60 protein-coding genes and 1 tRNA gene are annotated in these 51054 nt (G+C 71.4%); 32 read left to right on the top strand and 29 right to left on the bottom strand.

Going from position 1 to position 51054, the window contains the following annotated elements; translation table 11 throughout:
• Positions 1-172 precede the first annotated feature (172 nt).
• Positions 173-457, bottom strand: coding sequence for a MoaD/ThiS family protein (locus AC156L_RS39500; protein ID WP_330876810.1), 285 nt, complete (start codon positions 455-457; stop codon positions 173-175).
• Entirely contained in the window at positions 454-1563 is a 1110-nt protein-coding gene (locus AC156L_RS39505) for a WD40/YVTN/BNR-like repeat-containing protein (RefSeq protein WP_330876809.1), read from the bottom strand. The genes AC156L_RS39500 and AC156L_RS39505 overlap by 4 nt, the downstream gene beginning before the upstream one ends.
• Before the next feature lie 135 nt (positions 1564-1698).
• Here AC156L_RS39505 and AC156L_RS39510 point away from each other — a divergent pair, with 135 nt between their 5' ends.
• Positions 1699-3417, top strand: a complete 1719-nt coding sequence (locus tag AC156L_RS39510) for an acyl-CoA dehydrogenase family protein (RefSeq protein WP_330876808.1) — start codon at positions 1699-1701, stop codon at positions 3415-3417.
• Here the strand turns inward: AC156L_RS39510 and AC156L_RS39515 are convergent.
• The 6 genes from AC156L_RS39515 to AC156L_RS39540 form a co-directional block, all read right to left on the bottom strand.
• Positions 3414-4289, bottom strand: coding sequence for an asparaginase (locus AC156L_RS39515; protein ID WP_330876807.1), 876 nt, complete (start codon positions 4287-4289; stop codon positions 3414-3416). The genes AC156L_RS39510 and AC156L_RS39515 overlap by 4 nt on opposite strands.
• Before the next feature lie 19 nt (positions 4290-4308).
• Positions 4309-4521 carry a hypothetical protein gene (locus tag AC156L_RS39520; RefSeq protein ID WP_330876806.1) on the bottom strand — a complete coding sequence of 71 codons (213 nt, stop codon included), beginning with the start codon at positions 4519-4521 and terminating at the stop codon, positions 4309-4311.
• Positions 4518-4787, bottom strand: a complete 270-nt coding sequence (locus tag AC156L_RS39525) for a hypothetical protein (protein ID WP_330876805.1) — start codon at positions 4785-4787, stop codon at positions 4518-4520. The genes AC156L_RS39520 and AC156L_RS39525 overlap by 4 nt, the downstream gene beginning before the upstream one ends.
• A 43-nt stretch (positions 4788-4830) precedes the next feature.
• Complete coding sequence (locus tag AC156L_RS39530; protein WP_330876804.1) at positions 4831-5367, bottom strand: class F sortase; 537 nt, start codon at positions 5365-5367, stop codon at positions 4831-4833.
• On the bottom strand, positions 5364-6167 hold the full coding sequence (locus AC156L_RS39535; RefSeq protein ID WP_330876803.1) for a DUF4397 domain-containing protein: 804 nt from the start codon (positions 6165-6167) through the stop codon (positions 5364-5366). Before AC156L_RS39535 ends, AC156L_RS39530 begins: the two co-directional genes overlap by 4 nt.
• Positions 6168-6316: 149 nt before the next feature.
• A complete protein-coding gene (locus AC156L_RS39540; protein ID WP_106192998.1) occupies positions 6317-6526 on the bottom strand; it encodes a cold-shock protein in 210 nt (69 codons plus the stop codon).
• Between the two features lie 292 nt (positions 6527-6818).
• Between AC156L_RS39540 and AC156L_RS39545 the strand changes: the two genes are divergently transcribed.
• Together AC156L_RS39545 and AC156L_RS39550 are read left to right on the top strand one after the other, a co-directional pair.
• The gene (locus tag AC156L_RS39545) at positions 6819-7175 is read left to right on the top strand and encodes a hypothetical protein (protein ID WP_330876802.1); all 357 of its coding nucleotides are present in this window, start codon (positions 6819-6821) and stop codon (positions 7173-7175) included.
• Between the two features lie 87 nt (positions 7176-7262).
• Positions 7263-8033 carry a hypothetical protein gene (locus AC156L_RS39550; protein WP_330876801.1) on the top strand — a complete coding sequence of 257 codons (771 nt, stop codon included), beginning with the start codon at positions 7263-7265 and terminating at the stop codon, positions 8031-8033.
• 42 nt (positions 8034-8075) lie between these two features.
• Here AC156L_RS39550 and AC156L_RS39555 read toward each other — a convergent pair whose 3' ends face one another.
• Entirely contained in the window at positions 8076-9179 is a 1104-nt protein-coding gene (locus AC156L_RS39555; RefSeq protein WP_484407768.1) for a sugar ABC transporter substrate-binding protein, read from the bottom strand.
• A 337-nt stretch (positions 9180-9516) separates the two neighbouring features.
• Between AC156L_RS39555 and AC156L_RS39560 the strand changes: the two genes are divergently transcribed.
• Both AC156L_RS39560 and AC156L_RS39565 read left to right on the top strand, forming a co-directional pair.
• Entirely contained in the window at positions 9517-11268 is a 1752-nt protein-coding gene (locus tag AC156L_RS39560; protein ID WP_330876799.1) for a S8 family serine peptidase, read from the top strand.
• A 57-nt stretch (positions 11269-11325) separates the two neighbouring features.
• Entirely contained in the window at positions 11326-11928 is a 603-nt protein-coding gene (locus tag AC156L_RS39565) for a hypothetical protein (protein ID WP_330876798.1), read from the top strand.
• Positions 11929-11974: 46 nt separating this feature from the next.
• Here AC156L_RS39565 and AC156L_RS39570 read toward each other — a convergent pair whose 3' ends face one another.
• The gene (locus AC156L_RS39570) at positions 11975-14941 is read right to left on the bottom strand and encodes a glycine--tRNA ligase (RefSeq protein ID WP_330876812.1); all 2967 of its coding nucleotides are present in this window, start codon (positions 14939-14941) and stop codon (positions 11975-11977) included.
• Positions 14942-15242: 301 nt separating this feature from the next.
• A complete protein-coding gene (locus AC156L_RS39575; RefSeq protein ID WP_330876797.1) occupies positions 15243-15515 on the bottom strand; it encodes a hypothetical protein in 273 nt (90 codons plus the stop codon).
• 19 nt (positions 15516-15534) lie between these two features.
• Between AC156L_RS39575 and AC156L_RS39580 the strand changes: the two genes are divergently transcribed.
• The 4 genes from AC156L_RS39580 to AC156L_RS39595 all read left to right on the top strand — a co-directional run bounded on the left by AC156L_RS39580 (position 15535) and on the right by AC156L_RS39595 (position 19879).
• Entirely contained in the window at positions 15535-16971 is a 1437-nt protein-coding gene (locus tag AC156L_RS39580; protein WP_330876796.1) for an LCP family protein, read from the top strand.
• Between the two features lie 382 nt (positions 16972-17353).
• On the top strand, positions 17354-17836 hold the full coding sequence (locus AC156L_RS39585; RefSeq protein ID WP_330876795.1) for a helix-turn-helix domain-containing protein: 483 nt from the start codon (positions 17354-17356) through the stop codon (positions 17834-17836).
• 146 nt (positions 17837-17982) lie between these two features.
• Positions 17983-19164: a MurT ligase domain-containing protein gene (locus tag AC156L_RS39590; RefSeq protein WP_330876794.1), complete on the top strand. Its 1182-nt coding sequence runs from the start codon at positions 17983-17985 to the stop codon at positions 19162-19164.
• A complete protein-coding gene (locus tag AC156L_RS39595) occupies positions 19157-19879 on the top strand; it encodes a type 1 glutamine amidotransferase (protein ID WP_330876793.1) in 723 nt (240 codons plus the stop codon). Before AC156L_RS39590 ends, AC156L_RS39595 begins: the two co-directional genes overlap by 8 nt.
• Before the next feature lie 53 nt (positions 19880-19932).
• Here AC156L_RS39595 and AC156L_RS39600 read toward each other — a convergent pair whose 3' ends face one another.
• Positions 19933-21414: a flavin-containing monooxygenase gene (locus AC156L_RS39600; RefSeq protein WP_330876792.1), complete on the bottom strand. Its 1482-nt coding sequence runs from the start codon at positions 21412-21414 to the stop codon at positions 19933-19935.
• A 115-nt stretch (positions 21415-21529) separates the two neighbouring features.
• Here AC156L_RS39600 and AC156L_RS39605 point away from each other — a divergent pair, with 115 nt between their 5' ends.
• Positions 21530-22108: a TetR/AcrR family transcriptional regulator gene (locus AC156L_RS39605; RefSeq protein ID WP_330876811.1), complete on the top strand. Its 579-nt coding sequence runs from the start codon at positions 21530-21532 to the stop codon at positions 22106-22108.
• Here AC156L_RS39605 and AC156L_RS39610 read toward each other — a convergent pair.
• Positions 22098-23132, bottom strand: coding sequence for a zinc-binding dehydrogenase (locus tag AC156L_RS39610; protein ID WP_330876791.1), 1035 nt, complete (start codon positions 23130-23132; stop codon positions 22098-22100). The two genes, AC156L_RS39605 and AC156L_RS39610, sit on opposite strands and share 11 nt — an antisense overlap.
• A gap of 187 nt (positions 23133-23319) precedes the next feature.
• Here AC156L_RS39610 and AC156L_RS39615 point away from each other — a divergent pair, with 187 nt between their 5' ends.
• The 5 genes from AC156L_RS39615 (at position 23320) to AC156L_RS39635 (ending at position 26752) form a co-directional block, all read left to right on the top strand.
• Complete coding sequence (locus AC156L_RS39615; protein WP_484407770.1) at positions 23320-23940, top strand: TetR/AcrR family transcriptional regulator; 621 nt, start codon at positions 23320-23322, stop codon at positions 23938-23940.
• A 142-nt stretch (positions 23941-24082) separates the two neighbouring features.
• Positions 24083-24733, top strand: a complete 651-nt coding sequence (locus AC156L_RS39620; RefSeq protein ID WP_330876789.1) for a Crp/Fnr family transcriptional regulator — start codon at positions 24083-24085, stop codon at positions 24731-24733.
• 143 nt (positions 24734-24876) lie between these two features.
• A complete protein-coding gene (locus AC156L_RS39625) occupies positions 24877-25503 on the top strand; it encodes a Crp/Fnr family transcriptional regulator (protein WP_330876788.1) in 627 nt (208 codons plus the stop codon).
• A gap of 122 nt (positions 25504-25625) precedes the next feature.
• Positions 25626-26207 carry a hypothetical protein gene (locus AC156L_RS39630; protein WP_330876787.1) on the top strand — a complete coding sequence of 194 codons (582 nt, stop codon included), beginning with the start codon at positions 25626-25628 and terminating at the stop codon, positions 26205-26207.
• A 5-nt stretch (positions 26208-26212) separates the two neighbouring features.
• On the top strand, positions 26213-26752 hold the full coding sequence (locus AC156L_RS39635) for a Pycsar system effector family protein (protein ID WP_330876786.1): 540 nt from the start codon (positions 26213-26215) through the stop codon (positions 26750-26752).
• 39 nt (positions 26753-26791) lie between these two features.
• Here the strand turns inward: AC156L_RS39635 and AC156L_RS39640 are convergent, their stop codons facing one another.
• Positions 26792-27013, bottom strand: coding sequence for a DUF3618 domain-containing protein (locus tag AC156L_RS39640; RefSeq protein WP_330876785.1), 222 nt, complete (start codon positions 27011-27013; stop codon positions 26792-26794).
• A gap of 82 nt (positions 27014-27095) precedes the next feature.
• Here AC156L_RS39640 and AC156L_RS39645 point away from each other — a divergent pair.
• The 3 genes from AC156L_RS39645 to AC156L_RS39655 all read left to right on the top strand — a co-directional run bounded on the left by AC156L_RS39645 (position 27096) and on the right by AC156L_RS39655 (position 28775).
• Positions 27096-27169: transfer RNA gene (locus AC156L_RS39645), tRNA-Leu, on the top strand.
• A 94-nt stretch (positions 27170-27263) separates the two neighbouring features.
• Positions 27264-27581 (top strand): hypothetical protein, encoded by a 318-nt coding sequence (locus AC156L_RS39650; RefSeq protein WP_330876784.1) that lies wholly within the window; start codon positions 27264-27266, stop codon positions 27579-27581.
• 240 nt (positions 27582-27821) lie between these two features.
• Positions 27822-28775 (top strand): endonuclease/exonuclease/phosphatase family protein, encoded by a 954-nt coding sequence (locus AC156L_RS39655; protein WP_330876783.1) that lies wholly within the window; start codon positions 27822-27824, stop codon positions 28773-28775.
• Here the strand turns inward: AC156L_RS39655 and AC156L_RS39660 are convergent.
• The gene (locus tag AC156L_RS39660; RefSeq protein WP_330876782.1) at positions 28772-29527 is read right to left on the bottom strand and encodes an ABC transporter permease; all 756 of its coding nucleotides are present in this window, start codon (positions 29525-29527) and stop codon (positions 28772-28774) included. The two genes, AC156L_RS39655 and AC156L_RS39660, sit on opposite strands and share 4 nt — an antisense overlap.
• Complete coding sequence (locus tag AC156L_RS39665; protein WP_414719910.1) at positions 29524-30480, bottom strand: ATP-binding cassette domain-containing protein; 957 nt, start codon at positions 30478-30480, stop codon at positions 29524-29526. Before AC156L_RS39665 ends, AC156L_RS39660 begins: the two co-directional genes overlap by 4 nt.
• A gap of 129 nt (positions 30481-30609) precedes the next feature.
• Here AC156L_RS39665 and AC156L_RS39670 point away from each other — a divergent pair, with 129 nt between their 5' ends.
• Positions 30610-31038: a MarR family winged helix-turn-helix transcriptional regulator gene (locus AC156L_RS39670; protein ID WP_330876780.1), complete on the top strand. Its 429-nt coding sequence runs from the start codon at positions 30610-30612 to the stop codon at positions 31036-31038.
• 67 nt (positions 31039-31105) lie between these two features.
• Positions 31106-31939: an aldo/keto reductase gene (locus tag AC156L_RS39675; protein ID WP_330876779.1), complete on the top strand. Its 834-nt coding sequence runs from the start codon at positions 31106-31108 to the stop codon at positions 31937-31939.
• Between the two features lie 103 nt (positions 31940-32042).
• Here the strand turns inward: AC156L_RS39675 and AC156L_RS39680 are convergent, their stop codons facing one another.
• Positions 32043-32366, bottom strand: coding sequence for a nuclear transport factor 2 family protein (locus AC156L_RS39680; RefSeq protein WP_330876778.1), 324 nt, complete (start codon positions 32364-32366; stop codon positions 32043-32045).
• A 161-nt stretch (positions 32367-32527) separates the two neighbouring features.
• Positions 32528-33358 (bottom strand): SDR family NAD(P)-dependent oxidoreductase, encoded by an 831-nt coding sequence (locus tag AC156L_RS39685; RefSeq protein WP_330876777.1) that lies wholly within the window; start codon positions 33356-33358, stop codon positions 32528-32530.
• A gap of 58 nt (positions 33359-33416) precedes the next feature.
• Between AC156L_RS39685 and AC156L_RS39690 the strand changes: the two genes are divergently transcribed.
• Both AC156L_RS39690 and AC156L_RS39695 read left to right on the top strand, forming a co-directional pair.
• Positions 33417-34073 carry a TetR/AcrR family transcriptional regulator gene (locus AC156L_RS39690; protein WP_330876776.1) on the top strand — a complete coding sequence of 219 codons (657 nt, stop codon included), beginning with the start codon at positions 33417-33419 and terminating at the stop codon, positions 34071-34073.
• Positions 34074-34195: 122 nt separating this feature from the next.
• Positions 34196-34831 (top strand): DedA family protein, encoded by a 636-nt coding sequence (locus AC156L_RS39695; protein WP_330876775.1) that lies wholly within the window; start codon positions 34196-34198, stop codon positions 34829-34831.
• Here AC156L_RS39695 and AC156L_RS39700 read toward each other — a convergent pair.
• The 3 genes from AC156L_RS39700 to AC156L_RS39710 form a co-directional block, all read right to left on the bottom strand.
• Positions 34816-35454: a response regulator transcription factor gene (locus AC156L_RS39700; RefSeq protein WP_330876774.1), complete on the bottom strand. Its 639-nt coding sequence runs from the start codon at positions 35452-35454 to the stop codon at positions 34816-34818. The two genes, AC156L_RS39695 and AC156L_RS39700, sit on opposite strands and share 16 nt — an antisense overlap.
• Positions 35445-36515 carry a sensor histidine kinase gene (locus AC156L_RS39705; protein ID WP_330876773.1) on the bottom strand — a complete coding sequence of 357 codons (1071 nt, stop codon included), beginning with the start codon at positions 36513-36515 and terminating at the stop codon, positions 35445-35447. The genes AC156L_RS39700 and AC156L_RS39705 overlap by 10 nt, the downstream gene beginning before the upstream one ends.
• A gap of 88 nt (positions 36516-36603) precedes the next feature.
• Positions 36604-37653 carry an NAD(P)-binding domain-containing protein gene (locus AC156L_RS39710; RefSeq protein ID WP_330876772.1) on the bottom strand — a complete coding sequence of 350 codons (1050 nt, stop codon included), beginning with the start codon at positions 37651-37653 and terminating at the stop codon, positions 36604-36606.
• 67 nt (positions 37654-37720) lie between these two features.
• On the opposite strand from AC156L_RS39710, the gene AC156L_RS39715 reads away from it, so the two are divergent.
• From AC156L_RS39715 to bcp, 4 genes are all read left to right on the top strand, one after another.
• Complete coding sequence (locus AC156L_RS39715) at positions 37721-38590, top strand: hypothetical protein (RefSeq protein ID WP_330876771.1); 870 nt, start codon at positions 37721-37723, stop codon at positions 38588-38590.
• 60 nt (positions 38591-38650) lie between these two features.
• Positions 38651-39658 carry an LLM class flavin-dependent oxidoreductase gene (locus AC156L_RS39720; protein WP_330876770.1) on the top strand — a complete coding sequence of 336 codons (1008 nt, stop codon included), beginning with the start codon at positions 38651-38653 and terminating at the stop codon, positions 39656-39658.
• A 335-nt stretch (positions 39659-39993) separates the two neighbouring features.
• The gene (locus tag AC156L_RS39725; RefSeq protein ID WP_330876769.1) at positions 39994-40533 is read left to right on the top strand and encodes a hypothetical protein; all 540 of its coding nucleotides are present in this window, start codon (positions 39994-39996) and stop codon (positions 40531-40533) included.
• Between the two features lie 15 nt (positions 40534-40548).
• On the top strand, positions 40549-41022 hold the full coding sequence (bcp, locus tag AC156L_RS39730; RefSeq protein WP_330876768.1) for a thioredoxin-dependent thiol peroxidase: 474 nt from the start codon (positions 40549-40551) through the stop codon (positions 41020-41022).
• 157 nt (positions 41023-41179) lie between these two features.
• Here bcp and rdgB read toward each other — a convergent pair whose 3' ends face one another.
• Complete coding sequence (gene rdgB / locus AC156L_RS39735; protein WP_330876767.1) at positions 41180-41782, bottom strand: RdgB/HAM1 family non-canonical purine NTP pyrophosphatase; 603 nt, start codon at positions 41780-41782, stop codon at positions 41180-41182.
• Positions 41779-42549 carry a ribonuclease PH gene (rph, locus tag AC156L_RS39740; protein WP_330876766.1) on the bottom strand — a complete coding sequence of 257 codons (771 nt, stop codon included), beginning with the start codon at positions 42547-42549 and terminating at the stop codon, positions 41779-41781. The genes rdgB and rph overlap by 4 nt, the downstream gene beginning before the upstream one ends.
• Positions 42550-42611: 62 nt before the next feature.
• Here rph and AC156L_RS39745 point away from each other — a divergent pair, with 62 nt between their 5' ends.
• Both AC156L_RS39745 and AC156L_RS39750 read left to right on the top strand, forming a co-directional pair.
• The gene (locus AC156L_RS39745; protein ID WP_330876765.1) at positions 42612-43130 is read left to right on the top strand and encodes a DUF2231 domain-containing protein; all 519 of its coding nucleotides are present in this window, start codon (positions 42612-42614) and stop codon (positions 43128-43130) included.
• 23 nt (positions 43131-43153) lie between these two features.
• Positions 43154-43525, top strand: coding sequence for a hypothetical protein (locus AC156L_RS39750; protein ID WP_330876764.1), 372 nt, complete (start codon positions 43154-43156; stop codon positions 43523-43525).
• Here AC156L_RS39750 and AC156L_RS39755 read toward each other — a convergent pair.
• The 5 genes from AC156L_RS39755 to AC156L_RS39775 all read right to left on the bottom strand — a co-directional run bounded on the left by AC156L_RS39755 (position 43509) and on the right by AC156L_RS39775 (position 46662).
• Entirely contained in the window at positions 43509-43904 is a 396-nt protein-coding gene (locus AC156L_RS39755) for an OsmC family protein (protein ID WP_484407774.1), read from the bottom strand. The genes AC156L_RS39750 and AC156L_RS39755 overlap by 17 nt on opposite strands.
• Positions 43905-43968: 64 nt before the next feature.
• Complete coding sequence (locus tag AC156L_RS39760) at positions 43969-44472, bottom strand: hemerythrin domain-containing protein (protein ID WP_330876762.1); 504 nt, start codon at positions 44470-44472, stop codon at positions 43969-43971.
• 46 nt (positions 44473-44518) lie between these two features.
• Positions 44519-45217, bottom strand: coding sequence for an MBL fold metallo-hydrolase (locus AC156L_RS39765; RefSeq protein ID WP_330876761.1), 699 nt, complete (start codon positions 45215-45217; stop codon positions 44519-44521).
• 18 nt (positions 45218-45235) lie between these two features.
• Positions 45236-46030 carry a glutamate racemase gene (gene murI, locus AC156L_RS39770; RefSeq protein WP_330876760.1) on the bottom strand — a complete coding sequence of 265 codons (795 nt, stop codon included), beginning with the start codon at positions 46028-46030 and terminating at the stop codon, positions 45236-45238.
• The gene (locus AC156L_RS39775) at positions 46027-46662 is read right to left on the bottom strand and encodes a rhomboid family intramembrane serine protease (RefSeq protein ID WP_330876759.1); all 636 of its coding nucleotides are present in this window, start codon (positions 46660-46662) and stop codon (positions 46027-46029) included. Before AC156L_RS39775 ends, murI begins: the two co-directional genes overlap by 4 nt.
• 67 nt (positions 46663-46729) lie before the next feature.
• Between AC156L_RS39775 and AC156L_RS39780 the strand changes: the two genes are divergently transcribed.
• Positions 46730-47590, top strand: coding sequence for an SMP-30/gluconolactonase/LRE family protein (locus AC156L_RS39780; protein ID WP_330876758.1), 861 nt, complete (start codon positions 46730-46732; stop codon positions 47588-47590).
• A 219-nt stretch (positions 47591-47809) separates the two neighbouring features.
• Here AC156L_RS39780 and AC156L_RS39785 read toward each other — a convergent pair whose 3' ends face one another.
• Entirely contained in the window at positions 47810-48574 is a 765-nt protein-coding gene (locus AC156L_RS39785; protein WP_330875618.1) for an MBL fold metallo-hydrolase, read from the bottom strand.
• Between the two features lie 154 nt (positions 48575-48728).
• On the opposite strand from AC156L_RS39785, the gene AC156L_RS39790 reads away from it, so the two are divergent.
• From AC156L_RS39790 to AC156L_RS39800, 3 genes are all read left to right on the top strand, one after another.
• Complete coding sequence (locus AC156L_RS39790; protein ID WP_330875617.1) at positions 48729-49214, top strand: hypothetical protein; 486 nt, start codon at positions 48729-48731, stop codon at positions 49212-49214.
• A 4-nt stretch (positions 49215-49218) separates the two neighbouring features.
• Positions 49219-49926: a hypothetical protein gene (locus tag AC156L_RS39795; RefSeq protein ID WP_330875616.1), complete on the top strand. Its 708-nt coding sequence runs from the start codon at positions 49219-49221 to the stop codon at positions 49924-49926.
• Positions 49927-49942: 16 nt separating this feature from the next.
• Positions 49943-51054 (top strand): prenyltransferase/squalene oxidase repeat-containing protein (locus AC156L_RS39800; RefSeq protein ID WP_330875615.1); only part of this gene is annotated, 1112 nt, incomplete at its 3' end.

Here is a 51054-nt window from a genome sequence, read left to right on the forward strand (position 1 = left end):
GCCTGAGGAGGCAGTGGCGGATGCCGTGGGCTACCGGTCTGCTTCGGAGAGACCCGCGGACCCGCTGACGGCGGGAGTGCACACGGCATCCGCCACCCGCTCCCGCTGGCCGGAGGACTCCGCGGTCCGGCCGGCGGGAGGCTGGGGCAGGGGGTTGTGGCAGGGGGTGTGGTCAGCCGCCTGCTACCGATGGGAGGACCTGTAGTTCGCAGTTGTCGTGGAGGACTGTTTCGGTGCCCGCCAGGCGGCGGCACTCCTCGCCGTCCACGTAGAAGTTGACGTAGCGGCGCAAGGCTGACCGCTCGTCCCTCAACCGGCGGTCGAGCAGCGGGTACTGGGCGGCCAGGACGTCCAGGGTGGCGCCCAGGGTGGCTGCCTCGGCCACGTCCAGCTCCAGCTTGGCGTTGCCGTTCACCACCGACCTGAGGACGCCGGGGACCAGGACGACGACTCTCATGACCGGATCACCGCCGCTCGGACGGTGAGGACGTCGGGCAGGTGCTCGGCCACGCGGTGCCAGTGGTCGCCCTCGTCGGCGCTGGCGAAGACCTCGCCGGTGCGGGAGCCGAAGTAGACGCCCGCCGGGGTGGCCGTGTCGACGCAGAGGGCGTCGCGGAGGACCGAGCTGTAGAAGCCCTCGTCGGGCAGGCCCTCGGAGAGGGCAGTCCAGGACTTGCCCGCGTCGTCGGTGCGGTAGACGCGGCACCTCGCGCCGGGCGGGAACCGGCGGGCGTCCGCCTCGATCGGGAAGCTGAAGACGACGTCCGGCCGGTGGGGGTGGACGGCCATGGCGAAACCGAAGTCGGTGGGCAGGCCGTCGGCGATGGACTCCCACGTGTCGCCGCCGTTGTCGCTGCGGTAGACGCCGTGGTGGTTCTGGAGGTACAGGCGGTCCGGGGCCTCCGGGTTGGTGGCGACCTTGTGGACGCACTGCCCGAACTCCGGGTACTCGTCGGGCATGAAGCTGACCTTGACGCCGGTGTTGGCGGGGGCCCACGTGGTACCGCCGTCGGCGGTCCGGTAGACGCCGCCGGTGGACATGGCGACCAGCACGCGCTCGGCGTCGGTGGGGTGCGGCAGGACGGTGTGGACGGCCTGACCGCCGCCTCCTGGCAACCAGTCCGGCCGGTGGGGGTGGTTCCAGAGGCCTTCGACCAGCGAGTAGGTGAGGCCGCCGTCGGTGGAGCGGAACAGGGCCGACGGCTCGGTGCCCGCGTAGACGACCTCGGGGTGGGCCTCGGGGCCGGGCGCGATCTGCCAGACGCGGGCCAGCGAGGTGTCCGTGCCCTCGGGGAACGAGATCGGGGCGTGGTCGGGCTCCTGCCACGTCAGGCCCAGGTCGTCGCTGGTCGAGACGCTGGGACCGAAGTGCTCGCTGGTGACGCCCGCGAGGATGCGAGGCACGGCGCCCCTCGTGTCGATCGCCACGGCGTACACCTCCGTCATGGCGTGGTGCGGGCCGCTCATCGACCAGCTCCGACGACCGTCCTCGCTGGTCGCGAGCCACAGCCCCTTGCGCGTGCCGATGGCGAGCAGAACCGTCTCGTCCTTGTTGTCGCCCATCAATCCCACCTCCCGAGTGTGACGTCCGGCACGCTACGCCGGGGGTCTGACAATTTCCTGGACTCCGGCACCCACCCGCTTAAGTTACTGACTGGTAGCGTGCGGCGGAGCGGACACGACCCGAAGGGAGCCACGGTGGCGGACTCGCTGTTCGACCCCAACAGCTACGACCCCAAGCACCTCGACGAGGAGAGCAGGCGGCTGCTGCGGGCGACGATCGACTGGTTCGAGGACCGCGGGAAGCGGCAGCTCACCAAGGACGACCAGGAGCGGGTCTGGTACACCGAGTTCCTCGACTTCGTGAAGCGCGAGAAGCTGTTCGCGACGTTCCAGACGCCGGCCGCCGACGCGAACGGCCACCCGGACAAGCGCTGGGACGCCGCCCGCAACGCCGCGCTGAGCGAGGTCCTCGGCTTCTACGGCCTCCAGTACTGGTACGCCTGGCAGGTCACGATCCTGGGCCTCGGGCCGATCTGGATGAGCGACAACGCCACCGCCCGCCGCCGCGCGGCCGACCTCCTCGACGACGGCGCGGTCTTCGCGTTCGGCCTGTCGGAGAAGGAGCACGGCGCGGACGTCTACTCCACCGACATGGTCCTGACGCCCAACGGCGACGGCACGTTCAAGGCCAACGGCGGCAAGTACTACATCGGCAACGGCAACGTCGCGGGCATGGTGTCGGTCTTCGGCCGCCGCGCCGACGTCGACGGCCCCGACGGGTACGTGTTCTTCGCCGTGGACAGCCAGGACGAGCACTTCCACCTCGTGCGGAACGTGGTCGACTCGCAGATGTTCGTCAGCGAGTTCCGCCTGGAGGACTACCCGATCGGGCAGGACGACCTGCTGCACAGCGGCGCCGACGCGTTCAGCGCCGCCCTGAACACCGTCAACGTCGGCAAGTTCAACCTGTGCACGGCGTCGATCGGCATCAGCGAGCACGCGTTCTACGAGGCGATCACGCACGCGCACAACCGGATCCTCTACGGCAACCCGGTCACGGACTTCCCGCACGTGCGGCAGAGCTTCGTCGACGCCTACGCGCGGCTGGTCGCGATGAAGCTGTTCTCCGACCGCTCGGTGGACTACTTCCGCTCGGCCTCCCCCGAGGACCGCCGCTACCTGCTGTTCAACCCCATCACCAAGATGAAGGTGACCAGCGAGGGCGAGCAGGTGATCGACCTGCTGTGGGACGTGATCGCGGCCAAGGGCTTCGAGAAGGACACCTACTTCGCGCGCGCCGCCCGCGACATCCGGGCCCTGCCCAAGCTGGAGGGCACGGTGCACGTGAACCTGGCCCTGGTGCTCAAGTTCATGCCGAACTACCTGTTCAACCCCACCGAGTACGCGCCCGTGCCGACCCGGCACGACGCGGCGGACGACGAGTTCTTCTTCCGCCAGGGGCCCGCCCGCGGTCTCGGCCAGATCCGGTTCAGCGACTGGGAAGTCCCCTACCGCGCGTTCTCGGACGTCCCGAACGTCGCGCGGTTCCACGAGCAGGCCGCGGCGCTCAAGACGCTGCTCACCACGGCCGCGCCCGACGCCGACCAGCAGAAGGACCTGGACTTCCTGCTGAACGTGGGCCACCTGTTCACGCTGGTGGTCTACGGCCAGCTCGTCCTGGAGCAGGCGGAGCTGTCCGGCGTCGACCGCGACGTCCTCGACCAGGTCTTCGACGTCCTGGTCCGCGACTTCTCCGGGTACGCGGTCGCCCTGCACGGCAAGGCGTCCTCGACCGACGCGCAGCAGGCCTGGGCGTTGGGCCAGGTCCGCAAGCCGGTCGTCGACGAGACCCGCTTCGGCCGGGTGTGGGAGCAGGTCAAGGCGCTGTCCGGCGCCTACGAGACCCGCCCCTAGACCGGCACGACCCGACCGACCTCACGGCCGCCGCCGAGCACCGGCACGCTCAGGTGCTCGGCGGCGGCCGAGACGTCGAAACCCAGGTCCCGCAACGCCACCAGCGCGACGGCCGTCGTGGCGCGCGGGCTGCCGTCGAGCACCTTCACCGCCACCGCGTGCCCTTCGGCCGTCGCCAGCACCAGCACGCCCTCCGCGCCCCCCTTGGCCAGCACGCCGGGCAGCAGCCGCATGACCTCGGTGTTCACGTGCCCCGGCCCGGCCACGTACTCCGGGTGCGCCCGCATCGCGTCCGCGACCGGCGTCCCCGCCAGCCCGCGGATCGCCCGCGCCAGCCCGGTCAACGTCATCGCGAACAGCGGCGCGCCGCAGCCGTCGACCGCGGTGTGCGTGGACCTCTCCCCCGCGAGGTCCTCCACCCCGGCGCGCACCAGCTCCTGGAACGGGTGGGCGGGCTCCAGGTAGTCGTCGACCGACCAGCCGGACGCGACGCAGCCCGCGAGCATCCCGGCGTGCTTGCCGGAGCAGTTCATCCTGATCCTCGACGGCTCCTCCCCCGCCCGGATCAGCGCGTCGCGGGTCGGCTCGTCCTCCGGCCACGACTCGACGCACCGCAGCGCGTCGGCCGTCAGCCCCGCGTCGGCGAGCACCCGCGAGACCACCTCCACGTGCCGGTCGAGACCGGTGTGGCTGCCCGCCGCGATGGCCAGCGCCGGTCCGCTCAGCGGCGCCCCGGCGGCCAGGCACGCCAGGGCCTGGAACGGTTTCGCGCTCGACCGCGGCAGCACGGGGTCGTCGACCGGTCCCCGGCGCAGCACGACCGCGCCGGACGGGTCGAGCCCGACGACGCTGCCGAAGTGCCTGCTCTCCACGAAACCCGACCTCGTGACCTCAGCGAGCGGAACGTGCACTTCGGGCCTCCAGGTGCCGGGCGAGCGCGGACAGCGAGGCGGTGACCACGAGGTAGACCAGGGCCACCACGAGGAACGTCTGGATCAGCAGGTGGTTGAGGTTCGCCAGCCCTCGACCGCTCTGGAGCAGTTCCAGGTAGCTGACCACGTACCCGAGGGCGGTGTCCTTCAGCAGCCCCACGGTCTGGCTCACCAGAGGTCGGCGTCGAAACCGGTCGGCTCGCCGGTGGCGGGGTCCCGCTGCGAGAGCGGGGGCGCGTCGAGCGAGCCGCCGACGAGCAGCTCACCGCGTTCCCTGATCCTGGCCATCGCGGAGCCCGCGGGGAGGTCGGCCGCGACCGGGGCCTTGGCCAGCAGCCGGTCGACCGCCGACGTCGGGCCGCCACCGGGCACCGCCGACCCACCGCCGGAACAGCCCGCCACCGCGAGCAGGACCACCGACAACGTTGTCCAACGCACGAAAACCGAGGCTAACGGTCCGGTTCGAGGCAGGTCAACGGTTTCAGGCGCGCGCGAGCACGGCCTCGACGATCACGTTGTCGCGGTAGCTGCTCGCCGTCTGGTCGAACGTGCCGCCGCAGGTCACCAGCCGCAGCTCCGACGCCGGGGTCGGGCCGTAGACCAGGTCGGTGGGGAACGCCGCCTTCTCGACCGAGTACGTCCGGTCCACCAGGAACTTCACCGCGCTGCCGTCCGCGCGCTCGACGAACACCTCGTCGCCGGGCTTGAGGTCGCCCAGCCGGAAGAACACGCCCGGCCCGGTCTTCGAGTCCACGTGGCCCGCGATCACCGCGGGACCGGCGTCGCCGGGCGCGACCCCGTCGGCGAACCAGCCGAGCACGTCGGCCCGCTCCGGCGGCACCAGCACGCCCGTCGCCGCGTCCACGGTCGTCTGGGTGACCACGTTGTCGACGGCGATGGACGGGATGCGCACCGACACCGGGCGGGGCGCGGAGACGGCCTCGTCGCCGCCGGGCTTCACGGCGTACGCCGCCAGCACGAGCACGCCGATCCCGAGGGCGATCTTGCCCCTGCTCACGGCACGACCCGGTCGCGCCGCGACCACAGGACCGCCGCGCACACCAGGACGGCGGCGAACGGGACCACGGGCCAGTCGGTCGAGCCCTCGCCGTCGGCCATGCCGCCCCAGCCGGTCTCCTGGCCGCCGCCGGGCACGACCTCGGACGCCTTCGCGTCGGCCCGGATCGTCGCGGTGACCTCGCCGTCCAGCTCCAGCACGACCACGGTGTACACGCCGCCGGGCTCGATGGCCGCCGTCAGGGTGACCGGCTCGGCCCCGCGGGGGACGACCTGGAGCGCCGTCGTCTCCGGGGCGATCGACGCGTAGAGCGTCGGCTCGGCGTACACGGCCTGCTTCACGATCGCCGTGCCCCCGTCGACCAGGTCGGCGGACATGGCGCGCGGGGCCGCGTTGATCATCCTGATCCTGGCCTGGCCGCTGCCGGGGAGGGTGATGTCGTCGTCCAGGACCTTCAGGGCGAGCCGGTCGGCGTTGCCGAGGCCTGCGACCGTGTACGCCCTGCCCTGACCAGCGTTCACCACCGTGCTGGCGGTCGCCTTCACGCCGGGGTCCGACCCGAGTGGCCGCCACTCGACGGTGTAGTTCCCCGGCTCGACCCGCCGGTAGTCCAGGAGGTCGCCGTAGTCGACCCCCGTCGTGCGCACGGCGGTGCCCGCCGTGGGGATGAGCGTGATGTCCTGGCTGCCGGTGCCTGCCGCCAGGTGGGCCAACCGGATGTAGGTGCCCGTGGCGGCGTGTGCCGGGGGCGTCAGGGCGAGGAGGAGGAACAGGACCACCGCAGCACGAGCAGCGCGCACCGCGCACCTCCCTCCGCAGGTCCGATGACGATCTCGACGGTACCTTGCGCGGACGCCGCGTCGGGAACGGGAAAGCGAGAGCCGCCAACCCCTGGTGGGGCTGGCGGCTCTCGCGAGTCCTGGGGACTCGATGAGTCAGGAGACTCGGATCAGCCGAGCGGACGAACAGACTGGGCCTGCGGGCCCTTCTGGCCCTGTCCGATCTCGAACTCCACGCGCTGGTTCTCCTCCAGGCTGCGGTAGCCGCTGGTCTGGATCTCCGAGTAGTGCACGAACACGTCGGCGCCACCGTTGTCCGGGGAGATGAAGCCGAAGCCCTTCTCCGAGTTGAACCACTTCACGGTGCCTTCTACAGCCATCTTGCTACTTCTCCTCTAACAGGTGCGCTGGGACCGAAGTCGCAGTTGCGGCAACTTCCGCCTGACCCGGAGGAAAGCTTCGCGCCCGCAACGTCGTTCCGCGAGCGTGGTCAAACACGAACACAGAAACTTTTACGACCTCGGACAGTCAACCACGGGGGACCTCCGCGCGTCGAGCCGAGATTTTTCGACCGCTCCGGCTGCTACGCTGGGCTATCCGCGGTCACTCTGCGACGCACGTGGACACCCACGGGTCCACCGCCACCGCCGACCGAGCCCGAGGAGCGCCGCCATGCCCGAACCGGTCCTGCTGTCCATCGCCGCCGCGGTCGCCACGAGGGCCGTGAAGGGGCTCTACGAGCTGGTGCGGGCGAAGTTCGCGGACGACCCCGACGCCTCCGAGCTGCTGGACGCCGCCGAGCGGGCCGCGGCCGAGGGTGACGCGACCGACTCCCCCGAGGTCGCCGAACTGGGTGAGGCGCTGGAGCGGGCCGAGCGGCAGGACCCCGAGTTCGGCGAGCGGCTGCGCGGGCACTGGGGCCACTCCGCCACCGTCGAGCAGCGCGGCCGGGTGACGAACCAGCTCACCGGCGACGTGCACGGCAAGCTGCTCCAGGCGGGCGACATCCAGGGCAACGTGCACTTCTAGGCCCGCGACCGGACCGAACCGACCGGGCTCCGCACGCGTGGGCGTAATGTCCATTTCCCCAGTGCGCACCGGAAGGGATCACCAGCGGTGTCGGTTCCCCTGTCGCGGTCGGCGGGCCCAGACCTGGTCAGCTCCGGCAGCGAGCGCCTGCTGTTCTTCTTCGTGGGGCTCGTCGTCACGTTCGTGCTCATCCGGATCAGCGTCCGGCTGATCCGCGCCAAGGTGCGCTGGTGGCCGGGCAACATCACGCCCGGCGGCACGCACATCCACCACGTCGTGTTCGGCACGGTCTTCATGCTCGTGGGCGGCGTGGCGGGCCTGGCCGCGCCGGACGACGTGCACTGGCTGCGCCTGAGCGCCGCCGCGCTGCTGGGCGTGGGGGCCGCGCTGGTGCTGGACGAGTTCGCGCTCATCCTGCACCTGAGGGACGTCTACTGGACCAAGAACGGCAGGCTCTCGGTCGACGCGGTGTTCCTCGCCATCGGCATGACGGGCCTGCTGCTGCTCGGCGCGCGCCCGCTCGGCTACGACGACTTCCTGACGCCCGGCCAGACGGGCGGCGACGCCGTGCTGCTCCGGCTGCTCGCGATCCTGGTCAACATCGGCTTCGCGATCGTCGCGCTGCTGAAGGGGAAGATCTGGACCGGTCTGCTCGGCCTGCTGGTGCCGGTGCTGCCGGAGATCGGGGCGATCCGGCTCGCGAGGCCCGGCTCGCCGTGGGCCAGGTGGAGGTACGCGGACGATTCCCGCAAACTCCGGCGGGCCTACCGGAGGGAAGCCCGCGTCCGACAACCACTCATTCGGATGAAGATCAGGATCCAGGAGTTCATCTCCGGTCGTCATGATCTACCGGATTAAGCGGCGATTGCCCCGGCTTTCACCGGAGCAATCGCGGCTGGGTTAATTGATAACGATGTTGTTCGCTGCGCAGATCGCTACAAGATCGTTCACGCACAGCTCCGACGATTTGACCACACCCTCCGCCACCAGACGGCGCACGGTCGGTTTGGTGATCAGGTCGGCACCCAGGAGCACCGACTTCACGTCGCGCTTGGCGACCAGGTCCCGGAGGTTGCCGGTGGCGAGGTCGTCCGCGCCTTCGAGGTCGCCCTTGGCCACGGCGATGGCGAGCCGGGCCGCCGCCTCCGCCTCGTCCCTGATGGGCTTGTAGACGGTCATGCACTGCTCGCCGCGCAGGATGGCCTGGAGGCCCGCCAGGGTGGCGTCCTGGCCGGTCACGGGCACGCGGATGTTCTTCGCCTTGAGCACCTCGATCACCGCGCCCGCCAGGCCGTCGTTCGCGGCGATGACGCCGTCGACCTTGTCGGCGTTGGCGTCGAGGATCTGCTCGAACTGCTGCTTCCCGATGACCGGGTCCCACTGCTCGATGGCCTGGCTCTTGACCAGCTTCAGCGCGCCGGAGTCGTACTTGGCCCCCATCTTGCGCCGCTGGCCGTCGGCGAACAGCGTGGCGTTGTTGTCGGTGGGAGCGCCCTGGATCTCGATGATCTGGCCGCCGGGCTTGTCGCCGAGGCAGGACAGCAGGCCCTCGGCCTGCAGTTCTCCCACGGCGATGTTGTCGAACGACACGTAGAACTCGGCGGTGCCGCCGAGCGTGACGCGGTCGTAGTTGATCACCGGGATCTTGGCGGCCTGCGCCTTGCGCTCGACGGCGGCGCCGCCCTCGGGGCTCAGCGGCGTGGTCATCAGGACCTTGACCCCGCGCTTGATCATGTCGTCCGCGATGCTCGCGAACTTGTCCTCGTCGCCCTCGGCGTTCTCGATGATCGGCTCGATGCCCGCGAAGCCCAGGGCCTGGGCGAGGAGGGGCCGGTCCTGGTCCTCCCACCGCGCGGAGGACGTCCGGTCGGGGAGGATCACGCCGACCGTGGGCTTCGCCTTGGACAGACCGGTCGTGCCGGTCCGGTCGTCGGGCGCCGTTCCACAGGACGCGACGAGCAGCACCAAAAGACCGCATGAGGCCGCACGTGCAAGTCTTCGCATTCGCCAGTCCCTTGCAACTGAAGTCGTCTGTGACCCCAAATATGAGAATGCGAAAGTTCATACCGCCGGAGGTGCTTTCGTCAAGTCTCACGTGCGCACAGGTGGGAAAGAAGCACATCTTGACGGGCGGTCTGAACCTTTTTCGCGACGGCCGCGCAGCGCTTTCCCCGGAAGCGCCATCACGGAGCGCACGTGAACGACTACTTTTCGTTTCTTCGGTGTTTCGAGAAGACCCCTACCAACGGCGCTGACGCGGGCCGCACATGTGTGTCAGGGTGTCGCCCTTGACGAGGGGTCGGGGACCTCGTCGCGGTTCGGGTGTGAGGAGACAACACAGGTGAGAACAAGGAAGATCGTTCCTTCGGCGCTGGTGGTGGCCACCACGGTGGTCCTGCTGGCCGCGGGGACGCACACGGCGGGCGGGGCCCCCGCCGCGGCCGTCCAGCAGGGCACCACCGACTACACGGTGATCCTGGAGGACGGGCGCAACCGCGACATGGCGATCGGGGACATCCGCGCCGCGGGCGGCGAGGTCACCCGCGTGAACGACGCCGTGGGCGTGCTGACGGTGAAGGCCCCGGCGTCCGGGTTCATCGAGCGGGTGTCGGCCTCCGACTCCGTGCTCGGCGCGGCCCACGTGAAGCCGGTCGGCCACTCCCCGGCGCAGCCGAAGGTCACGCGGGAGCAGGTGAAGCGCGCCGAGGTCGAGTCCGAGAACAGGACCACGACGCCGAACGCCTCCCCGAAGAAGAACGGCGCGAACACGGCAGGCCTCGACCCGCTCGACGGCGACCTGTGGGGCCTCAAGATGGTCCGCTCGGACATCGCGCGCGCCAAGCAGGCCGGTGACAAGCGCGTCTACGTCGGCATCCTGGACACCGGTGTCGACGGCACCCACCCGGACATCGCGCCGAACTTCAACGACGCGCTGTCGCGCAACTTCACGATCGACATCCCGAACGACTCCGACGGCGGCGAGTTCGACGGCCCGTGCGAGTTCCGCGGCTGCGTCGACCCCGCCAACCACGACGACGGCGGCCACGGCACGCACGTCGCGGGCACGATCGGCGCGGCGGCGAACGGCTTCGGCGTCTCCGGTGTGGCCCCCAACGTGTCGCTGGTCAACATCCGCGGCGGCCAGGACGCGGGCTCGTTCTTCCTCCAGCCCGTCGTCGACGCGCTCACCTACGGCGCCGACATCGGCCTCGACGTGATCAACATGTCGTTCTACGTCGACCCCTGGTACATGAACTGCGCGGCGAACCCGGCCGACAGCGCCGAGGAGCAGATCGAGCAGAAGGCGATCATCGCCGCCGTGCAGCGCGCGCTCGGTTACGCGCACCGCAAGGGCGTCACGCTGATCGGCGCGGGCGGCAACAACCACGAGGACCTCGGCAAGCCCCGCACCGACGTGGCGAGCCCGAACTACCCGCCCGGCCACGCCCGCGACCGCGTGATCGACAACGCCACCTGCCTCAACCTGCCGACCGAGGGCGACCACGTCATCTCCGTGTCCGCGCTCGGCCCGTCGACCGCCAAGGCCGACTACTCCAACTACGGCCTGGAGCAGGCCTCCGTGGCCGCCCCCGGCGGGTACTTCCGCGACGGCCTCGGCACCGACTGGTACCGGACCAACGAGAACCTGGTCCTGTCGACGTACCCGCGCAACGTGGCGCTGGCCGACGGCGCGATCGACGCCGCGGGCGAGATCACGGCCGCCGGTGTCACCGCGGGCGTCAAGAAGGCCTGCGAGGACACCACCTGCGGCTACTACCAGTTCCTCCAGGGCACCTCGATGGCCGCCCCGCACGCGGCCGGCGTCGCGGCGCTCATCGTCAGCCAGTACGGCAAGCGGGACGCCAAGCACCCCGGCACCCTGACCCTGGCGCCCGCCAAGGTGGAGAAGGTCCTCACCAGGACCGCCACCGCCCGCGCGTGCCCGGCCCCCAGGACCGTGTCGTACGTGCCGGTCGGCCGCTCGGCCGAGTTCGACGCCACCTGCGAGGGTGACACCAGGTTCAACGGCTTCTACGGCTACGGCATCGTGGACGCCTACGGCGCGGTCACCCGCGGCGGCAACTTCCTCTAGTCCGCTCCACCGCGAAGGGCCCCCGGTGCGCCGGGGGCCCTTTCGTAAACTCCGGCCGTGGCGAAATCAGCAGCTCAGAAGAGGCGGCGCAAGCAGCGGCGGCAGGTGCAGGCGCGGAACGCCCGGCCTTGCACGCCGCGACGGCAGCCTCGGCAGACGTGGTCCGCGGGCAAGGTGACGCTCTGGACGACCCTGGGCGTCTTCGCGTTCATCGGGCTGGTGCCCGCGTTCTGGTACTGGATCGCGCCCGCGATCAGCGACCTCGTCGACCCGGTGCCGGTGCTGGCGGTCATCGCGGGCTGGCTGCCCGTGGGCGGGTTCGTGGCCGCGGTCGGGTTCTTCCTGGTCATCCGCGACGAGCTGCTGCCGAGGACGCGGGTCCGGCTGGCGTGGGTGCTCGGGGTGTGGGGCGTGTCGGCGCTGGCCACGATGCCGATCGACGTCAACTCGCCGCCGCTGGACCACGGCTACCACACCGGCCTCCAGGTGGGCTTCCTCGGCACGCTCGCGGGAGCCGTCCTGGTGCCGGTGGGCGTGTACGCGCTGTGGAAGCCGTTCAACCGGCGCGAGGAGCCCACGACGGCCGTCTGGGGCTGCGCGTTCGCCGTCTTCGCCGTCGCCCTGCTGCTGCTCGCGGCGGCCCTGTCCTGGCTGCCCTAGGTCCCTGGTGCGCGTCACGGCGCGACGCGCACCAGGGCCTGCGTGGTCAGGCCAGCGCGGTGCCCAGCGCCTGCCAGTCGAGCACCGGCGCGGCGTGGTCGCGGATCGACGCCAGCAACCCGAGCCTGGCCGCCTTCACGGCCGGGTCCTCCGCCATGACCAGCACCTCGTCGAAGAAGGTGTTGATCGGGGCGGTGAGCACGGCCGTGGCGGCGGCGAACGCCGCCAGGCCGTCCGGGCGCTCGCCGAGACCGGAGAACGCCCGGTGCAGGGCCACCTCGGCGGGCTCGGTCAACGCCGAGGCGTCGTAGCCCGCGGCGGTGCCGGCGGGCACGATCCGGCGCACGCGCTGGAGCGCCGCGACGAGCTCCCCGAACGACGGGTCGGTGGCCAGCTCGGTGAGCTGCGCCAGCGTCTCGTCGGCGACCGCGGGGGCGTCGGCGAGCGGCAGGACCGCGTTGACGAACCGGTGGTCGTGACCGGCGTCGAGCACGGCCTGCTCGTAGCGGCGGACGGCGAACTCGCGGGCCGCCGCGACGGTCTCCTCCGGCACGTCCAGGCCGAGCTGGGCGCGGGCCGCGGACAGCGCGACGGGCAGCGTGATCGCCCGCAGCCCCTGGAACGCCCGCAGGATGCTCACGGCGCCGAGCGCGGCCCGGCGGAGCCCGAACGGGTCGGAGCTGCCGGTCGGGTTGGCCCCGATACCGAACAGGCCCGCGAGCAGGTCGAACCGGTCGGCCAGCGCGAGCAGCGCGCCGGGCGTCGAAGCGGGCAGCGGGTCACCGGCGGACCGGGGCTGCTCCATCTCGAACAGCGCCTGGGCGACCTCGTCGGTCTCCCCCGCGCGCCGGGCGTACTCGCGGGCCATCGTCCCCGCGAGGCTGGACAGCTCGATGACCATCTGCGAGCCGAGGTCGAACTTCGCCAGGTCGCCCGCGCGCTTGAGGGTCGCCTCGCCGCCACCGAGGTCGACGTGACCGGCGAGCGTGGCCGCCAGCGAGGCGATCCGCTCGGCGCGGTCGGCCACGGAGCCGAGCTTGTCGGCGAACGTCAGCTTCGCCAGGCCCGCCTTCATGTCCTCCAGGGGCGTCTTGAGGTCGGCGCGCCAGAAGAACGCGGCGTCCTCGTACCGGGCGCGCAGCACCGCCTCGTTGCCGGACCGCACGCGGTCGACGTCGATCGTGCCGTTGGCGACGGCGACGAAGTGCGGCAGCAGCTCGCCGTCGGCTCCGCGCACCGGCAGGTAGCGCTGGTGCTTGCGCATGACCGTGGTCAGGATCTCGCCCGGCAGTTCGAGGTAGCGCTCCTCGAAGCCGCCGAGGATGGGCGTCGGCCGCTCGACCAGGTTCGTCACCTCGGCCAGCACGCCGGCCTCGGCGGTGAGGTCGACCGTGCCGCCGACGGACGCCGCCAGCTCGGTCGCCGCGGCGACGATCGCGGCCCGGCGGACGGACGCGTCGGCGTCGATGCCGTGGCCCGCGAGGAACTCCAGGTAGCCGTCGGCACCGGTCACGGCCACCTCGGGCTCGGCGGCCGTGCGGTGCACGCGGGTGGTCGTGCCCGCCTGGAGCGTGGACACGGCGACCGGCACCGGGGTCTCGCCGAGCAGCGCGAGCAGCCAGCGGATCGGGCGGGTGAACGACAGCTTCGGGTCGTTCCACTTCATGTTCTTCTCGGACCGCAGCTCGGCCACGACCTCGGCCAGCAGCCCGCTGAGCACCTCGACGGCACCGCGGCCGGTCTCGGTCTTGACCAGCGCGACGTGCTCGACGCCGTTCTCGGTCACCCGGCCCAGCTCGGACAGCTCGACCTTCTGGCCGCGGGCGAAGCCCTGCACGGCCTTGGTGGGCTCGCCGTTCGCGTCGAACGCCGCGGCCACCTTCGGCCCGCGCACGGTGCGCTCGGCGTCCGGCTCGCGCGGGGTCACGTCGGCGACCAGCACGACCACGCGGCGCGGGGTGCCGTGCACCTCGACGGCGCCGTGGGTCAGGCGGGTGGCGGCCAGCTTGTCCTCCACGGCCGCGCGGACGGCGGCGACCGTGCGGGTCACCTCGGCGGGCGGCAGCTCCTCCGTGCCGATCTCGAACAGCAGCGTCGCGGGCTCGGTGACGGTGGCGAACGCCGTCGGCGCGGTGGCGGGGGCGGGCGTCTCGGCGACGCCCAGCGGGTGCCCCAGCTCGGCGCGGCGCTCGGCCCACAGGCCGGAGACCTCGCGGGCCAGGCCGCGCATCCGGGCGAACGCGCGGGCCCGCTCGGTGGTGCTGATCGCGCCGCGCGAGTCGAGCACGTTGAAGGTGTGCGAGCACTTCAGCACGTAGGTGTGCGCGGGCACCGGCAGGCGCAGGTCGAGCAGGCGCTTGGCCTCGGTGGCGTACTCCTCGAAGAGGCGCTTGTTGGCCTCGACGTCGGCGTCGTCCAGGTAGTACCGGCTCATCTCGTACTCGGCCTGGCCGAAGGCCTCGCCGTAGGAGATGCCGGGCGCGTAGGCGATCTTCTTGAAGTGGTCGACGCCCTGGAGCGCCATCATGATCCGCTCGATGCCGTACGTGACCTCGACGGACACCGGCTCCAGCGTCTGGCCGCCCGCCTGCTGGAAGTAGGTGAACTGGGTGATCTCCAACCCGTCCAGCCACACCTCCCAGCCCAGGCCCCAGGCGCCGAGCGCGGGCGAGGCCCAGTTGTCCTCGACGAAGCGGACGTCGTGCGCCCGGATGTCGATGCCCAGGGCCTCCAGGCTGCCCAGGTACAGCTCCTGGGGGTTGCCGGGGTCGGGCTTGAGGATCACCTGGAACTGGGTGTGCGTCTGGAGGCGGTTCGGGTTCTCGCCGTAGCGCGCGTCGTCGGGGCGCACGCTGGGCTCGACGTAGGCCACCCGCCACGGCTCGGGACCGAGCACCCGCAGCACCGTCGCCGGGTTGAGCGTGCCCGCACCGACCTCGGTGTTGAAGGGCTGCACGACGATGCAGCCGCGATCGGTCCAGTACTTGGTCAGCGCCAGGAGCGCGTCCTGCATGGTCAGCACGGTGACAACCTTGGATGGGGGGTGTGGGGCCGGTCGCAGTCTACGAAAGACGGGGCACGGGCGACTGCGCTGGTCAGGTAGCCGACCGACCCGTATCACCACGGTCGTCACCCGCCTGTGTCACCCTTTGCGCAACCTCGCGGACCGTACGGGCGTCCTATGTGGCGTAGCCGTGCGACCGTTGGAGCAGCGCTCACGAGTAGGAGACGGGTGTGGACAAGCGGCCGCCGCGGCCAGGTGACGGGGGCGACCCCCGCGACCGATCCGTGCCTCCTCGTCGACCCGCCGCAGGTCAGCCCGGCCGCCCCCAGGGCAGGGCCGGTCGGCCCGGCCCGGCTCGCCGCCAGCCGCCGCCCGCCCGGCGCGAACCCGCCGACCCACCGCCCGCGCGCGGCGAGCCCGCGAGCCGGGTCGAGCCGCCGCGCCGCAAGCCCGTCTCGGCCACGGCGCCGACCGAACGCGTGGAGCCCGCGCGCCCGGCCCGGTCCGCCCCCGCACGCACGCCGCGCCCCCCGGTCCGCCGCACCGCGCCCCCGAGCAGGGCGGCGAGCGGAGCGTCGGTCACCGGCAAGGCGATCCTGTCGATGCTGTCGGTGGTCGTCCTGCTCGGCACCGGCTACGCGTGGCAGAACCTGAAGTCGTTCACCGACAACCTGACGACCACGGACGTCATCGGCGAAGGCGCGGGCGGCGAGAAGCCCGCCGACGGCGCGATCGACATCCTGATGGTCGGCATGGACAGCCGCACCGACGCCAGGGGCAACCCGCTGCCGCAGCAGATCCTGGACGAGTTGCAGGCGGGCGGCACCGACGACGGCGGGTTGAACACGGACACGCTGATCCTCATGCACATCCCGAACGACGGGAAGAAGGCCGTCGCGATGTCGTTCCCCCGCGACTCCTACGTGAAGATCGCGAACGGCTACGGCAAGCACAAGATCAACTCGGCGTTCTCCTACGGCATGAACGACGCCGCGGCCGAGCTGACGGAGAAGGGCGGCCTCGACGCCGCCCAGATCACGGTCCAGTCCAAGAAGGAGGGCGCGAAGAACCTCATCGCGACCGTCCAGGACCTCACCGGCGTCACCATCGACCACTACGCCGAGATCAACCTCGTCGGGTTCTACGAGATCACCAAGGCCATCGGCGGCGTCGACGTGTGCCTCACCGAGGCCACCCAGGACGACTTCTCCGGCGCGGACTTCGCGGCGGGCCCGCAGACCATCGAGGGCAAGGCCGCGCTGGCGTTCGTCCGGCAGCGGCACGGCCTGCTGCGCGGCGACCTCGACCGGGTCGTGCGCCAGCAGGTCTTCATGGCGGGCCTGGCGAAGAAGATGCTGTCGGCGGGCGTGCTGTCGGACCAGACCAAGACGAAGAACCTGATCGACGCGGTCACCAAGTCCATCGTGCTCGACCAGGACTGGGACATCCTGAACTTCGCCAACCAGATGAAGAGCCTGTCCGGCGGCGCGATGGAGTTCCAGACCATCCCGACCGGCAACCCCGAGCTGGAGACGCCGGAGGACGGCCAGGCCATCGAGATCGACGAGGCCGAGGTCAAACGCTTCGTCAAGGGCCTGACCGAGGAGCCCAAGCCCTCCGGCACGCCCTCGACGCCTGCCACGCCGTTCGACAACGGCACCCTGACCGTGGAGGTCCGCAACGCCTCCGGCGTGCCGGGACTGGCCGGTCAGGTGCTGGAGGCGCTGACGGCGAAGGGGTTCGTGCCGGGCGGCGCGGCCAACGCGGAGTCCAACGCGAAGTCCTCCGTCGTGCGGTTCGGCAAGGGCGGCGACGAGGGCGCGGCGGCGGTCGCCACCGCGCTGGGCGGCGACGTGGAGACCGAGCAGGACAACAACATCCAGGCGGGCTACGTGCGGGTGTTCGTCGGGTCCGACTACTCGGGGCCGGGCGCCCAGAACTTCGCCGGTGGAGCGGGGATCGGGCTCGACGGGGCTCGGCGGCAGCAGCCGTCCGGCGAGGCGCCGATCACGGCCGACGGCGTCCGCTGCGTGAACTGACCCGGCCGGGGGCGGGATGACGACCCCCGACAGCCGGCGCCGGTCCGACGGGGAGCCCCCGCGGTCGGCGCCGGTCGGTTATTCGACCCCAAACGGGCAGCAGCGGTCACGGGGGACGACCGGCCGGGCAGCCGGGGAACGGCCGCCGAACGTGGGCCGGGGCACACCGCCGACCGGCCCAGCGGGACTGCTCGCAGCAGTTCCGGACGTCGAACGGGCATCGTCGCCACGACCGCACGAAACACCAAAGGACTACTGACGGTACTACTCGGTTAGCCCGATCGGGCGATAAACCGGGCAAGTCACGTAATCAACGCACTTATTCGACCTTTCCTCTGCGTTGGGGCCGAACACCCCACGTGAACGGGTGGAGGAAGTGACGGTGCAGATCGACACAGCGGCGTACCAGCGCGTGCTCGGCGATGAACTCCGCAGCCTTCGCAAGCAGCGCGGATGGACTCGCAAGGAGTTGAACAGCCGGCTCCAGAGCGAGATCTCGCTCCAGACGCTGGCGACCTACGAGCTGGGCACCCGCCAGGTGTCCGTCGTGCGGCTGGTCGAGATCTGCGCGGCGCTGGCCGTGCCCGCGCACGAGGTGCTGGCGCGCGTGCACGAACGCGTGTTCGGGGACGCGCCCACGGGACACCTGTCGCTGAACCTCGTCGCCGTGGTCGCCGACGAACGCCCGGAGCTGCTGCCGCTGCGGCGCTGGGCGCAGGGGCGGCTGCACGCGCTGCCGCTGGGGCAGCCCCCGCAGGTGCACCTCGACCTGCCCGCGCTGGAGTACATGGCGCAGTTGTGCCAGCTCAGCACGGTCGAGCTGATCCGGGCGCTGCGCGATCTGGGCGGGACCGCGCGGAGGTAGGCGGGCGTCCCGCTAGACTCGCCGCCGTGACCAGGGGCGCGCCCGTTCCAAATGCAGGAAGTCGCTTGCCTAACAACGCTAACGAAGATCCAGCCTCCCCAGCCCGTCTGCCGTTGCGGACCGCGGCTGCCGTGCGCTTGGGCAACATGAGTTCGAAGCTGTCCCAGAAGATGGGGCTCGGCGCAGGCGGCATGATCGGTGGCCGGGTGGCGTTGAAGCTGGACCCGCAGGCGCTCCGGCGCCTGACGTCCGGCAGGCGGGTCGCCCTGGTGACCGGCACCAACGGCAAGACCACCAGCACCATGATGCTCAGCCGAGCCGTGACCGCGCTCGGCGAGGTGGCCACCAACCACAGCGGTGCCAACATGCCCGACGGGCACGTGACCGCGCTGAGCAAGCAGCCCGACGCGCCGTACGCGGTGCTGGAGGTCGACGAGGGGTACTTCCCCGCCGTCGCCGCGGCGGCCCAGCCGGACGTCGTGGTGCTGCTGAACCTGAGCCGCGACCAGTTGGACCGCGTCGGCGAGGTGCGCACGATCGAGCGCTCCCTGCGCGACGTGATCTCCAAGCTGCGCTGCACGGTGATCGCGAACTGCGACGACATCATGGTGACGTCGGCGGCCAAGGACGCCCACCGCGTCGTCTGGGTCGCCACCGGCACCGGCTGGCACCACGACTCGGCGTCGTGCCCCCGGTGCGGCGAGCCGATCCGCTGGCAGGGCGAGCACTGGACGTGCAGCACCTGCGACCTGGCCCGGCCCAAGCCGGACTGGGTGACCACGGACGGCTTCCTGATCGCGCCGAACGCCAGCAAGGTCGCGCTCCAGCTCCGCCTGCCCGGCAAGTTCAACCAGGCGAACGCGGTGATGGCCACGGCCGCCGCCGCGACGATGGGTGTGCAGATCGAGGAGGCCGTCCGCCGCCTGCGGGGCGTCTCCAACGTCGCGGGCCGGTACCGGACGATCCAGCGCAGCGGGCACACCGCCAGGCTGCTGCTGTCGAAGAACCCGGCGGGCTGGAGCGAGACGCTGACGGTGGTCAAGGAGTCCGACCACCCCGCCGTGCTCGTGATCAACGCCAACGAGGCCGACGGCCGCGACCTGTCGTGGCTGTGGGACGTCCCGTTCGAGCGGCTGCGCGGCCGGACCGTCATCGCCTCCGGCGAGCGGGCCACCGACCTCGCGGTGCGCCTGACCTACGCCGAGGTGGAACACCAGATCGTGCCCGACCCCCTGCTGGCCATCGACGCGCTCCCCAAGGGGGCGGTCGAGGTGATCGCGAACTACACGGCCTTCCGCGACCTGAACGCGAGGTCCGCCAGTGAGTGACTCCGCTGTTCGGATCGCCCTGGTCCTGCCCGACCTGCTGGGCACGTACGGGGACTTCGGCAACGCCGTGGTCCTCGACAAGCGCCTGGCGTGGCGCGGCATCTCCTCGGAGATCGTGTCGGTCAACTTCGGCGAGGCCGTGCCGGACTCCTGCGACATCTACGTCGTCGGCGGTGGCGAGGACACGGCGCAGACGCTGGCCGTGCGCCACCTGCGCGACAACCCCGGCCTCCAGCGCGCCGCCGCGCGCGGGGCCGTGGTGCTGGGCGTGTGCGCCGGGATCCAGATCTTCGGCGAGAAGTTCACCCGCGCCGACGACGTGACCCACCCAGGGCTCGGGCTGATCGACTCCGTGTCGTACGCGGGCGGCTCCCGCGCCATCGGCGAGGTGCTCGCCAAGCCGGCCAACGGGTTGTTCGAGGGGTTCCTCACGGGCTTCGAGAACCACCAGGGCCGCACGGAACTCGGTCCGGCCGCCCAGCCGCTGGCGCACGTGACCGTGGGCACCGGCAACGACGGGAAGGTGGAGGGGGCGGTGCAGGGCAAGATCCTGTGCACGTACCTCCACGGGCCCGTGCTGCCGCGCAACCCGCAGATCGCCGACCTGCTGATCGAGTGGGCCACCGGGGTCAAGCCCGCCCCGCTGGACCTGCCCGCCGTCACCCGGCTGCGGGCGGAGCGGTCCAAGGCCGCCGGGCAGCGCGTCGAAGCCTGAGTTCTCGCGCGGGAGGGGGCGTGTCCACACCGGACACGCCCCCTCCCGCCGTCTCACACGCGTACGCGGGCCCTGGTCGACAGCACGAAGTCGTCGGCCCGCACCTTCCTGGTGCGCATCCAGTAGCGCCAGGTGAAACCGGGCCAGATGGTCCGGTTCACGCCCTGCGCGTCCAGGTACCAGCTCCGGCAGCCGCCCTCGGTCCACACGCCGCGGCTCAGCTTCCGCTGGATCTCCTCGTTGAACCGCCGCTGGACCTCGGGCCGGACCTCCAGCTCGTCGGCCCGGTCCAGCATCCCCAGGCACTGCGAGACGTACTTGATCTGCGACTCGGCCATGAACACGACGGAGTTGTGCCCCAGCCCCGTGTTCGGCCCGAGCAGGAAGAAGAAGTTCGGGAACCCGGCGACGGTGATCCCGAAGTGGCTCTGGATGCCCTGCTCCTGCCACTCCTTCGCCAGGTCCCGGCCGTCCTTGCCGGTGATCGACAGGTAGCCGAACGCGTCGATCACGTGGAACCCGGTCCCGTAGATGATCGCGTCCACCTCGTGCTCGACCCCGGCGGTGTCGACGACGGAGTTCTCCCGCACCTCGGCGATCCCGTCGGTGACCAGGTCGACGTTGGGCCTGGACAGGGTCGGGTAGTAGTCGTTGGAGATCAGCACCCGCTTGCACCCCATCGTGTAGTCCGGGGTGAGCTTCTCCCGCAGGGCGCGGTCGGGGACCTGGTGGGCCATGTGCCGCTTGGCGATCCCCTGCGCCAGCTTCATGATCTTCGGGTTCACCGCGAAGCCCAGCGCGGTCGACTCCCGCGTCCAGTAGACGAGGTCGCGGTACAGCCGCTGCGCGAACGGGACCCGCTTGAACACCCGGTGCTCGCGCTCGCCGATGGGCCGGTCGGCCTTCGGCATGATCCACGGCGGCGTCCGCTGGAAGATCTCCAGCGACTCCACCTGATCGGCGATCTTGGGCACGAACTGGATCGCGCTGGCGCCGGTCCCGACCACGGCGACCCTCTTGCCTGCCAGGTCGTAGGACTGGTCCCAGCGCGCCGAGTGGAACACCGCGCCGCGGAAGCGCTCCACGCCGGGCAGCGTCGGCACGTTGGGGACGTGCAGCGCGCCCACGCCCATCACCAGCGCCTTGGCCGTGTACGTGTCGCCGGTGCCCGTGGAGACGTGCCAGGTCTTCGCGTCCTCGTCCCAGCGCGCGCCGGTGAACTCGGTGTTGAACCGGATGTGGGGGCGCAGGCCGTACTTGTCCGCGACGCCCTGGAGGTAGGCCCAGATCTCCGGCTGCTCGGCGAACGCCCGCGACCAGTTCGGGTTCAGCTCGAAGGAGTACGAGTACATGTGGGACTGCACGTCGCACGCGCAGCCGGGGTACCGGTTGTCGCGCCAGGTGCCGCCGAGGTCGGACGCCTTCTCCAGGACGACGAAGTCGTGCCTGCCCGTGCGCTTGAGTTCGATCGCCATGCCCAGCCCCGAAAAGCCCGTGCCGACGATCAGGGTTTCGGTCTCCCGGTGCGTGCCCATCAGTGCGCAACCTCCGCGGTCCGACTATGTACTCGCCGGTAGGTTACTCGAAGTAAGTTACTAGCGGTAGTACCCTTCGGGGGTGACCAGCACCCAGCCCGTGCGCAGGCGTCGCATGCCCAAGGCGGAGCGCAAGGCCCAGATGCTCGACGTGGCCGAGGTGGTGTTCGCCGAGCAGGGCTACCTGGCCACCTCCATGGACGAGATCGCGGAGCGCGTGGGCGTCTCGAAGCCCATGCTCTACGAGTACTTCGGCTCCAAGGAAGGCCTGCTGATCGGCTGCATCCAGCGGGCGCGGGCCGAGCTGCGGACGAAGACCGAGAACGCCATCGTCGGCGCCGCGGACCCGGAGGACCTGCTGCGCAAGGGCCTGCTGGCGTTCTTCGAGTTCATCGTCGACCACCGCCAGTCCTGGGCGCTGCTGCGGCAGGAGGCCGCGATCACCGTGCCGTCGGCCGAGGAGGAGATCGAGGGCATCCGGACCCAGCAGACCGCGCTGATCAGCGCGGTGATCGCCGGGTTCTCGCCCGACCTCGAACCGCTGGAGGCCGAGGCGTTCGCGGAGATCGTCGTCGGGTCGTGCGAGCGGCTCGCGCTGTGGTGCGAGCGCAGGCCCGAGGTGGGGCCCGCGCTCGCCACCGACTACGTGATGACCGTGGTGTGGCGGGGCGTGGCGTCGCGCCTCACGGCTTGAGGACCACCTTCAGCGCCTTGCGGTCCTCCATCGCCCGGTAGGCGTCGGCGACCTCCTCCAGCGGCACCGCGCGGTCGAACACCGGGGACGGGTCCAGCCGACCGGCCAGCACGTCCGCCAGCAGCTCCGGCAGGTACTGGCGGACCGGGGCGACCCCGCCGCTCACGCCGACGTTGCGGCCGAACAGGTCCTTCAGCGACAGGCCTTCCGGGCCGTGCGGCACGCCCACGTACCCGACGCGCCCCCCGTCGCGCACGACGCCGAGCGCGGTCTCCCACGACTGCGCGGTGCCCACGCACTCCAGCACGGCCGACGCGCCGAGGCCGCCGGTCAGCTCGCGGACCCGTTCCACCGCCGCCCCGCCGCGCTCGGACACCTGGTCGGTGGCGCCGAACAGCCTGGCGACGGCGGCGCGGTCCTCGTGGCGCCCCAGGGCGATGACGCGCTCCGCACCCAGCCGGGAGGCGGCCAGGACGCCGCACAGGCCCACCGCGCCGTCGCCGACCACGGCGACGACCGAGCCCGGCACGACCCCGGCGGCGAGCGCGGCGTGGTGGCCGGTGCCCATCACGTCCGACAGCGAGAGGAACGCGGGCAGCAGCGCCGCGTCGGCGTCCCCCGGCACCCGCACCAGGGTGCCGTCGGCCTGCGGGACGCGGACCGCCTCGCCCTGGCCGCCGTCGTGCCCCCGCTGCCCCCAGATGCCCCCGTTGGGGCACGAGGTCTGCACGCCGGCCGCGCAGTACGCGCAGGTGCCGTCGCTCCAGGTGAACGGGGCGATGACCCGGTCCCCGACGCGCACGGACGCGACCTCGGAGCCGACGTCGACCACCTCGCCGACGAACTCGTGCCCGATCCGCTGGCCGGGCTGCCGCTCGGACACGCCGCGGTACGCCCAGAGGTCGCTGCCGCAGACGCAGGCCAGCTCGACCCGGACCACGGCGTCGGTCGGCTCGGCCAGCGCGGCGTCGGGCACGTCTTCCACCCGGATGTCACCGGGTCCGTGGATGGTGGTCGCTCGCACCGCTCCCCCTCGTGTCGCCGTCTCCGTTCGAGTCCATCCTGACCCCTCCGAAGGGTTCACGCCCAGGTGACCCGCTTTTACGAATCACATTCGTGTTCGGGTTTTGTTCGGAGTGCGGGAGGTGCACCTGGAACGGGAAGAACACGCCTAGGATGTTTCAACCGTGCCCGTGCAGGAGAAAGGTGGCGTGGTTTTGGCCACACCGGCGTTCAGCGAAGAATCCCGCTCACCCCAGCGCGGAAGGCCGCGTGACGCGAGCCGGGACGACGCCCTGCGCCAAGCCGCGCTGGAGGTCATGGCGGAGGTCGGCTACCGCGCGCTGACGATGGACGCCGTCGCCGCCAGGGCCCGCGCGGGCAAGGCGACGATCTACCGGCGCTGGGAGTCCAAACTGGACCTGGTGATCGACACCTGCACCCAGCTCGCGAGCCAGAACCTCGCCGCGCCCGACACCGGGTCGCTGGCCGAGGACCTGCGCGAGTTCCTCAGCTCGTTCGCCGCATTCCTGTCGGGCCCCATCGGCAAGGCGGCGCAGGCCCTCGTCGGCGAACTCCCGCACGAACCGGAACTCGCGACGGCATTTCGGGAAACGTTCCTCATTTCCCAGCGCGACGTGCTGCGAGGAATTCTGGAACACGCCCTCGAACGCGGAGAAATTCGACCCCACGCCCCGCTCGGCCTGACCGTCGAACTCGCGGGCGCCGCGCTGATCTACCGGCTCATGCTCACCGGCGACCCGTTGGACCAGCCGTTCGTGGACAAGGTCGTGGACCAGGTCCTGCTCCCACTGGTCGGCAAGCAAAACTGATCAGGGCAGCACTATTGCGGACACGGCGGGGCGTATTCGACAGTATTGTCGGGAACATCAGCCAATAGTGTCGCGCAATTGGGAGGCTGCCATAGTCCAGCCACAGCAGCGACGTACGCCCGCTTGGCCGAAGGCGACGCTGTTGGGCCAGTTGCGCCCGCCCACCCGCGACAGGCTGCTGGCGCTGGGCACGACCGTGGCCTACCGCGACGGCGACGTGATCCTCACCCACGGCGAACCCGGCGACAACGTGGTGCTGCTGCTCACCAGCGCGGTCAAGGTCGTGGTCCACAGCGAGCACGGGCCGACGGCGCTGCTGGCGATCCGGATCCGCGGCGACCTCGTCGGCGAGCAGTCCGTGATCGACCGGAAGACGCGCTCCGCGAGCGTGATCGCCTGCGGGGACGTGCTGGCCCAGTCCATCGGCCGCGGCGAGTTCGAGGCGTTCCTCAAGCGCACGCCGGACGCCGACCAGCAGCTGCGCAGCATGATGAGCGAACGCCTGCGGTGGGCCGACCAGCGGCGGGTGGACTTCCTCGCGCTCAAGGCGCACGCCAGGGTCGCCCGCGTGCTGGTGGAGGTCGCCAAGACGTGCGGCTGGGAGCACGAGGAGACGTGGGAGATCACCATCCCGCTCACCCAGGAGGAGCTGGGGTCGCTCGCGAGCATCGCCAGGCGCACGGTCGAGCAGCAGATGCGCAAGCTGCTGGAGGCCGGTCTCGTGCGGACCGCGTACCGCAAGACGTCGCTGCTGAACATGGCCGAGTTGCAACGCGTGGCCGATTCGCGCTGAGCACTATTGCGGACACGTCCTGCCGCATTCCACAGTAGTCTCGAAATCGCTCGCCCAATTGCGCAGCGAAAGGGGGGACGGCCATAGTCCAGCAGCCACACGGCCGTACCCCCGATTGGCCGAAGACGACATTGCTGGGCAGGTTGAGCAACGAAAGCCGGGCGCAGTTGCTGAAATTGGGCACCGCGCGCACCTACGAGAACGACAAACGGATCTTGGAGCAGGGGGCCTCCAACGACCACGTGGTCGTCGTGCTGCGGGGAACGGTCAAGGTGGTCGCCTACAGCGAGTACGGTCCGACGCTGCTGGCGATCCGGGTCCGCGGCGACCTCGTCGGCGAGCAGGCGGGCATCGACAAGAACCCGAGGTCCGCGAGCGTCATCGCCTGCGGCGAGGTGCTGGTCCGCACCATCGCCCTCAACGAGCTGAAGCGCGTGCCGGAGGTCGACGTCCAGGTGCAGCGCATGGTGAGCGAGCGCTGGCGGTCCTCCGACCAGCTCAGGGTCGACTTCTTCGGCCGCAACGCCCGTGCGAAGCTGGCCAGGGTGCTGATCGAGATCGCCACGATGGGCGGTTGGGAAGCGGAACCGCGGTGGGAGCTGAAGATCCCCCTGAAGCGGGCGGAACTGGGGTCGCTGGCCTCCATGCCGCCCAGCACGGCCGACAAGCAGATGCGGCAGCTGATCGTCGACGGACTGGTGGCCGCCGAGCAGCAGCGGATCACCCTGCTCGACACCGAAGCCCTGCGGCTCATAGCAGATTCCCACTGATCCCGTCCCGCCAAAGTGCGGGTAAAGGTTTGTCCGGGTCGGCGACAGTGGTCGCGTCAGCTCAAGCAGCCCGGCGCGCTCCGGCGCACCGGGCCTCGTGTCGAAGGAGATCGCGTCTCTCCATGGACGAAAACCCGACTCACCACTCGTTCGTCATCGCCGACATCGAAGGGTACGGACGGCGTTCCGACGAGGACCAGAGATGGCTGCGCAACGAGCTCTACTGGGTTTTGCAGACGTCGCTGGCGAAGGCGGACGTCCCGTTCACGCCGAGCCTCACCCAGGACCGCGGCGACAGCGTCATCCTGCTGGTGCCGGGCACCGCGCCGAAGCGCAACATCGGCGACGCCCTGGTCCAGCACCTCGACCGGGAGCTGACCAGACACGCCCGCCGCAGCAGCGAGCCCGCGAGGATGCGGCTGCGGCTGGCCCTGCACGCGGGCGAGGTCGCGCGGGACGGGCGGGGCTGGATCGGCCGGGACCTCAACACCGCGTGCAGGCTCGCCGACCTCCCGTCCGCGCGGGAGGCGCTGGCCGCGGAGCCCGACGCGAACCTGGTCGTCGTCGTGTCCGACGTGTGGTTCCGCACCGTCGTCCGCCCGGACCCCGTCCTGGTGGACCACTTCGAGTTCCGGAGGGTGCCGTTCGTGGTGAAGGAGATCGACGACCACGCCTGGATCCACGTGCCCCGGCGGTCCTCGTGAAGGTCGTGCGACGGGCCAGACCCGACCTGGGCGCCCGCCGCGCACCCGTCGTGAAGTCGGTGCGGAGCAGGCGCGACGACGTGGGGGAGGCGCGGTTCGTCATCGCCCAGTTCAGCGGGTGGGTCGCGAACGCCGACACGAAGGCGGGGCTGCTGGCGACCGCGACCATCTTCCTCGGCACGACGCTCGTCGGTCAGCGCTCGGCGGTCCGCGCCTCGTTCTCGCCGTCGACCTGGCAGGAGTGGGTGCGGGCGGTGCTGATCACCGGGGCGCTGGTGGCCGTGCCGGTCGCCGTGGTCGCGCTGACGGCGACGCTCCGGCCGCGGGTCCTGGGCAACACCGGCTCGCGCTACTCGTGGCCGTTCGTCGCCACCACGCCCGTGCGCGAGCTGGCCAGGAGCAATCGGACGGCCGACGAGGCCTGGCTGGCCGCGCACAACCTGGCCGTGATCGTGCGCAGGAAGTACCGCTGGCTCACGCTCGCGCTGGTCGCCTGGGCGATCGGCGCGCTCAGCCTGTTCACCTGGTTCCTGCTCACGCCGTAGAGCGGTCCAGCGGGCCGGGCGGCCCGCTGGACCAGCAGGTCAGCGGAACAGCTTGCGCACGACCAGCAGCCCGACGACGACGCCCACCGCGATGAGCGCGTAGCGGACCTTCGGGTCGTCGAACCTGGCGCGCACGCTGGCCTTGCCCTCATCGACGAAGCGCTGGGGGTTGGCCCTCGTGCCCAGCTCGTCCAGCGTCGTGGCCAGCGCGTCGCGTGCCTGCTCGATCTCACGCTGGATGGTGTCGGGGTCGCGAGCCACATGTCCTCCTGTCAGCGGTGCCCTGGGGCTTGCCCCACCGTAGTTGGTCAGCGGCCGGGGCGTGTCGATAGGCTTGCCGAAGGGGGCCGTAGCCCAATTGGCAGAGGCACACGGTTTAGGTCCGTGCCAGTGAGAGTTCGAGTCTCTCCGGCCCCATCCCCGGCACCCCGCCCCCGGTTCCCCGGCGGGCGGGGCAGCCGCTCGGCGCGCGACGCGCTCGGAGCACCCAGGCCGAGTCGGAGGACACCACGTGAGCCCCTCGCTGCACGACACGCTCGCCGGGCCCGCGGCCGACGCCCGAGCCCGCTTCGCCAGGGACGACAACGGCTACCTCCAGGGCTCGACCGTCGTGCACGCGGTCCGCCTCCAGGACTGGCTGGGCGTTTCCGTCCCCGGCCCCGGCTGCCACGTCGGCACCGGCGGCTGGGACTTCACCCGCTTCAAGCCGACCCGCTCGCCCGTGGACTGCGGCCGGTGCGCGAAGTCCGGGATGCGCGGCACCGCGGAGGACGGCGACCGACCGGGCCAGCTCGCCCTGGACCTGGACTCGGGTCCCCCGAAGGTGTGACGGGGCCGACTCTTCCGCGGTAACCCCCGCGACAGCACTTCGGCCCTTCGTCCCCCTGGGGTGCTCGCCGACCGGAGAGGGCCTCCAGCTCGACCGAGCACCGCGGCACCGTGCGGATACCCTCCTCGGAGTGCCGCGCCAGGCCCCTCCGCGACTGCCCAGCGGTGAAGGCGGTGTCCACCCGCGCCGGCACGGCCAGGACGTCGCCGTCGAGAGTCGGCCTGTGGAACCGGAGAACCCGTGGCCGTCACCGACCCTCCCCGACGGCGCGCGCGCTCGGTCGTGCTCGGCGCGTGCGCGGTGGTGCTGGCGGGTGTCGCCGCGCTGCTGCTCGTGCGCGCCACCGGGCTGGACGCGGGCACGGTGTTCTCGGCCGTGGTGGTCGGCGTGCCGTACGCCGCCGTGGTGACGGCCGTGGTGGCGGTGGTCCTCGCGGTGGCGGGGGCGCGGTGGCCGGGCGGGATCGCGCTCGTGCTGCTGGTCGTCCAGGTCGTGTGGCTGGCGCCCCGCTTCACCTCCGACGGGGTCGAGGTGCCCGCCGACGCGCCGCGGCTGCGGGTGGCCACGATCAACGCGCACCTCGGCGGCGTGGACCCGCGCGCGCTGGTCGACTTCGTGCGCGCGGAGCGCGTGGACGTGCTGGCGGTGGAGGAACTGCCGCCCGAGGCGATCCCCGCGCTGGACGACGCGGGCCTGCGGGAGCTGATGCCCCACCGGGAACTGCGGCCGAGGGACGACTCGTCGCTCTACTCGCGACTGCCGTTCACGGCGAGCGGTCCGCTGGCCGCGCCGACGACGTGGCCGCAGACGACCGCCACCGTCGACGTGAACGGGCGGGCCGTCCGGTTCGTCGCCGTGCACACGTACTACCCGACGGGCGATCCCGGCCTGTGGGCCGCGGACCTGACGGCGTTGCGGGCCTCGGCCGGTGAGGACTCCGTGCTGCTCGGCGACTTCAACGCCACCCTCGACCACGCGCTGATGCGGGACCTGCTGTCGGCGGGCCTGGTCGACGCCCACGCCGAACTCGGGAACGGCTGGGCTCCGACCTGGCCCGCCGACAGCGTGCTGCCGCCGGTGGTGCAGCTGGACCACGTGCTGCACGGCCGGGGGCTGGCGGCCGTCAGGACGGACGAGCGGACCCTGCCCGGCTCCGACCACCGGCTGGTCTTCGCGGAACTGGCCCTGCTCTAGTCGCCGGTGAACCGCATCGCGCGAGCGCCGACGAGCACCCCGGCCACCGCGAAGGCGACCGCGCTGAGGACGCCGTGGAGCACGGCCGTCCCGGAGAGCTGTCCGGCGAACAGCGCCCGTTCGGCCTCGACGACGTAGGTCAGCGGGTTGACCCGCGACAGCGCGCGCATCCACGCGGGCGCCCCGTCGAGCGGCAGGAGCACGCCGGAGAGCATGAGCAGCGGGAACACCAGGGTCTGCTGGACGAGGTAGAACAGCGACTCCTGCTTGCGGGCGAGGACCGCGAGCGCGCAGGAGAACGCGCCGAGCCCGACGCCGATGACGGCCAGCAGCAGCAACGCGACCAGCGCGCCGACGAGGTGCAGCTCGAAGCCCAACGGCAGCACCACGAGGACGATCAGCACGGACTGCGCGACCAGCAGCACGACCTCCTTGGCCGTTCGCCCCACCAGCATCGCCGACCGGCTGACCGGCGTGACGAGCATCCGGTCGAGCGAGCCGCCGGTCATCTCGGTCATCAGCATGTATCCGGCGGACACCGTGCCGCCCAGGCCCAGCATGATCAGCATCCCCGGCACGAACCACTGCCAGGCCGCGCCGTCGCCGCCCCACGAGATCCCGGACAGCAACGAGCCGAACAGGACCAGGAACACCACCGGCTGGGCCATGCCGAACACGATCCCGGCGGGGTTGCGCAGGTTGGGCCGCACCTCCCTGGCGAACACGATCCCGGTCTCGGTCGCGAACCTCATGCGGGAACCCCTTCCGCCTCGCGCAGGCTGCGCCCGGTGAGGGCGAGGAACACGTCGTCGAGCGTGGGCCGCAGGACCTCGGCGGTCCACACGTCCACCGTGGCGGCGTCGAGCGCGCGCAGCAGCACGGGCAGCGCGGCGGCGCCGTCGGGCACCCTCAGCCGGAGCGCGTCGCCGTCGGTCACCACGTCCCGCACCAGCGGGATCCGGTCGGCGATCCGCGCTGCCCTGGCCGGGTTGTCGGTCCGGACGACCAGGTGGTCACCCGCCAGGTCGGCCTTCAGCCGCTCGGCCGTGCCGTCGGCGATGACCCGTCCGTGGTCGATCACCACGACCCGTTCCGCCTTGGTGTCGGCCTCCTCCAGGTAGTGGGTGGTGAGGAAGACGGTCGTGCCGAACCGGTCGCGCAGCCGCAGGACGTGCTCCCACAGGTTCGCCCGGTTCTGCGGGTCCAGCCCGGACGACGGCTCGTCCAGGAACAGCAGGTCCGGCTGGTGGACCAGGCCGAGCGCGATGTCGAGCCGCCGCCGCTGCCCACCGGACAGCGACCCCGCGTCCCGGTCGGCCAGGTCCTCCAGCTCCATCGTGCCGAGCAGTTCGTCCGCGCGCCGCCGCGATTCCGCCGCGCCGAACCCGTAGCAGCGGCCCTGGGTCACCAGCTCGTCGCGAACCCGGAAGTAGTGCCCGGCGCCGTTGCCCTGGCCCACGTAGCCGATGCGCCTGCGCACGGCGGCGGGGTCGGCCCGAACGTCGTGCCCCGCGATCCGGGCCTCGCCCGAAGTCGGCCGGAGCAATGTCGTCAACATCCGGAGCGACGTCGACTTGCCCGCACCGTTGGGCCCGAGGAACGCGACCAGCTCCCCTTTCCCCACATCGAGATCAAGCCCTCTCACCGCCTCCACGATCCGTCTTTTGACCTTGAAATGCCTGGTCAACCCCCGTGTGTGAATCAACGAACCCTCCTGGTTCCGGGCATGCGCCAGCCGCGCCGGAGTAGGCGCCGACCGATGGGTGGGATGCGGAAGCCCGAGAAGAATAGGGCAACATTTCACGTTTCCGTCAGGAGCCCTGACAATCAACGAATGCGCGCACCCATTCCGTACCTCCTCGCCTACGCCAACACCATCGCGTCACGCCTGGCCGACGCGGAACTCCGCCCGCACGGCCTGACCGTCCGGCAGTTCGGCCTGCTGGCCCAGCTCCGCGCCGAACCGGAACTGACCATCGCCGACCTGGCCCGCCAACTGGGCATCACCAGGCAGTCGCTGCACGGGATGGTCGACGAGCTGGAACGCGACGGCCACCTGGTCCGCGAACCGGGCGCGTCCGGCCGCACCCGCAGGCTCGCGCTGACCCTGGGAACAGCAGGCCTGCTGGCCGACGCCGGGGGCCCGCTGGCCCGCGCCGAGGCGCAGTTCCTGCGAGGCGTCTCGACCCGGGACCGGGAAGCACTGCGCACGCTGCTGCAACGGGTCCTGGCCACCGCCACCGACGACGAGGCCTGGCTGTAGGAGGCACGGCCCCGACACCGCTGCCGACGTAGGTTGGACCGAACGTCCACCGACCACGGGAGAACACATGACCAGCACGTTCACCATCGGCGGCGACCTGGAGGTGAACCGCCTCGGCTACGGCGCCATGCAACTCCCCGGCCCTGGCGTGTGGGGCGAATCCCGGGACCCGGAAGGCGCACTGGCCGTACTGCGACGCGCCGTGGAACTGGGCGTCACGCTGATCGACACGGCGGACGCCTACGGCCCGTTCATCGCCGACCAGCTCATCAAGGAGGCGCTGCACCCCTACGCGGCGAACCTGGTCATCGCCACGAAGGTCGGCTTCACCCGTCAGGGCCCAGGCCAGTGGACAGCGGTGGGCCGCCCCGAATACCTGCGCCAACAAACCGAACTGAGCCTCCGCCACCTGGGTCTGGAGCAGATCGACCTGATGCAGCTGCACAGGATCGACCACAAGATCCCCCTGTCGGACCAGATCGGCGAACTGGCCCTGCTCCGCCAGGAGGGGAAGCTCCGCCACATCGGCCTCAGCGAGGTGACCGTCGACGAGATCGAGGCAGCCTGCGAGTTCGCCCCCATCAGCTCGGTGCAGAACCGCTACAACCTCACCCTCCGCACCTCAGAACAGGTACTGGACCACTGCACGGCCAACACCATCGCCTTCATCCCCTACAGCCCCCTGGCCAAGGGCACACTGCTGACGGACAACGCCAGGGTGGCAAGAACAGCGCAGGAGCACGGCGCCACCCGCTCCCAAATAGCACTGGCCTGGCTGCTCAAGCGCTCCCCGGTGACACTGCCGATCCCTGGCACAGCCTCGATCCCCCACCTGGAGGACAACCTCAAGGCCGAGAACATCACCTTGACGGACGCGCAGTTCACCGCGCTGACGGCATGAGACCCGCAGCAGGCCGGCACCTGCCCTGAACCGGTGATGGCGCCCGCGGCCGCTCCCCCGTTCACGGCCGGGGCAGCCCTCAGGCCGCCCGGCCGGTGACGAGTCAGACGGGGTCGATCGCGAGGTCGGTGACCTGGTCGTCCTCGATGCCGAACACGAACGCGAAGGACAGAGGCCCGCCGGGGAATTCACCGTCCCCGGCGGCCACCAGCCGGTCGTCCGCGAACGCGGTGGGCGTGAGCACGATCTTGGGGTTGATCAGGTGTCCCTGGATCCACTCGCGGATCTCGGCCCCGCCGGTGTAGGTCGTCCCGTCGTCGCGCACGGTGGCCCCGTCGCCGAAGACCGCGGCCAGCGCGTTCACGTCGTGCGCGTTGGTGGCCGCGACGAAGTTCTCGACGGCCTCGGGAAGGGTGATCTGGTTCATGTCCGCTCTCCGGTTTCTCGGTGGCCCGCACGCGGGCGCGTGCGGGCACGTTCTTGCGGCACCTCGATGGCACGGTGGCGATGCGGGTGGCAACCCGGCACGGGCCGTGCGGCGCGGTGATCAGCTCGGAGTCCCGACCAGGGGTCGAGTCGGCACCAGGCTCAGAAGTCCGCTCCGCGGGAGAGCTCCTCGTTCGCGCGCAGCTCCGCGAGCGCGTTCTCGTGCATCGCGACAACGGCGTCGTAGCCGGAGTTGCCGAGCACGATCCGGTGCGGCGGAACGGGTGCGTTCATCGCGCTGATCACGGCCCGCACTCCGCGTTCGGGGTCACCCGCTTGCTTGCCGTTGTGGTCCACGAACGCCGCCTTGACGCCCTCGACCATCGGCACGTAGGCGTCGACGGTCTCGTTGACGGGCTCGTTCTGGAAGTAGGCGAAGGCCTTGGTGCGGAACGCTCCCGGCTCCACGACGAGCACGCGCACGCCGAACGGCTCAACCTCGTGGCGCAGTGCCTCCGACAGTCCTTCGACCGCGAACTTCGCCGCCGCGTAGTAGCCGAAGCCGTGTGCGCCGACGAGGCCTGCCACCGACGACATGGTCACGATCCAGCCGTCGCCGCGTGCCCGCATACCCGGCAGGACCGCGCGGATCACCTCGACCACGGCGAACAGGTTGAGGTCGAACGTGCGGCGGATCGTCTCGTCAGGGGTCCCCTCGACCGAGCCGTACCAGCCACGGCCCGCGTTGTTGACGAGCACGTCGATCCCGCCGAACCGCTCCTCCGCCGCCTTGACCGCTGCACGCACCTGCTCGGCATCGGTGACGTCGAGCTGGAGGACCAGCACGCGGTCGCCGTGCGGTTCAGCCCATTCTTGCAGTTCAGAGGGCCGACGTGCGGTCAACACCACCTGATCGCCCTGTTCAAGGGCGGCCTCGGCGTAGACCTGGCCGAACCCTCCGGGCGTCCCACCGGTGATGAACCATGTCTTCATGGACTTCCCCTTTCGCTATAGACGGCAATGTAGCGCTACATGAGCTACTATAGCAACCATGCAGAACGCACGGGATCGACTCCTGCTCGCCGCGGCGGAGTTGCTGGAGGGTGGCGGCACGGTGTCCACGAGGGCGGTGTGCGAACGCGCCGGGGTGCAGGCCCCGACGCTGTACCACCACTTCGGCAGCAAGCAGGGCCTGATCGACGCCGTGGTGAACCACGGCTTCACCCAGTACACGGCGGTCGAGAGCTCCGGTGACCCGCTGAGCGACCTGCGCGAGGGCTGGGACAGGCACGTGCGGTTCGGGCTGGAGCACCCGTCGTTCTACGGGCTGCTGTACGGCCGTGCCGAGCCGGGCAAGCCCTGCGCCATCACCGCTCCCGCGCACGCCGCGTTGCGCGAGCGGTTCACCGCCGCCGCCGCCCGAGGCCTGCTCAAGGTGCCCGCGGACGACGCCGCCGAACAGGTGCTCGCCGCCAACGTCGGCATCACGCTCACCCTGATCAGCCAGCCGGAGCCCGACTTCGAACTGTCCGGACGCGTCCGCGAGGCCGCGCTGGCCGGAGTCCTGCACACGCCCTCCGCCGACGCCCCCGCGACCCGTCCGAGCGCCGCACTGACGTTGCGCGCGCTGGTCGACAACGACCCCGGCGACCTCACCCCTGGCGAACACGCGCTGCTCGGCGAACTGCTGGACCGCCTCGCCCGCTAGAGCACGCGGCATTCCGCAAGCGTTTTACCCGCCCACGACAGGGGTACTTGAAACGAACCACAGCCCATCAGGGGGGCCGCCACCATGGCGCCCCTCAGCAGCCCTTGCCTAGCTTGGAGGACATGAGCAACCCCATATCAACGGTCGTCGAGTGGGTAACGGGCCTGATGACGACGTTGGGCGCCCCTGGCGCCGGCATAGCCATCGCCCTGGAGAACCTGTTCCCCCCTCTGCCCAGCGAACTCTTCCTCCCCCTGGCGGGCTTCACCGCCAGCAGGGGCGGGATGAACCTGGCGGCGGCGATCACGTGGACCACGGCGGGCTCCGTCGTGGGTGCTCTGGCCCTCTACTACCTGGGCGCGCTGCTGGGCCGGGAAAGAATCCGGGCCATCGCCAAGAAACTCCCCCTGGTAGACGTCTCCGACGTGGACAAGACCGAGGACTGGTTCGCCGAGCACGGTTCCAAGGCCGTGTTCTTCGGCCGGATGCTCCCCCTCTTCCGCAGCCTCATCTCCATCCCCGCGGGCATCGAGAGGATGCCGCTCCCGAAGTTCATCGGCCTGACAGCGGCGGGCAGCCTGATCTGGAACACCACGCTGATCATGGCCGGTTACCTGCTCGGCGAGAAGTGGCACCTCGTCGAGCAGTACGCGGGCTACGTCTCCACCGCGGTCCTCGTGGCGGCGGGAACCGGCCTGGCGTGGTTCATCACGTCGAGGCTGTCCAAGCGCAAGCAGGGGAGTCACGACCCGAGGTAGCGCAGCACGGCCAGCACCCTCCGGCTGCGCCCCTCCACCGAGGACAGGCCGAGCTTGTCGAACACGCCCGCCACGTGCTTCTCCACCGCGCTCCGCGACACGTGCAACCGGTCGGCGATCGTCGCGTTGGTGCAGCCCTCGGCCATCGCCGCCAGCACCTCCCGCTCCCGCGGCGTCAGCGCGCCGATCTCGCGACCGGTGCGGGACAGGAGCTGCCGCACCACCTCGGGGTCGAACGCGACCCCGCCCGACCCGACCCTCCGCAGGGCGTCCAGGAACTCGTCGACCCGCACGACCCGGTCCTTGAGCAGGTAGCCGACCCCCTCGGAGTGCTCGGTGAGCAGGTCGACGGCGTACCGCTTCTCCACGTACTGCGACAGGACGAGCACCCCGACCGAGGGCCAGCGGCGGCGGATCTCCAGCGCCGCGCGCAGGCCCTCGTCGGTGTTCGTCGGGGGCATCCGCACGTCCGCCACGACCACGTCCGGCAGGTGGGCGGCGACGGCGGGCACCAGCGCGGCGGCGTCGCCCACCGCCGCGACGACGTCGTGCCCCTCCTCGACCAGCAGCCGCACCAGTCCTTCGCGCAGCAGCGTCGAGTCCTCGGCCAGGATCACCCGCACGGCAGTTCCGCGGTGATCGAGGTCGGTCCACCGACCGGGCTGCTCACGCCGAACCGGCCGTCCAGCGCGGCCACCCGCCGCGCCAGTCCGGCGAGGCCGCCGCCGTCCGGGTCCGCTCCCCCGCGTCCGTCGTCCCGAACCAGCACGCTCACGACCCCCTCGTCCCGACGAACCTCCACGGTGATCCCGCTCGCGCCGGAGTGCTTCGCCGCGTTGGTCACCGCCTCGCACACCACGAAGTACGCCGCCGTCCCCACCGCGGCGGCCACCTCCCCGTCCAGGTCGACGGTGAACCGCACCGGGACGGCCGACCGGTCGGCCACGGCCGCCAGGGCCTCGCCGAGCCCGAGCGAGTCGAGCGCCGTCGGGTAGACCCGCCAGGCCACCTCGCGCAGGTCCTCCAGCACCAGCGCGGACTCCTCGTGCGCCTGGCGCAGCAGCTCGTCCGCCTTCGCCGGGTTCCGCCGGGCGCGCCCGAGCAGCATCCCCAGCGCCACCAGCCGCTGCTGCACGCCGTCGTGCAGGTCGCGTTCGATGCGCCGCCGTTCGGCGTCCACCGCCTCCACGACGCCCGCGCGGCTCAGCGCCAGCTGCTCGACGCGCCGCTGGAGCAGTTCCCGCTCGCCGGGACCGAGGAACCGGTGGGCGACCGCGCGTTCCAGCGCGACGACGCCGAGGATCCCCCGCACCTCCACGAACAGCAGGACGACGCCGATCAGCGCCGTCCAGCCGACCTCGACCAGGCTCGACGGCCCCAGTTCACCGGTGGCCAGCCGCCAGGCGATGACGGCGGCCCAGTAGAGCCCGTAGCACAGCCAGGCCAGCACGACCCCGCCGAGCAGACCGACCAGCGCGCGCACGACGACGAACCGCAGCGCCTGCCGGTCGAGGGGTTCCGCGCTGTCGACGCCGAGGAACACCAGCAGCCGTCGGCGTTCCAGCTCCGCGAGCCGCGCGACCACACCACCGGACGCCCAGGCGACCGCGAGCAGCGGCAGTTCGACCACGGCGCAGCAGAAACCGAGCAGCAGCCCCGCGAGCACCCGAACCGCTGTCCCCACCGGCCGTTCCCCCGCTCGTCACCGTGTCCCCGCGCAGCCGCGGACAAGCGTGCCACGGGTGGGGGCGTCGCCGACGCGGAGGCCGCGCTCAGCCGACCGGCACGGGGGCCAGCAGCTCCTTGATCTCCCGCACGGCCGCGCGGCCCGCGCGCGACGCGCCGACGGTGCTGGCCGACGGCCCGTACCCCACCAGGTGGACGCGCGGGTCGGCGACCACGCGGGTGCCGTCGACCTTGATGCCCCCGCCGGGTCCGCGCAGCTTCAGCGGGGCGAGGTGGTCGATCGCGGCCCGGAACCCGGTGGCCCACAGGACCGCGTCGGCCCGCACCTCGCGGCCGTCGTCCCAGGCCGCACCCGTGGGCGTGAGGCGGTCGAACACCGGCAGCCGGTCCATGAGCCCGGCCTCCTGCGCGGCGCGGATCCGCGGGGTGCGGAACAGGCCGGTCACGCTGACGACGCTGGCGGGCGGACGGCCCGCGCGCACGGCCTCGTCGACCCGCGCCACGACGGCGCGACCGGTGTCGTGGGTGAACGGCTCGTCGGTGAACAGCGGCTCGCGGCGGGTCACCCACGTGGTCGTGGCGACCTGCTGGATCTCCAGCTGGAGCTGCACGGCCGACGAGCCGCCACCGACGACGACCACGTGCTGCCCGGCGAACTCCTCGGGCCCCGCGTAGTTCGCGGTGTGCAGCTGGCGGCCCCGGAACAGCTCCTGGCCGGGGTAGCGCGGCCAGAACGGGTGGGTCCACGTGCCCGTGGCGTTGACCAGCGCGCGGGCGGACCAGGTCTCACCGGCGCTCTCGACCAGCAGTCGGCCGTCCCCGCCGTCGCGGACGGCCGTCACGGACACCGGCCGCCGGACGTGGATCCCGTTGCGGCGCTCGAAGTCCGCGAAGTACGCGGGCAGCACCTCGTTGGCGGGCGCGTTCTCGTCCACGACCTCGAACGGCATCGCGGGCAGGTCGTGGATGCCGTGGACGGTCGCCATCCGCAGCGTCGGCCAGCGGTGCTGCCACGCACCGCCGGGACCCCGGTCGGCGTCCAGGACCACGTGGTCGATCCCGGCCCGCCCCAGGAAGTACCCGGCGGACAGCCCGGCCTGCCCCGCCCCGACCACCACGACGTCCACGCTGATCACACCCGGTAGAACGCACGGGACCCGGACCCGCTTCCGTCGCCTCCGTCACAGCGCTAGGTTCGGCGAGGTGCACAAGATCCTTTCGACGGTCCTCGCGCTCGCGCTCGTGACGGCCGCGGCAGTACCCGCCCGCGCCGATCCGGCCACCGACGCCCGCGCCGCGGCACCACCGGACGTGACGGTCGCGTTCGCCGTGTACGACCGCGACTCCGGGCGCTCCACCCTGCGGTTCAACGAGCACCAGCGGATCCGGTCGGCCTCGATCGTGAAGATCCTGATCGCGCTGGACTACTTCGAGACCAACGGCGCGGGCACACCGATCCCGGAAGCCGACCTCGCCCTGCTGGTGCCGATGCTGCGGTCCAGCGACGACGACGCGGCCAGCGAGCTGTGGGTGCGGCTCGGCTGGGAGAAGATCGTGGAACGCGCCGTCGTGCGGCTCGGGCTGCGCGACACCGCTCCTCCGGTGAACGTCGGATTCTGGGGCTACACCGCCCTCAGCGCCGCCGACGTCATCACGATCTACCGGCACGTGCTGGAGGACGCCCCCGCACCGGTCCGCGACTTCGTGATGGGCAACCTCCACCAGGCCACCACGTGCGCGACCGACGGGTTCGACCAGTCGTTCGGCATCCCGTCCGCCGTGCCCGGCCGGGTGGCGTTCAAACAGGGCTGGTCGCGGTTCGGCGACGTGCCGCCGCGCCCGTGCGTGGAGCCGAAGCCGCGCCGGGACCTCGGCGCGTCGAAGGACGGCCCGGAGCGCGCCGACGTCCCGGACCTCATCCGGCCCGCGATGCACACCACCGGCACGTACGGCCGCAAGATCATGGCCGTGCTGACGCTGGAGCCCGAGGGCACCACGTGGGACGAGTCCGCACACCGCATCACGGCCCTGACCAGGGCCGTCTACCTGGCTGACCGGATCATCGGCGGCTGAGCGCTGTGACCGGCGGCACGGGCGGGAATGTTCCCGCCCGTGCCCGCCGTTGGCCGTTGCATGAGCCGACTCCGCGACGTGCCGCTGTCCGTCCTCGACCTGGCCACGATCGGCAGCGGGTCGAACGCGACAGCGGCGCTGCGGGACACCACGGAACTCGCCCGGCACGTCGAGGGCCTGGGCTACCACCGGTTCTGGCTCGCCGAGCACCACGGGATGCCGGGCATCGCCAGCTCCGCGCCCGCCGTCCTGATCGGCCACGTCGCCGCCGCCACGGCCAGGCTCCGCGTCGGCTCCGGCGGCGTGATGCTGCCGAACCACGCGCCGCTCGTCGTCGCCGAGCAGTTCGGCACGCTGGCCGCGCTGCACCCCGACCGCATCGACCTCGGCATCGGGCGCGCGCCCGGCACGGACCAGAAGACCGCCCGCGCGCTGCGCCGGTCCACGGGAACGCTGTCGGCCGAGGACTTCCCGCAGCAGCTCACCGAGCTGATGGGCTACTTCGACGGGACCGAGGCCGTCACCGCGGTGCCCAGCCCCGGAACCAGGCCGCCGGTGTGGCTGCTGGGCTCCAGCGGCTACAGCGCCCAGGTCGCGGGCCTGCTCGGCCTGCCCTTCGCGTTCGCCCACCACTTCAGCGCGGAGAACACGCTGCCCGCGCTCGCGCTGTACCGGCAGAACTTCCGGCCGTCCGCGGTGCTGAGCGAGCCGTACGCGATGGTGTGCGCCGCCGTGATCGCGGCCGACACCACCGAGCACGCCCGGTGGATCGCCGGCCCCTCCGGCCTGGCGTTCCTGCGCCTGCGCGGCGGCAACCCCGGTCTGTTCCCCTCCCCGGAGGAGGCGGCCGAGCACCCGTACAGCGACGTCGAGCGGATGTTCATCGAGGACAGGGCGTCGTCGATGATCATCGGTGACCCCGCGACCGTCGACGCCGAGCTGGCCGAGCTGCTCGACGACACGCGGGCCGACGAGCTGATGGTCTCGACGATGGTGCACTCCAACGCCGACCGGATGAGGTCGTACGAGCTGGTCGCCGAGCTGGCGGGCCGCTCGGTCAGCGTGTGATCAACTAACCCGAACGGGTGAATCGGAGGAGGGGCTGTAGCACCTGCCGAGCACCGCGCGATGTCGTAGTTGAGCGCGCACGCCCCCCGACGCGCTCAACTACCGCCGGGCCTTCGGGCCCGGAGTGCAGCACGAAAGATCGGCCGCCGCCGCGATCGGCGTGGGTGGTGCCCCTGTGGTGCCGCCCACGCCGTCGGCCGCTGGTCATCACGGCTTGGCCACATCCCGGCACCAGGTGCGAATCAAGCACCCAAATCGCCCCCGCTCCTCCCAAAACACCGTCATGGTGGTGGCAGTCGCAGTCGCGCCCACCGCCAGGGCGGAAAGGGGAGTTCGTGAAGTTCGCCAAACTGGCCGTCGGCATCTGCCTGACCCTGGCCGTGGCGGGATGTGCGGACGCCCCCGATCTCGTCAGCGCACCCGTGGCCCAAGCCGGTGAAGCCCCGTCCGTCCGCAAGGGCGGCGTGGCCGAAGCCTCCCCGCACACCGCCTTCGGCGCCCAGCACGTGTGGACGACCGGCCTGTCGATCACGATCGCCCAGCCGAAGTCGCTCCAGCCCAGCTCCACGGCGTTCCCGCAGGCGCCCCGCATGGCCGTGTTCAGCGTGACGATCACCAACGGCAGCAAGACCGAGTACCGCCCCACCCAGCTGTCGATCCGCGCGCTCAGCAACGGCCGGTCCGCCCAGGAGGTGATCGACTCGGTGCAGGGGCTCAACGGCATCGCCACCGCGGTGCGCGAACTCCCGCCGGGCCGCGACACCACGTTCACCCTGGCGTTCGTGGCGCCCGAGGAGCCCGTGCTCATGCGGCTGGTCGTGGAACCGAACGGGGCGGGCCAGGAACCCAGCGCCACCTTCGAGGGCCAGGCCTGAGTACCGTCTCGTGACATGAGCGAGCAGAAGCGCCTCTCCCCCGGCGACCAGGCGCCGGCGTTCACCCTCCCCGACAGCGGGGGCAAGCCGGTCTCCCTGTCGGACTACCTGGGCCGGTCCGTCGTCGTCTACTTCTACCCGGCGGCGAGCACGCCCGGCTGCACCAAGCAGGCGTGCGACTTCCGCGACAGCCTCGGCGTGCTCGGCGAGTCCGGCTACGACGTCGTCGGCGTCTCCCCCGACAAGCCGGAGAAGCTGGCCGAGTTCGCCGCGGCCGAGGGACTGAACTTCCCGCTGCTGTCCGATGTGGACCGGTCGGTCCTGGCGGAGTGGGGCGCGTACGGCGAGAAGCAGAACTACGGCAGGACCGTGGTCGGCGTGATCCGCTCGACGTTCCTCGTGGACGCCGAGGGCAAGATCGCGAAGGCGATGTACAACGTCCGCGCCACCGGCCACGTGGCCAAGCTGCTGCGCGAGCTGCCCGCCTGATCACCCGTCCGCGGGATTCCGGGCACCAGGTCGGCGACCAGCGGGAGCCGGTGCCCGCGGCGGGCCTGGCCGTCCAGGACGGCCAGGTCGAGACGCCGGTCGGCCACGCGGACACCGGGCCCCGACGAGCTGGGCCCGGTGTCCGCGTCGAGCACGACTAGGCCAGTGCCCTCAGGTTCGGCAGCAGCAGGCGGAGCGCGCGACCGCGGTGGGACAGCGCGTCCTTCTCCTCCGCGCTCAGCTCGGCGGAGGTGACCTCGTGCCCCTCGGGCACGAAGATCGGGTCGTAGCCGAAGCCGTTGGCGCCCCTCATCGAGCGCGTGATGGTGCCGCGCCACTCGCCGCGGACCACCGTCGACTCGCCGTCGGGCACCACCAGGGCCGCCGCGCACACGAACCCGCCGCCGCGGCGGTCGTCCGGGACGTCGCCCAGCTGCGCCAGGACGAGGTCCACGTTGGCCTGGTCGTCGCCGTGCCTGCCGGACCAGCGGGCCGACAGCACGCCCGGCATGCCGTTCAGGGCGTCGATCGCGATGCCCGAGTCGTCGGCCACCGACGGCAGGCCCGTCGCGGCGGCGGCGTCGCGGGCCTTCGCCAGCGCGTTGCCCTCGAACGTCGGGTCGGTCTCCGGGGCCTCCGGGAAGGACGGCACGTCGTCCAGGCCGATGACCTCGATGCCCTCCAGGCCCTCGGCTGCCAGGATGCGGCGGAGTTCGCCGAGCTTCTTCGCGTTGCGGGACGCCAGCAGCAGCTTGGTCATGAGCGGGACTTCTTCGGCTTCGGCTCCGGCAGCACGCCGGGGTACGGGAGGGCCAGCGCCTCGGCCTGGAGGCGGTTCAGCTCGGCGCAGCCCTCCAGGGCGAAGTCGAGCATCTTGTCCAGGGTGGACCGGGCGAAGGTGGCGCCCTCACCGGTGCCCTGGACCTCGATCAGCGTCCCGGCGTCGGTGGCGACGACGTTCATGTCGACCTCCGCGCGCGAGTCCTCCTCGTACGGGAGGTCGAGGCGGACGCGGCCGTCGACGACACCCACCGAGACGGCGGACACGGCGCACGCCAACGGCTTCGGGTCGGCCAGCCTGCCCGCCGCGCCCAGCCACGTGATCGCGTCGGCCAGCGCGACGTAGCCGCCGGTCACGGCCGCGGTGCGGGTGCCGCCGTCGGCCTGGATGACGTCGCAGTCGATGACGATGGTGTTCTCGCCCAGCGCGGCCAGGTCGATGCACGCCCTCAGCGAGCGGCCGATCAGCCTGCTGATCTCGTGGGTCCGGCCGCCGATCCTGCCCTTCACGGCCTCCCGGTCGCTGCGGGTGTGGGTCGCGGAGGGGAGCATCGCGTACTCGGCCGTCACCCAGCCGAGCCCGGACCCCGCCCGCCACCTCGGGACGCCCTCGGTCACGCTCGCGGCGCACAGCACCCTGGTGTTGCCGAACTCCACCAGCACCGACCCCGCGGGCCACTGCTGGTAGCCGCGGGTGATCCGGATGTCGCGCAGCACGTCGTCGTTCCTGCCATCGGTCCTCAGCACGTCCCTACCCTAAGGTGCTCGCCAGGTGAACCGGGGGACGGCCCACCGGCGTAGGGAGAGGCATGGCACTCGCAGACGACCTGTGGACGATCGTAGGTATCCCGGCGCACCCGCTGCTGGTCCACGCGGTGGTGGTGCTGCTGCCGCTCGCGGCGGTGTGCGCGACCGCGCTGGCGGTCCGGCCCGCCTGGCGGCCGAAGTACGCGTGGCCGGTGCTGGGCCTGACCCTGGTGGGCGTCGGATCCGTGCCCCTGGCCCAGAAGGCCGGTGAACAGCTCGAAGCCCGCCTGGCGGGCCTGGAGAACCCGCTGATCCAGCGGCACGCCGACCTGGGCAACGACCTGCTGCCGTTCGCACTGGGCTTCGGCCTCGCGGTCGTGCTGCTGGTGGTCGCGGGCCGCCTGGCCGACCGGGAGCGCGCGGCGGCGGTCGAGAGCCCGGAGATCCCGAGGACGTGGCGGCGGATCGCGGTCGTCATGGCCGTCCTCGTCGTGTGCACGGGTGTGGCCAGCACCGTGCAGACCGTGCGGATCGGCCACAGCGGAGCGACGGCCGTGTGGGACGGGGTGGGCGTCAACTAGGGCGGCTCGCGGTCACCAGCGCGGTGAACTGCGAGATTTCGCCGACCCGCTGGCCGGACGACCACGTCGTGAACGTCCTCGGCTTCCGCGAAGCGGTCGACTCGGTGCGGACCGTGCTCCTGCCCGGCGACGTCCCCGTCAAGGTGCCGTCGACACCGGCACTCGTGCTCTTGAGGCTCTTCGCTCGGCAGGACCGCCATCACGACGACACCCGCGCCGCGCTCGACCTGAGGACGATGACCGAGTGGTACTCGTCCGAGGAGTACCTGGACCAGCTCCACGGCGAGCACCTCGCCGCTGTGCGAGCCGCGTGCCGAGGTGTCCACGACAGCGACCGGTCGCGACCCGAGCAAGGGAAACGGCTCGACCCGGCGGACGTCAGCCGGGCAGGGTGAGCGGGGTCGTCGCCGACGCCTTCAGGGTTCGGGTGACGGTGCACAGCTGCTCCACGGCCCGGCGCACGACCACCTCCAGCGCCGCGCGCTGGGCCTCGTCCAACCCGGACAGGTCGTAGCCGAGCGACACCGGCACCGTCGTCAGCTCGTGGGCGCCCTCGACGCTCACGTGCTCGGCGTGCGCGGTGAACTCCCCGACCCGCCGCGTGAGCGCGGTTTCGGCCGTCACGGCCACGCACCCGGCCGCCGCGGCGAGCAGCAGCTCGACCGGGCTGAACGAGCCGTCCTGGTCCTTGCGGCCGATCCGGACCTCGGCGCCCCGGCCGTTGGACGCGACGAAGACGTGCTGGCCTTCTCGGCGGACCTCGACGTTCGACACCCCGTGAAACTAGCCGATCCCCCGCCGCACCCGTACCGGCGCGGCGGGGGATCGACCGGATCGGCTAGTCGATCCGGTCGGCGGTGGCCTTCGCCAGCCGCCGCACGTACTCGATGTCGCCGCACCCGTCGGAGATCCGCTCCTGCCGCTCCTCCAGGAAGTCCTTCCCCAGTTCCTCGCGGCGCTCGTCGGCGACCTCGGTGCGGGCGTCGTTGAGGATGGTCCGCTCCTCCTCGTCGACGTGGTGGTTGAGCGCTTCGACCAGCTCTTCGAGCTTGTCCTCCCACTCCTCCGACTCCGTGTCGGAGATCTCCATCAGCGCGAGCAGCGCCTGGTGGCCCTCCGCGTGCTCCTCGGCGCCGTGGTCGACCTCGTCGCTGTCGACCTCCTTGTACCGCTTGAGCGCCGGGTAGACCTTCGACTCCTCGGCTTCGGCGTGGGCTACGAGCAGTTCCGCGAGCTCCCCGAGGAGCGCGGTGCGGTCCGAGGTGCGGTCGCGCAGGTCGCGGAACAGCTCCTCGAACCGGCGGTGGTCGGCCAGGATCAGCTCGACGACGTCGGTGGGCATCTTCGTCCTCCAAGTGGTGGGTAGCAGCGGATACCCACCCGCACGGCTAGCCAATCCGGTAGCTGGTGCCCTGCCTGGCGAGTTCGACGGGCCCGGTGAACGCGGCCCGCGCCTCGGCGAGCAGCGGCACGGGGTCCTCCCACGGCGCGATGTGCGTGAGGATCAGCATCCCGACGCCCGCGGTGGTCGCCACGGCCCCCACACCGCAGCCCGCTTCGGCCAGCAGCACGTCGGCGCCCGACGCGAGTTCCGCCGACGAGCCGTAGACCAGCGACGCCTCGTCGGTGGCGATCCGGATGCCGAAGACCGACCCGGTCCGCACGACGCTGATCTCGAACGGCCCCCGGCGGATCGTGCCCTCCACGAGCAGCTGGAAGTCGTACACGTCGGACAGGTCGGTGGTCGCGAGTTCCTCGTCGTTCTCCGCGTACGCCCTGGCGAACCGGTCCGGCGCCCCGCTCGGCGCGTGCACCTCCAGCTTCCGCGCGGTCGTGTCGTACGGCGGGTCGGAGTGGTAGCGGCGCAGCACGGTCAGCGCGGTGAGGTCGCTGCAGTGGTCGGGCAGCAACCGGGTGAGGACGAGCGCGTCGATGGCGAACGGGTCGCACCGGGTCTGCAACGCGGCGAGCACACCGCTGCCGAAGTCCATCACGAGGCGGAAGCCGTCGGCCTCCACGAGGTAGCCGGACGCTGCGGCGTCCGGGCCCGGGGAGCGGCCTGAGCAGCCGAGGATCGTCAAGAGCACGCGTGCGAGCGTCGCACGTCACCCCAGGGCGTGAAACGCGGAAACACCCAGTTGGGGTAGGAACCGGCGGGCCAACCTGGTGAACGTCGCCAGGTCGCCGGTGCAGCTGAACCGCTGATCGGGTTCGCCCTCCCGGAACTGGTCGCGCTCGTTCAGGACGCGCATGACGTCCTTGACCGTCTCCTCCGCGCTGGACACCAGCGTCACCTCGTCGCCCATGACGATCTGGAGGACGCCGGTCAGCAGCGGGTAGTGCGTGCAGCCGAGGACGACGGTGTCCACGTCGGCCTGCTGCAACGGCTCCAGGTACGCCTGCGCGAGCCCGAGCACCTGCCGGCCCGACGTGATGCCCCGTTCCACGAAGTCGACGAACCTCGGGCACGCCACCGCCGTGACCTCGACACCGCGGGCGGCGGCGAACGAGTCCTGGTACGCGCCGGAGGTGATCGTGCTGGCGGTGCCGATCACGCCGATGCGGCCGGTGCGGGTGGTGGCGACCGCGCGCCGCACGGCCGGGACGATCACCTCGACCACGGGCACGTCGTAGCGCTCGCGGGCGTCCCGCAGGCAGGCGGCGGACGCGGTGTTGCAGGCCATCACGATCATCTTGGCGCCGTCGGCCACGAGCCGGTCGGCCAGTGCCAGCGCGTGCTTGCGGACGTCGGCGATCGGCAGCGGCCCGTACGGGCTGTTCGCGGTGTCGCCGACGTACCGGATCCGCTCGGCGGGCAGCTGGTCCATGATCGCCCGAGCGACGGTGAGACCACCGCCGCCGGAGTCGAAGATGCCGATCGGGGCGTCCGCGGAAGTCACATCGGCAGACTAGCCGGGCCTGGCGTCGCCACCCGGCGGGCGTCCCTGGCCACTCCCCACGCCGCCAGCACCCCGCCGACGGCGCCGAACAGGTGGCCCTCCCAGGACACGCCGGGCTGGCCGGGCAGCACTCCCCAGAGCGCCCAGCCGTACGCGACGAACACCAGCACGGCCACCACGATCTGCCACGGGGCGCGCGCGAAGATGCCGCGCACGAGCAGGAACGAGAGGTAGCCGAAGATCAACCCGGAGGCGCCGATGTGGCTGGCCGGCGACCCGACGAGCCAGATCCCCAGCCCGCTGGCCAACCAGATGACGGCCGTGACCTGCGCGAACTGCTTGAGACCACCCGAGGTGGCGAGGAAACCGAGCACCAGCAGCGGCACGGCGTTGCCGGTCAGGTGGCTCCACCCGGCGTGCAGCAGCGGGTACCAGATCAGGTTGTCCCACTCGCCGAACTCGCGCGGGATCACCCCGTCGTCGTCGAGCGAGTGGCCGAGCGCGGTGTCGACGCCCTCGATCACGAAGAGGAGGGCGACGAACCCCACGACGACGGCCGCGGACAGCAGCGGCTTCGGCGGGACGATCCGCTTGGAGAGCTGCTTCGGCGCCTGCACCTGGGTCGGGTCCACAGGTCCAGGTTACGTGCGGGAACGCGAAAACGGGGCGGTCGCCCGACCCGCCGCCTAAGGTGGTCCCGTGTCGATCGAAGTAGCGGTGCGCATCCAGGCCGAACTGGGCGAAGGACCAACCTGGGACCGGTCCAGCTCCACCCTCGTGTGGGTGGACGTACTGGCCAGCGAGGTGCACCGGTACGCACCCGCCAGGAACGACGACGCGGTGCTGTCGGTGCCCCAGCACGTGGGCGCGGCGAAACCCCGCTCGATGGGCGGCCTCGTGCTGAACCTGCGCGACGGCATCGCCCTGGTCGACCGCGACGGCGGCAAGACGTGGCTCGTCTACTGGGCGAGGGACGGCGTGCGCGGCAACGACGCGGCGGTGGACCCGGCGGGCAGGCTGTGGGCGGGCACCATGCGCTACGACGCGGAGCAGGGCGGCGGCTGGCTGGCCAGGGTGGAACCGACGGGCGCGGCCAAGGTCGTGCTGGACAAGGTCACCATCAGCAACGGCATCGGCTGGAGCCCCGACCACAAGCGCATGTACTACATCGACACGCCGGAGAACAGGATCGACGTGCTCGACTACGACGTCGACACCGGCGAAGCCACCAACAGACGCCCGCTGTGCCAGGTGGAGAACACGAACGGCAGCCCGGACGGCCTCACCGTGGACGCCGACGGCTGCGTCTGGGTAGCGCTCTGGGGCGGCTCGGCAGTACGCCGCTACACCCCAGCAGGCGAACTAGACCAAGAGATCGCCCTACCGGTGACCCAACCGACCGCCTGCTGCTTCGGCGGCGACGACCTGACGGACCTCTACATCACCACAGCCAGGACCGGCCTGGACGAACCGACGCTGACAGCCCAACCACTATCGGGCTCAGTACTGGTACTACCAGGAATAGGAACAGGCCTACCCTCATCCGCCTTCGCGGGCTGAGCAAAACAAAAACAAAACCCACGACACAGGCGACGCACGGCTTTCCCCGAACCAGGGCCGATTTCACTCGGGGGATTCGACCCTTACCCTGGTAGATCGGGCAGGTTGGCACCACCTGCCCTTGGCCCGATCACAGGGTCACATCGAGGGGTCCCCGAGTCACATCGGCCACCCCGCTGGAACCGGCAGCCACCCGATCGGCTGGAAGTCGCAGCCGACTCACACCTCATAAACAGCATCCTGCTCCACCAGCAACGCCCGCCCTGGAAAAACCCGCTCGGCATCAGCCAGGACCCCCAACCGATCCGACCACGGCAGCACGTGGGTCAGCAGCAACCGCCCCACCCCGGCCTCCACGGCCACCCCGGCCGCCTCCACCCCGCTCATGTGCAGGTTGTCCGGACGCCCCCCTCGGTCCTGCCAAGCGGTGTCGGCCATCAACACGTCCGCCCCCCGAGCCAATTCCACCAACTCGGGGCACACGGCCGTGTCCCCGGAGAAGACCAACGACCGCCCGCCCACCTCGAACCGGAACCCGTAGGCCTCGCAGATGTGCCTCATCTGCGCCACGGTCACGGTGCAGGGCCCGAGTTGAAAAGTGCCGGGCCGCAATGCCGAGAATTCGAAAACGTCTTCCAGCGACTCCGGTTCGGAGCGGCTGGCGGCGTGCGCGTTGGCCAACCGCACCGACGCCCCCGACGGCGCGTGCACCGGCAACTTCCGCTCACGCGGGTCGTACGGCGGGCGGGGGTGGTGTCTTCGGAACGTCGTGAGTGCGGCGAAGTCCGCGCAGTGGTCGAGGTGCAGGTGCGACAGCAGCACCGCGTCCACGTCGAACGGCGAGCAATGCGTCTGCAACTTCCCGAACGTGCCCGCGCCGAGGTCCACGACCATGCGGAAACCGTCCGCATCGACGAGGTAACCCGACGTGGGCAGGTCAGGACCGGGCACGCTGCCCGAACAGCCGAGCACCGTGATCTTCACCGAAGGAGGATAACCGGATCCCATTCTCACCCGAAGGGGCGAACCGCGAGCGAGTCCGCCCTTGTGCAGAAAGCCCCAAGATCATTCGAAGTACGCTTTCCCGAGCAGTCCGATGGTGCCGGGGGCATCACTCCGACGAAGGCCGGGAGGCTCGGTGTCCATCGAGATCGAACGCAAGTTCCTCCTCCACCCGGTCCACGACCGGTCGACGCTGCCGTCGGACAGCCGGACGGTCGACCTGGAGCAGATCTACCTCCTGGTGTCGGAGGTCGAGGAGAAGCGCATCCGCCGGACGTCGGGCGCCGGTGTCACGACCTACGCGTTCGCCCACCTCGTCCCGCTCGGCCGGGGCGTCCGGCGGGTCGACGAGCACGTGATCGACGACGTGGAGTACCGCCGCCTCTCCCGGCTGTCGGACACGAGCAGGCACCCGGTCCGCAAGACGCGCACCTGCTTCTCGTGGGGGGACCTCGTGGTCGAACTGGACCACATAGCCCGACCGGCGACGCGGGAGTGCTGGGTGGCCGAGGTCCAGGTCGACCACGAGGAGCGGGAGGTCGTGCTGCCCGACTTCCTCCGGGTGGACCGCGAGGTGACCGGGGAACCGGCCTACTCGAACGCGAACATCGCGCTGGGATGACGCCGTGGACATCCGGAACTCCGCGCACGAGATCGCCCGGTTGATCGGCCACCACCGCCGGGGCCGCGAACCGGCGCTGGCGCAGTGCCTCGACCACATCCTGCGGCCGCGGTTCCTGCACCCGACGTTCACCTCGCTCGCCGACGAGCGCGGGGCGCTGCTGGACCGGGTGGCGCGGAACTCCTACCTCCACCCGAACGGCTTCCTCAAGATCGTGCTCATGTCGGAGCCCACGTTCCAGCTTCGGTTGCACGTGTGGCGGCCGGGGCTGACCGGTGAGCCGGTCGTCGAGAACGTGCACAGCCACCGGTGGGACTTCGCGTCGCGGCTCCTGCTCGGCGGGTACCGCTTCCAGGAGTTCGTGGTCGACGAGGCCGGTGAGCGGTTCCACTCCTACCGGTACCTGGGGCACGACGGCCAGGACAGCTACGGGCTGCGGTCCACCGGTGAGGCGGGGTTGCGGTGCACGTTCAACGCCTTCTTCCCCTCCGGCAGCGGGTACCTGCTCACCTCCGACGTGCTCCACCGGGTCGTCAGCGCGCCCGGCGACACGACCGTCTCCCTGGTGCTCCAAGGTCCGCACCAGCCGTCGACGGTGGTCGAGGTGTACGCCGAGCACGCGCTGAAGTCCGGTGACGAGGTCGAGCTGACCCGGCTGTCCAGGGACGCGGTGGCCGAGGAGATCCGCGGCGTGCTGGCGCTGGTCGGCTGAGACGACGGGGTGACGGGTGTTCGCACGGGCGGAAGCGGAGGACCGGCGTCGGTCGAGGACCGAGGCGCGGCAGGTCGACGGTCACCAGGTGGACGTCGTCCTGCTGGTGCGCGAGGGTCCGCGGTTCGTCCTGCGCGCGAGCGGGAACTCGTTGGCCCCGCTGCGGTTCACCCTGGCGGTCGACGAGCCGCAGGGCCTGAGCGACGCGGTCGAGCGCGCGGTCCACGCCGTCCTGCGGCTGGAGGCGGAGTTCCTCGGTGTGCTCGCCTACGTCGGACGTCCTAACGGGAACCGGCTGCTGGTCGCCGCGGTCGTGCGGAACGACGACCCCGACCTCGCGGTGGACCGCTCGCTGCGGCTCGTGGCCCCCGCCGAGATCCGCAGCAGGCGCCGCGACGTCGAGGACGCCGAACACCTGGAGGCCGCTCAGCAACTCCTCACCGCGACGCGCCTGGCGCCCGACCTGCACTCGGCCGTCCGGCGGGCCGTGGACGCGTCGATCGCGCACCTGGACGACCACCTGTCGGTGGAGGGTGACCTCTGGGGGTGGAACCAGTACCAGGTCAGCAGCGACCTCGGCACCCTGTCGACGGGAGAGGCGCTGATGGCCCACGTGCACGCGGGGGTGCGCGGCGAGTACGTGGACCGGCCCGCGGAAACCCTGGAGGCGCACCAGAACCCCGACGGCGGCTGGCAGGTCCGGCGGTCGCTGGTCGTGGCCCCCAGCGCGCTGTCGATCACCGAGAGCACGTGCTCGTGCCTGTTGGCGCTCGCCGCGACCGGGAGGTCGAGCGGCAACGAGGCCGCGCGGCGGGGGCTCCAGTGGTTGGAGGAGCAGCAGAAGCCGGACAGCGGCTGGTCGTCGTCCGCGCAGGACCCGGACGCGGCGGTGTTCCCGACCACGACGGCGGTGCGAGCGCTCGCCGCCTTCGGCCGCACCGGCCCCGCGGCGCGCGGGGTGGCGTGGTTGCGGGCCGCGCAGTGCCCGGACGGCGGTTGGGGAACGCACGCGCGGGCCGTCGAACGCGGCCAGTCCTCCGCGCCCGCGTACACCGCGTACGCGGTCGTCGCGCTGCTCGCGGCGGGCGTGCCGCCGACCGACCAGGCCATCACCAGGGGGTGCGACTA

Source organism: Umezawaea sp. (genome assembly GCF_057122925.1).

Coding starts and splice junctions, on each gene's coding strand:
- AC156L_RS39500 (WP_330876810.1), bottom strand. CDS start 457: ATGAGAGTCGTCGTCCTGGTCCCCGGCGTCCTCAGGTCGGTGGTGAAC.
- AC156L_RS39505 (WP_330876809.1), bottom strand. CDS start 1,563: ATGGGCGACAACAAGGACGAGACGGTTCTGCTCGCCATCGGCACGCGC.
- AC156L_RS39540 (WP_106192998.1), bottom strand. CDS start 6,526: ATGGCTGTAGAAGGCACCGTGAAGTGGTTCAACTCGGAGAAGGGCTTC.
- AC156L_RS39545 (WP_330876802.1), top strand. CDS start 6,819: ATGCCCGAACCGGTCCTGCTGTCCATCGCCGCCGCGGTCGCCACGAGG.
- AC156L_RS39555 (WP_484407768.1), bottom strand. CDS start 9,179: ATGCGAAGACTTGCACGTGCGGCCTCATGCGGTCTTTTGGTGCTGCTC.
- AC156L_RS39570 (WP_330876812.1), bottom strand. CDS start 14,941: ATGCAGGACGCGCTCCTGGCGCTGACCAAGTACTGGACCGATCGCGGC.
- AC156L_RS39580 (WP_330876796.1), top strand. CDS start 15,535: ATGCTGTCGGTGGTCGTCCTGCTCGGCACCGGCTACGCGTGGCAGAAC.
- AC156L_RS39590 (WP_330876794.1), top strand. CDS start 17,983: ATGAGTTCGAAGCTGTCCCAGAAGATGGGGCTCGGCGCAGGCGGCATG.
- AC156L_RS39600 (WP_330876792.1), bottom strand. CDS start 21,414: ATGGGCACGCACCGGGAGACCGAAACCCTGATCGTCGGCACGGGCTTT.
- AC156L_RS39605 (WP_330876811.1), top strand. CDS start 21,530: ATGCCCAAGGCGGAGCGCAAGGCCCAGATGCTCGACGTGGCCGAGGTG.
- AC156L_RS39630 (WP_330876787.1), top strand. CDS start 25,626: ATGGACGAAAACCCGACTCACCACTCGTTCGTCATCGCCGACATCGAA.
- AC156L_RS39660 (WP_330876782.1), bottom strand. CDS start 29,527: ATGAGGTTCGCGACCGAGACCGGGATCGTGTTCGCCAGGGAGGTGCGG.
- AC156L_RS39670 (WP_330876780.1), top strand. CDS start 30,610: ATGCGCGCACCCATTCCGTACCTCCTCGCCTACGCCAACACCATCGCG.
- AC156L_RS39675 (WP_330876779.1), top strand. CDS start 31,106: ATGACCAGCACGTTCACCATCGGCGGCGACCTGGAGGTGAACCGCCTC.
- AC156L_RS39680 (WP_330876778.1), bottom strand. CDS start 32,366: ATGAACCAGATCACCCTTCCCGAGGCCGTCGAGAACTTCGTCGCGGCC.
- AC156L_RS39685 (WP_330876777.1), bottom strand. CDS start 33,358: ATGAAGACATGGTTCATCACCGGTGGGACGCCCGGAGGGTTCGGCCAG.
- AC156L_RS39690 (WP_330876776.1), top strand. CDS start 33,417: ATGCAGAACGCACGGGATCGACTCCTGCTCGCCGCGGCGGAGTTGCTG.
- AC156L_RS39695 (WP_330876775.1), top strand. CDS start 34,196: ATGAGCAACCCCATATCAACGGTCGTCGAGTGGGTAACGGGCCTGATG.
- AC156L_RS39720 (WP_330876770.1), top strand. CDS start 38,651: ATGAGCCGACTCCGCGACGTGCCGCTGTCCGTCCTCGACCTGGCCACG.
- bcp (WP_330876768.1), top strand. CDS start 40,549: ATGAGCGAGCAGAAGCGCCTCTCCCCCGGCGACCAGGCGCCGGCGTTC.
- rdgB (WP_330876767.1), bottom strand. CDS start 41,782: ATGACCAAGCTGCTGCTGGCGTCCCGCAACGCGAAGAAGCTCGGCGAA.
- AC156L_RS39745 (WP_330876765.1), top strand. CDS start 42,612: ATGGCACTCGCAGACGACCTGTGGACGATCGTAGGTATCCCGGCGCAC.
- AC156L_RS39760 (WP_330876762.1), bottom strand. CDS start 44,472: ATGCCCACCGACGTCGTCGAGCTGATCCTGGCCGACCACCGCCGGTTC.